The 57,168-nt window shown below is 70.9% G+C and carries 51 protein-coding genes, 2 tRNA genes and 3 pseudogenes (1 of these 56 only partly in view); 19 read left to right on the top strand and 37 right to left on the bottom strand.

All coding sequences use genetic code 11. The features are described 5' to 3' along the window. From ABZU52_RS14055 to ABZU52_RS14045, 3 genes are all read left to right on the top strand, one after another. Positions 1-57 carry the end of a dihydrofolate reductase family protein gene (locus tag ABZU52_RS14055; protein WP_354971439.1) on the top strand. The gene continues 189 nt to the left of window position 1, outside the view, so 57 of the gene's 246 nt are visible here — the last part of the coding sequence; its start codon lies beyond the left edge, outside the window; it ends in the stop codon at positions 55-57. 72 nt (positions 58-129) lie between these two features. Next, complete coding sequence (locus ABZU52_RS14050; protein ID WP_354971438.1) at positions 130-585, top strand: hypothetical protein; 456 nt, start codon at positions 130-132, stop codon at positions 583-585. A gap of 132 nt (positions 586-717) precedes the next feature. Further along, a complete protein-coding gene (locus ABZU52_RS14045; protein WP_354971437.1) occupies positions 718-1,422 on the top strand; it encodes a TMEM175 family protein in 705 nt (234 codons plus the stop codon). Positions 1,423-1,601: 179 nt separating this feature from the next. Here the strand turns inward: ABZU52_RS14045 and ABZU52_RS14040 are convergent, their stop codons facing one another. The 4 genes and pseudogenes from ABZU52_RS14040 to ABZU52_RS14025 form a co-directional block, all read right to left on the bottom strand. Next, entirely contained in the window at positions 1,602-2,312 is a 711-nt protein-coding gene (locus ABZU52_RS14040) for a uridylate kinase (RefSeq protein WP_354971436.1), read from the bottom strand. A gap of 98 nt (positions 2,313-2,410) precedes the next feature. After that, positions 2,411-2,548 (bottom strand): annotated as a pseudogene (locus ABZU52_RS14035) (IS6 family transposase); the annotation flags it as partial. 134 nt (positions 2,549-2,682) lie between these two features. Then, positions 2,683-3,948 carry a BTAD domain-containing putative transcriptional regulator gene (locus tag ABZU52_RS14030; RefSeq protein WP_354971435.1) on the bottom strand — a complete coding sequence of 422 codons (1,266 nt, stop codon included), beginning with the start codon at positions 3,946-3,948 and terminating at the stop codon, positions 2,683-2,685. Beyond that, positions 3,929-5,269, bottom strand: a complete 1,341-nt coding sequence (locus ABZU52_RS14025; RefSeq protein ID WP_354971434.1) for a BTAD domain-containing putative transcriptional regulator — start codon at positions 5,267-5,269, stop codon at positions 3,929-3,931. Before ABZU52_RS14025 ends, ABZU52_RS14030 begins: the two co-directional genes overlap by 20 nt. Before the next feature lie 229 nt (positions 5,270-5,498). Here ABZU52_RS14025 and ABZU52_RS14020 point away from each other — a divergent pair, with 229 nt between their 5' ends. From ABZU52_RS14020 to ABZU52_RS13995, 6 genes are all read left to right on the top strand, one after another. Continuing rightward, on the top strand, positions 5,499-6,008 hold the full coding sequence (locus tag ABZU52_RS14020; protein ID WP_354971433.1) for a hypothetical protein: 510 nt from the start codon (positions 5,499-5,501) through the stop codon (positions 6,006-6,008). Positions 6,009-6,043: 35 nt separating this feature from the next. Then, entirely contained in the window at positions 6,044-6,493 is a 450-nt protein-coding gene (locus ABZU52_RS14015; protein ID WP_354971432.1) for a hypothetical protein, read from the top strand. A gap of 21 nt (positions 6,494-6,514) precedes the next feature. Beyond that, positions 6,515-6,913 carry a hypothetical protein gene (locus ABZU52_RS14010; protein ID WP_354971431.1) on the top strand — a complete coding sequence of 133 codons (399 nt, stop codon included), beginning with the start codon at positions 6,515-6,517 and terminating at the stop codon, positions 6,911-6,913. A 22-nt stretch (positions 6,914-6,935) separates the two neighbouring features. Next, complete coding sequence (locus tag ABZU52_RS14005; protein ID WP_354971430.1) at positions 6,936-7,349, top strand: hypothetical protein; 414 nt, start codon at positions 6,936-6,938, stop codon at positions 7,347-7,349. A gap of 60 nt (positions 7,350-7,409) precedes the next feature. After that, positions 7,410-9,335: an AAA family ATPase gene (locus ABZU52_RS14000; RefSeq protein ID WP_354971429.1), complete on the top strand. Its 1,926-nt coding sequence runs from the start codon at positions 7,410-7,412 to the stop codon at positions 9,333-9,335. A 664-nt stretch (positions 9,336-9,999) separates the two neighbouring features. Further along, positions 10,000-10,635 (top strand): hypothetical protein, encoded by a 636-nt coding sequence (locus tag ABZU52_RS13995; RefSeq protein ID WP_354971428.1) that lies wholly within the window; start codon positions 10,000-10,002, stop codon positions 10,633-10,635. 122 nt (positions 10,636-10,757) lie between these two features. Here the strand turns inward: ABZU52_RS13995 and ABZU52_RS13990 are convergent, their stop codons facing one another. After that, positions 10,758-10,997, bottom strand: a complete 240-nt coding sequence (locus tag ABZU52_RS13990; protein ID WP_354971427.1) for a hypothetical protein — start codon at positions 10,995-10,997, stop codon at positions 10,758-10,760. A gap of 250 nt (positions 10,998-11,247) precedes the next feature. Between ABZU52_RS13990 and ABZU52_RS13985 the strand changes: the two genes are divergently transcribed. Continuing rightward, positions 11,248-11,841, top strand: coding sequence for a DinB family protein (locus ABZU52_RS13985; RefSeq protein ID WP_354971426.1), 594 nt, complete (start codon positions 11,248-11,250; stop codon positions 11,839-11,841). Positions 11,842-11,976: 135 nt separating this feature from the next. Here ABZU52_RS13985 and ABZU52_RS13980 read toward each other — a convergent pair. From ABZU52_RS13980 to ABZU52_RS13965, 4 genes are all read right to left on the bottom strand, one after another. Then, positions 11,977-12,053 (bottom strand) — tRNA-Ile (locus ABZU52_RS13980). Between the two features lie 123 nt (positions 12,054-12,176). Then, complete coding sequence (locus ABZU52_RS13975) at positions 12,177-13,415, bottom strand: FAD-dependent oxidoreductase (protein ID WP_354971425.1); 1,239 nt, start codon at positions 13,413-13,415, stop codon at positions 12,177-12,179. Beyond that, entirely contained in the window at positions 13,405-15,522 is a 2,118-nt protein-coding gene (locus ABZU52_RS13970) for an MMPL family transporter (protein ID WP_354971424.1), read from the bottom strand. The genes ABZU52_RS13975 and ABZU52_RS13970 overlap by 11 nt, the downstream gene beginning before the upstream one ends. 938 nt (positions 15,523-16,460) lie before the next feature. After that, positions 16,461-16,533: transfer RNA gene (locus ABZU52_RS13965), tRNA-Asn, on the bottom strand. A 261-nt stretch (positions 16,534-16,794) separates the two neighbouring features. Between ABZU52_RS13965 and ABZU52_RS13960 the strand changes: the two genes are divergently transcribed. Then, positions 16,795-17,199: a hypothetical protein gene (locus ABZU52_RS13960; protein ID WP_354971423.1), complete on the top strand. Its 405-nt coding sequence runs from the start codon at positions 16,795-16,797 to the stop codon at positions 17,197-17,199. A 64-nt stretch (positions 17,200-17,263) separates the two neighbouring features. On the opposite strand, the gene ABZU52_RS13955 is transcribed toward ABZU52_RS13960, so the two are convergent. The 22 genes from ABZU52_RS13955 to ABZU52_RS13850 form a co-directional block, all read right to left on the bottom strand. Then, positions 17,264-18,271, bottom strand: coding sequence for a sugar phosphate isomerase/epimerase family protein (locus ABZU52_RS13955; protein WP_130403531.1), 1,008 nt, complete (start codon positions 18,269-18,271; stop codon positions 17,264-17,266). A 213-nt stretch (positions 18,272-18,484) separates the two neighbouring features. Further along, complete coding sequence (locus ABZU52_RS13950; protein WP_354971422.1) at positions 18,485-18,988, bottom strand: ATP-binding protein; 504 nt, start codon at positions 18,986-18,988, stop codon at positions 18,485-18,487. Between the two features lie 287 nt (positions 18,989-19,275). After that, complete coding sequence (locus ABZU52_RS13945; protein ID WP_354971421.1) at positions 19,276-21,390, bottom strand: ThuA domain-containing protein; 2,115 nt, start codon at positions 21,388-21,390, stop codon at positions 19,276-19,278. Positions 21,391-21,465: 75 nt separating this feature from the next. After that, positions 21,466-24,321, bottom strand: a complete 2,856-nt coding sequence (locus ABZU52_RS13940) for a PQQ-dependent sugar dehydrogenase (RefSeq protein ID WP_354971420.1) — start codon at positions 24,319-24,321, stop codon at positions 21,466-21,468. 220 nt (positions 24,322-24,541) lie between these two features. Continuing rightward, positions 24,542-25,609, bottom strand: a complete 1,068-nt coding sequence (locus ABZU52_RS13935; protein WP_354971419.1) for a polyprenyl synthetase family protein — start codon at positions 25,607-25,609, stop codon at positions 24,542-24,544. Beyond that, entirely contained in the window at positions 25,606-27,012 is a 1,407-nt protein-coding gene (locus ABZU52_RS13930; protein ID WP_354971418.1) for a nucleotide pyrophosphatase/phosphodiesterase family protein, read from the bottom strand. Before ABZU52_RS13930 ends, ABZU52_RS13935 begins: the two co-directional genes overlap by 4 nt. Beyond that, complete coding sequence (gene eboE / locus ABZU52_RS13925) at positions 27,009-28,208, bottom strand: metabolite traffic protein EboE (RefSeq protein WP_354971417.1); 1,200 nt, start codon at positions 28,206-28,208, stop codon at positions 27,009-27,011. The genes ABZU52_RS13930 and eboE overlap by 4 nt, the downstream gene beginning before the upstream one ends. Next, on the bottom strand, positions 28,208-29,065 hold the full coding sequence (locus tag ABZU52_RS13920; RefSeq protein ID WP_354971416.1) for a TatD family hydrolase: 858 nt from the start codon (positions 29,063-29,065) through the stop codon (positions 28,208-28,210). The genes eboE and ABZU52_RS13920 overlap by 1 nt, the downstream gene beginning before the upstream one ends. Then, a complete protein-coding gene (locus ABZU52_RS13915) occupies positions 29,066-29,674 on the bottom strand; it encodes an EboA domain-containing protein (protein WP_354971415.1) in 609 nt (202 codons plus the stop codon). It lies immediately after the preceding gene. A 55-nt stretch (positions 29,675-29,729) separates the two neighbouring features. Continuing rightward, the gene (locus tag ABZU52_RS13910) at positions 29,730-30,773 is read right to left on the bottom strand and encodes a sugar phosphate isomerase/epimerase family protein (protein ID WP_354971414.1); all 1,044 of its coding nucleotides are present in this window, start codon (positions 30,771-30,773) and stop codon (positions 29,730-29,732) included. Beyond that, positions 30,770-31,624 carry an SCO3242 family prenyltransferase gene (locus tag ABZU52_RS13905; RefSeq protein ID WP_354971413.1) on the bottom strand — a complete coding sequence of 285 codons (855 nt, stop codon included), beginning with the start codon at positions 31,622-31,624 and terminating at the stop codon, positions 30,770-30,772. Before ABZU52_RS13905 ends, ABZU52_RS13910 begins: the two co-directional genes overlap by 4 nt. Next, entirely contained in the window at positions 31,608-32,771 is a 1,164-nt protein-coding gene (locus tag ABZU52_RS13900) for an inositol-3-phosphate synthase (RefSeq protein ID WP_354971412.1), read from the bottom strand. The genes ABZU52_RS13905 and ABZU52_RS13900 overlap by 17 nt, the downstream gene beginning before the upstream one ends. A gap of 567 nt (positions 32,772-33,338) precedes the next feature. Next, entirely contained in the window at positions 33,339-34,547 is a 1,209-nt protein-coding gene (locus tag ABZU52_RS13895) for a Gfo/Idh/MocA family oxidoreductase (protein WP_354971411.1), read from the bottom strand. A gap of 21 nt (positions 34,548-34,568) precedes the next feature. Then, a complete protein-coding gene (locus ABZU52_RS13890) occupies positions 34,569-35,621 on the bottom strand; it encodes a substrate-binding domain-containing protein (RefSeq protein ID WP_354971410.1) in 1,053 nt (350 codons plus the stop codon). 98 nt (positions 35,622-35,719) lie between these two features. After that, positions 35,720-36,847, bottom strand: a complete 1,128-nt coding sequence (locus ABZU52_RS13885; RefSeq protein ID WP_354971409.1) for an ABC transporter permease — start codon at positions 36,845-36,847, stop codon at positions 35,720-35,722. Next, positions 36,844-38,352 carry a sugar ABC transporter ATP-binding protein gene (locus tag ABZU52_RS13880; RefSeq protein WP_354971443.1) on the bottom strand — a complete coding sequence of 503 codons (1,509 nt, stop codon included), beginning with the start codon at positions 38,350-38,352 and terminating at the stop codon, positions 36,844-36,846. Before ABZU52_RS13880 ends, ABZU52_RS13885 begins: the two co-directional genes overlap by 4 nt. Positions 38,353-38,485: 133 nt before the next feature. Next, positions 38,486-39,664, bottom strand: coding sequence for an ROK family protein (locus ABZU52_RS13875; protein ID WP_354971408.1), 1,179 nt, complete (start codon positions 39,662-39,664; stop codon positions 38,486-38,488). A gap of 262 nt (positions 39,665-39,926) precedes the next feature. Continuing rightward, complete coding sequence (locus ABZU52_RS13870) at positions 39,927-40,952, bottom strand: YihY/virulence factor BrkB family protein (RefSeq protein WP_354971407.1); 1,026 nt, start codon at positions 40,950-40,952, stop codon at positions 39,927-39,929. A gap of 64 nt (positions 40,953-41,016) precedes the next feature. Continuing rightward, complete coding sequence (locus tag ABZU52_RS13865) at positions 41,017-41,826, bottom strand: ABC transporter permease (RefSeq protein WP_354971406.1); 810 nt, start codon at positions 41,824-41,826, stop codon at positions 41,017-41,019. Positions 41,827-41,868: 42 nt separating this feature from the next. After that, positions 41,869-42,657 carry an ABC transporter permease gene (locus ABZU52_RS13860; protein ID WP_354971405.1) on the bottom strand — a complete coding sequence of 263 codons (789 nt, stop codon included), beginning with the start codon at positions 42,655-42,657 and terminating at the stop codon, positions 41,869-41,871. Between the two features lie 231 nt (positions 42,658-42,888). After that, a complete protein-coding gene (locus ABZU52_RS13855) occupies positions 42,889-43,080 on the bottom strand; it encodes a DUF397 domain-containing protein (RefSeq protein ID WP_354971404.1) in 192 nt (63 codons plus the stop codon). Next, positions 43,071-43,859: a helix-turn-helix transcriptional regulator gene (locus ABZU52_RS13850; protein WP_354971403.1), complete on the bottom strand. Its 789-nt coding sequence runs from the start codon at positions 43,857-43,859 to the stop codon at positions 43,071-43,073. The genes ABZU52_RS13855 and ABZU52_RS13850 overlap by 10 nt, the downstream gene beginning before the upstream one ends. A gap of 269 nt (positions 43,860-44,128) precedes the next feature. On the opposite strand from ABZU52_RS13850, the gene ABZU52_RS13845 reads away from it, so the two are divergent. Further along, the gene (locus ABZU52_RS13845; protein WP_354971402.1) at positions 44,129-44,356 is read left to right on the top strand and encodes a flavin reductase; all 228 of its coding nucleotides are present in this window, start codon (positions 44,129-44,131) and stop codon (positions 44,354-44,356) included. A gap of 331 nt (positions 44,357-44,687) precedes the next feature. On the opposite strand, the gene ABZU52_RS13840 is transcribed toward ABZU52_RS13845, so the two are convergent. Then, complete coding sequence (locus tag ABZU52_RS13840; RefSeq protein ID WP_354971401.1) at positions 44,688-45,620, bottom strand: ABC transporter ATP-binding protein; 933 nt, start codon at positions 45,618-45,620, stop codon at positions 44,688-44,690. A gap of 142 nt (positions 45,621-45,762) precedes the next feature. Between ABZU52_RS13840 and ABZU52_RS13835 the strand changes: the two genes are divergently transcribed. After that, positions 45,763-48,120 (top strand): TRAP transporter fused permease subunit, encoded by a 2,358-nt coding sequence (locus tag ABZU52_RS13835; protein WP_354971400.1) that lies wholly within the window; start codon positions 45,763-45,765, stop codon positions 48,118-48,120. Then, the gene (locus ABZU52_RS13830) at positions 48,117-49,136 is read left to right on the top strand and encodes a TAXI family TRAP transporter solute-binding subunit (protein WP_354971399.1); all 1,020 of its coding nucleotides are present in this window, start codon (positions 48,117-48,119) and stop codon (positions 49,134-49,136) included. The genes ABZU52_RS13835 and ABZU52_RS13830 overlap by 4 nt, the downstream gene beginning before the upstream one ends. Before the next feature lie 9 nt (positions 49,137-49,145). On the opposite strand, the gene ABZU52_RS13825 is transcribed toward ABZU52_RS13830, so the two are convergent. Both ABZU52_RS13825 and dnaG read right to left on the bottom strand, forming a co-directional pair. Next, the gene (locus ABZU52_RS13825) at positions 49,146-49,682 is read right to left on the bottom strand and encodes a hypothetical protein (protein WP_354971398.1); all 537 of its coding nucleotides are present in this window, start codon (positions 49,680-49,682) and stop codon (positions 49,146-49,148) included. Then, a pseudogene (gene dnaG / locus ABZU52_RS13820) lies at positions 49,683-51,585 on the bottom strand (DNA primase). It lies immediately after the preceding gene. A gap of 113 nt (positions 51,586-51,698) precedes the next feature. Here dnaG and ABZU52_RS13815 point away from each other — a divergent pair. From ABZU52_RS13815 to ABZU52_RS13800, 4 genes and pseudogenes are all read left to right on the top strand, one after another. Next, positions 51,699-52,031 (top strand): annotated as a pseudogene (locus ABZU52_RS13815) (low temperature requirement protein A); the annotation flags it as partial. Between the two features lie 37 nt (positions 52,032-52,068). Beyond that, entirely contained in the window at positions 52,069-52,884 is an 816-nt protein-coding gene (locus ABZU52_RS13810) for a low temperature requirement protein A (protein WP_354971397.1), read from the top strand. Between the two features lie 298 nt (positions 52,885-53,182). Next, the gene (locus ABZU52_RS13805) at positions 53,183-53,467 is read left to right on the top strand and encodes a type II toxin-antitoxin system prevent-host-death family antitoxin (RefSeq protein ID WP_354971396.1); all 285 of its coding nucleotides are present in this window, start codon (positions 53,183-53,185) and stop codon (positions 53,465-53,467) included. Next, entirely contained in the window at positions 53,464-53,868 is a 405-nt protein-coding gene (locus ABZU52_RS13800; RefSeq protein ID WP_354971395.1) for a type II toxin-antitoxin system VapC family toxin, read from the top strand. The genes ABZU52_RS13805 and ABZU52_RS13800 overlap by 4 nt, the downstream gene beginning before the upstream one ends. A gap of 6 nt (positions 53,869-53,874) precedes the next feature. Here the strand turns inward: ABZU52_RS13800 and ABZU52_RS13795 are convergent, their stop codons facing one another. The 3 genes from ABZU52_RS13795 to ABZU52_RS13785 are packed head-to-tail and all read right to left on the bottom strand — an operon-like array spanning position 53,875 to position 56,388. Further along, positions 53,875-54,711, bottom strand: a complete 837-nt coding sequence (locus ABZU52_RS13795) for a siderophore-interacting protein (protein ID WP_354971394.1) — start codon at positions 54,709-54,711, stop codon at positions 53,875-53,877. Positions 54,712-54,726: 15 nt separating this feature from the next. After that, complete coding sequence (locus ABZU52_RS13790) at positions 54,727-55,992, bottom strand: deoxyguanosinetriphosphate triphosphohydrolase (RefSeq protein WP_354971393.1); 1,266 nt, start codon at positions 55,990-55,992, stop codon at positions 54,727-54,729. Positions 55,993-56,034: 42 nt separating this feature from the next. After that, positions 56,035-56,388, bottom strand: a complete 354-nt coding sequence (locus ABZU52_RS13785; protein ID WP_354971392.1) for a VOC family protein — start codon at positions 56,386-56,388, stop codon at positions 56,035-56,037. A 253-nt stretch (positions 56,389-56,641) separates the two neighbouring features. On the opposite strand from ABZU52_RS13785, the gene ABZU52_RS13780 reads away from it, so the two are divergent. Further along, the gene (locus tag ABZU52_RS13780; protein ID WP_354971391.1) at positions 56,642-57,142 is read left to right on the top strand and encodes a roadblock/LC7 domain-containing protein; all 501 of its coding nucleotides are present in this window, start codon (positions 56,642-56,644) and stop codon (positions 57,140-57,142) included. Positions 57,143-57,168: the final 26 nt, after the last annotated feature.

Here is a 57,168-nt window from a genome sequence, read left to right as displayed (position 1 = left end):
CTGACGGCGCGGGCGGCGAGTTCGGTCCTGCACGTGACCTATCGCGTGCTGCCCTGAAGCAGTAAGTCACCCCCTCCCCGTAGCCTGCCCGGCGAGCTGACCGAGAGCCGTCGTACGAGGGAGAGCGTGGTGTCCGCGATCGCGTCACTGACCCTGGTCCCCAGGGACAGCATCACCGAGCTGGCCCACCTGGCCCGCGCATCGCCGTCGTCGTTCCACTCGTACCTGACCGAACACGGGAGCAGGGCGCGGCAGGAGTACGAATGGTCCGGCTACTGCATGCTGTACGTCCTGACCTACCTGGAGGAGCGCGGCATCGACCTCGAGCGGTCGGAGTTCAATGCCGAGTCCGAGGCCATCAACAGCGCGTACGGCCTGACCGTCCTCATCACTCCCGCCCCGGAGTGGTTACTGAACCAGCTCGACCCCGCTGGGCACCGCGCTGATGAGTTGGCTGCCCACTTCGAGGAGATGGGGATGGACTTCGAGGAGAGCGGCACCGCCGGTCTGGACGGGCTGAGGCTGTTGCGCGACAGCATCTCCGAACTCCGCAACGACCAGGTGTTGCTGCTGCACATCGGCTGAGGGCCACCGAGCGCCCTGTCCGGCGACTCGAACCGACCGGATACGGGCCGGTTTGGGTCACGCGACGGCGGGAAACCCGCGACGCCGGAGGGTTCGGCAACGGGTCCGTGCATGCCGAAAACGGGGAGTCTCATGCGCTGGTTTCGCGCTGCCCGCGGCGCCTCCACGAAGAACGCAACCCGATCCAGCATCCCGATCGGCGCGGAACGAGATCCGAAGCGAACAGTCATTTTCAGCGACGCGGTCATCGCCATCGCCGTCACCCTGCTCGTCCTGGAGATCCAGCCGCCGAAGGACACCGAGCACCTGCTCCGTGGCCTGATCGACCTGTGGCCCTCATACGTGGCGTACGCCCTCACCTTCCTGCTGATCGGGCAGGTGTGGGTGAATCACCACGTCATGTTCGACCACATCCGCTCGGCCGACCGGATGCTGCTGCTGCTCAACACCCTGCTGCTGATGGTGATCGCGTTCCTGCCGTTCGCCTCGTCCCTCCTCGCCCGCGCGTTCGAGTCCGGCCACGGCAAGCAAACCGCACTGATCTTCTACGGAGCCACCTACGTGTTGGCCGCTGTCCTCTTCAATGTGATCTGGGAGTACGCCAGACATGGCCGTCGCTTGCTGACCTCCACCACCGACAACGACACCGCCTTGGCGATCAGCAGACGTTTCCGCCCCGCACCGTTCTGGGTCGTCGTCGGGACCGCGCTGGGCGCCCTTCATCCGGTCGTCGGCCTCGCGGTGGTCATCGCGTTCATCCCCTTCTACTGGCTGCCGATCAAGGGCGAGGTCGCCAGCATTCAGCGCACCCGCGAGCAGAGTCCCGGCGTCCCATAGGTAGAGAGCGGCCTTCTACGTCGCGATTGCGCCGTTCGTCCGCTCGGGCACCGTCCAGATCGAGGGCGAGGACGGCGCCCGCTGGTCATACACCTACGCGAACGGGCAGATCACCCAACAGGGTTGGAACGGTTCCATCGAGCCGTTCGGCGAGTATGTGGACGTCCCATAGGTGCGGCTCACTCACCGCCTGCCAGGGCTTCGGAGAGCGGATCTCCTCGCCGGACAGTTTCCCAAACCGGCCGCTGGGGCTCGTCGTTGTGCACGACGAGGTCGGCGTGCTGAGTCGGGCGGACCGTAGCGAAGTAGAGCTGCTGCGAGGGGATGTAACGCTCGCGCCAGCGTCGTTCGATGTCGGCCCGAGTTGACGCCCGTTGCTCTCGGATCACGGCACGATCCACGGTCTTCGCCAGTGCCGTTGACACGAAGATGCGCAGGTCCCACCGGTCAAGCAGTTCCGGGCGCAGGAGGAAGACGCCGTCGAAGACGAGCACAGCGTTGGCCGGGGCGGTCATGACCGGCGGGGACACCACAGCGTCCGCTCTGTGGTCGTAGACCGCGGGTTGGAAGCGTCGATCTCCGCCCGGCCCGAGCGGATCGAGCAGAACCCGGTTCAACGCGTCATGGTCGTGGGTGTCGTAGTAACAGCCTTCGGCCGAGTACTCGCCGCGCGGATAGCGCTGTGCCCGGGGGAAGAGGAAGTCGTCGATCGTGGCGCGGATGACGTCGCGGCCCTGTTCGCGCAGGACGACGGCCAACTCGTCAGCGAGGGTGGTCTTGCCAGCGGCGGGCGCTCCGTCGACGGCAACCCGCAGCGGGTGGGCGACCGTGACGGACCCGACTGCCTCAGCCAGGCGTCCGATCAGCTCGTCGCGGGTGCCTTGCAGCATGCCACCCGTCCTGCCAGGTCAAAGGCGGCAGGCACGTAGGTCTCGTCGACGAACCATCGGTCACCCGGGGAGTGGCGGGCGAACCGGGTGCCATCGGCCAGCAGCGGGGTGAACCGTTGCGCCCACCGGAACACAGTGACGTGGTCGACCTCGACACCGCGCTCAGCCAGGAGTTCCTCCACGTCCCGGTAGGAGAGGTTGTAGCGCAGGTACCAGCGGACCGCGACGACGATCACCTCCGCGGCGAACCGGAACCCGGTGAACGCCGACTTCGGCGGCGACCAGGGACGACGAGGACTCGACCGCTGCACCCGTCAAGCCTGCCGCGATCCCTGGGCACGAGCAACGCAACAGACCGACCGAGGCGATCTCACACGGCCCGTCCCCGCCAGGTCACCAATCGGTACCCGGGCCCACACACCTCGTAGGACGCCGCCGCGCCGGTGCGTTCCGCGGTCAGCGCATCGACGATGACGGCACCCGGGCGGGCCCGCTGGAAGGCCTCCTCTCCCTGCGTCAACACGTCCCCGGCGAGGATCGGACCGGTGGCTCCCGGCGCCGCGGCGTTCTCCGGGGTGCAGCGGTCCGCCCACCCCGAACCGACGATGGTGAGCGCCGACCCGGCCAGGTCCGCGTCGTCCCGCTCCCGGTGGCGCCGGATCGCCGTGGCGGTGTCGAGCGCGCGGCCGCCGGGGTCGCTGCCGGTAAACATCGCCATCGTGACGGCCCTGATCCGCCAGACGACGAGACCGCCGCACTCCCGGACGGCCTGTCTGACGCGCTCGTCGTCGGCGCGGCGCAGCTCCGGGCGCCGCATCACGACCAGGATCGACACGTCGGCGCCGACCCCGTCGGTCAGCTCCCGGACCTGCTCCAGCCGTCGCCGCTCCGCCCGCAGCCAGGGGCCGGGTTCCAAACCCCAGGTGCTGCTCAGCCGGTCCGCGATCCGGTGATACGCGATCTCCGCCTCCGGCCGGTCACCCGCCGCTGCCAGGGCGGCAATCTCCAGGGCGCACCAGGACTCGTCCATCGGGTGAGCCGCGGCCAGGTCTTGCAGCCGTCGAATCCGGCCGCCCGGGTCCGCGCCGGCGGCCAGCGCCCAGCGATGGTGATCGTGCTCGATCAGGGCCCGCAGTTCGCGCAGCGCGACGATTTCGGGCCAGTCGGCAGCGGTTCGGGGCGCCGGGACGGCCGTAGCGCCGTCCCAGAGACGCAGCGCCTCTCCCGACCACTCTGCGGCGGCCTGCAGGTCCCCCCGTCCGGCGGCATCCTGGGCCTGTTCGTGAAGGTGTTCGACCACCAGCAGATCCGTCCCGCCAGCCGGGGCCACGAGCCGTACGCACCTACCGCCGGCCGAGCGCTCGATCCGGGTCGCATCGTCGCCCGGGATCCGCAGGGCCAGGTCGAGCTCGCGGATCGCCCGCTCGATCTTCGCCGCCGCCGCGGCGTCGAGGTCGCGGTCCCAGACCCCGCGCGCCATCCGGTCGGTCGAGACGTACCGGTTCACCGACAGGGCCAGCAGGGCCAGAACGTCGCGGACCCACCAGCTGGACAGCTCGACCGGTACGCCGTCCCGGAGCACCCGGGCGGCACCGAGGACCTCGATTCCGACGACCTCAGAAGATCGCGGTCTCACCGGGACGCACCTCCTCGGCGCGAGCCTCGCAGAGCTCAACAATCTCACCTGCGACCCACGACGTGACCCGGCCCGGTCCGTCCTCCCGCACGATGTGCATCACCGGGCCGGTCGTCACCACGCACGCGAACCGGGCGCCGTCGCGCGGGCCGGAGCCGTCAGCACCGGTCCCGGTGAGGTCGCCGGCCCGGGTGCGGTCCGGCGAGTGCGCCCGGTGCAGGGCGATGGCGCAGGCGGCGGCCCGGCTGGCCGGCCCGGGATCGGGGGCCTCCTCGTCCGTCAGGCCGAAGTAGGTGACCAGCGTTGCACCTCGCAGCTCTCCGACCACACCGCCGTGCTCGCGGACCGCTGCGCCGACGACGTCGCGCGCTGCTTCCGGTGGGCCAGGAGGGAACACTCGGACCGCCAGCACCGCGACCGCCCGGATCTCGTGGACCAGATCGGCGGAGGAGCCGATCGATCTCGACCTGGGGATCAAGGGACCGTTCGCGCCGTCCGACCGGCGGGCGGACCTCGGTGGGCCGCCGGACGGCGGCGGCACCCGGGACGGCGGTCCTGAGTCCATCGTTCTCCGTTCCTCATCGAGAAGGCGGCCGTGCAGGGCGCGGAACGCGTTACTCGGTGCCCGGCCGGTGGCCTCGGTCAGGGTCTGGCGGGCAGCCAGGTAGGCCTCGGCTGCTTCGGCCCGCCGCCCGCACCGGTGCAGCGCGACGACCCGGGCACGGTGCAGCGCCTCGCGCTCCGGATGTTCTCCCGGCAGGCGGGCCAGGCGGACCAAGACCTCCCGGTACCGGTGCCGGGCGAGGTCCACCTCGATCAGGTCCTCGACGGTCGCCAGGCGTTGCTCCTCCAGCGCGGCCCGCTCGGGCCAGTCCATCCCGGCCAGCGCGAGGTCCATCATGGCCGGCCCCTGCCATACGCGTAGCGCCTGTCCGAACGTGATCGCCGCCGTGTCGAGGTCCCCGGCGCCGAGCTGCGCACGACCACGCTCCCGCAGCGATGCGAAGTCCGTCAGATCCAGCGAAGCGGCCGGGGCGCCGAGGACGTACCCGCCGGCTTCGGTATCGATGTTCACCTGGTCGCCGGCCTGGAACAGACGCCGCAGGCCGGACACCACATTGCGGGCCGACGCCAGCGCGGTCGGCGGCGGTGGGTCGCCCCAGACGCGGTCGATCAGCAGGGCCGGAGCGACGGGGTGCTCCCGGTGCAGCAGCAACAGGGCGAGCAGCGCTCGGGTCCGCAGGGACCGGACGGGTACGGGCCGGCCGTCGCGGAGCACTTGGACCGGTCCCAGGAGCGAGAACGCGATGCCGGGCTGCACGCCTCTCCTTCGATCTCGGTAGCGAAATGCCCGAACCGTAGCGTGGTCCGGCTGCACAGCAGGCTTCGAGCAGGTTACGCCCCGGAGCCCAATCGGCGTCGCGGAGTAGAAGCAGTGACCAGCAGTGGTCAGCAGTGAGCACTCCGGTGACCTGGTGGCCCTCCCGGTGTGCCGGAAATCTGAGGCGTGTCAGCCGTCCGGGCTGACACCCGACGAGGGAGGAACATCCGTGAAGTTGTGGAGGAGTACGGCCGTCGCAACGGCCCTGCTGACCGGTGCCGTGCTGGTGCCCGGTCTGCCGGCCGCGGCCGCGCCGATCGAGCCGGCAACCGCCGACACGGGCATGGTGACGATGGCCGGGGGCAGTGTCTCGGTCCTGGACGGGGCCCTGGGGATTGCCAACCAGATCTTTTCCATCGTGCAGGAGCAGGTGCGGCTGCAGATCAACCGCGAGGGGCTGGTCCGCGCCCTGCGCGAAACGGCCTGGTACAAGACCGGCGAGAAGCACAACATCATCGTCATGGTGGCCCCGAACGGGTCCTGGGAGGGCCGATTTTCCTGCCACCTGGTCGGCAAGGTCTCGGACGCCGTCTACCGCTACCCCGGCTACCCCCCGTTCCGGGTGGTCGCGTTCTCGCACGGCACCGTCAAGAACGAGGGCGAAGGCGGCTACATCAACTGGGCCTACCGCGGGTGGTTCGACCGCAACGGCATGACCGTGCACTTCCGCAAGCCGTGACCGCGGGCCTGCGCGGGAGCAGCTCCCGCCCGAGAATGCGCCGCGTCATCGGTGGTGCGGTGATCGCCGCCGCCCTCGTCCTGCCGTCCGTGGTCGCGGTGCAACCGGCCGCCGCGGGGGCTGTCACGGTGCCTGTCACGGTGTCGAAGTCCCAGGGTGTGCCCGGCGTCCGGATCGCGAAAAAGCTGTCGGAAATCTACGTAGTCGAACGGGAGGCCTTCACCCGGCGGGCGATCACCGTCGCCGACAACAACGACGAACACGCCTACAACGTCATCATCATGAATCTGGCGCAGGACTACAGCGTGCAGCTGACTGGCGTCCACTTCTTCGCCACCATGCAATTCGAGGGCGTCTTCTATGGCCTGTGGATCGCCGAGGGAGGCACGTTCCGGAACAAGGGCGACGGCGGCTACAACAACTGGGCCTTCGTCGGACAGTTCACCCGCTCCGGGCCGGACGGCAAGATCGTCCACTTTCACTGAGCCATCAGGAGGAGAACACACATGGCCACGATCCGGAAGAAGCTCACCCACACCGCGGTAGTCGCCTCTCTCGTCGCCGGCGCACTAGCGGGGACGAGTCAGCCGGCCGCCGCCGCCTGGAAGTCGTGCGACCTCGGCGTCAAGGTCGACGAGTTGCGCGGCTGGGACGTCAACAACAAGTACAACATCATGGTCTGGAAACTGAGCGCCCAAGAAAGCGTCCATTTCGAAGGCGTCGCCTTCACCGGTGGGACCTATACCAACGAGTGCGACACGGTCCGCAACAAGGCCAGTTTCCGCTGGGTGATGTTCGAGTCGGGCACTTTCGTGCGCAAGGGCGAGGGGGGCTACCGCAACTGGGCCTTCTTCGGCCGGTGGACCCGGCCCACCGACAAGAAGGTCATCTTCAAGCCCCGCTGACCCACCGTTTCGGAAGGACATGATGAAATCGATCAGCAACCGGCGAGCAGTCCTGCGCGCCACGGCCGTCGCACTGGTCGCCACGGCCACCGTGGCGGTCGGCGCCACCCCGGCCAACGCCGTGACGATCCACGAATGTCACCTCAATCACACCGTGGACGAGCTGACCCGGTTCGGCGACGTGACGAAGAACAACGTCATCGTCTACGCCGGCAGCGCCGAGGACTCTTCGCACTTCGAGGGCGTCGTCAGACGCGGCCACGAGATATACCCGGCTTGTCACGAGGGCGAAGATTCCTCGAAGACCTTCTACTGGGTCGTCTTCCGCGGCAAGGGAACCTTCGTCCGCAAGGGTGACGGCGGCTACCGCAACTGGGCCTTCTTTGGCGTCTTCGACCGGGTCAGCGACAAGAAGGTCGTCTTCCACGCCCGGTAAGGCGGCGACCCATTATCCATCGACAGTGTTCCATTAGCCCTCCGCCCGGATTCTGACCCCATGGGTGGTGGTGAGCACGGCATCCTGGCCGACCGGGTCGACCTGGCCGGCCGGGACGGCTTCGTCGGACGGCACGCCCAGCGCCACGAGTTCCATCGGGCGCTGGGCGGTGCGGCGGACACCCCGCGGATCTTCCTGGTCCACGGGATGGCCGGAATTGGAAAGTCGGCGCTGCTGCGGCAGTTCGCCGACGACGCCCGCGGGTCCGGGCGGAACGTCATCGAGGTTGACGGCCGTGATGTGGGCGGGTCGGTCTCGGCCTTCGCCCGGCGGGTTACGCCGGTGCGTCAGGGCGGCCCGGTGCTGCTCATGGTCGACGGCTTCGAGCACTGCCGCGGGTTGGAGACGTGGCTGCGGGAGGCGTACCTCCCGGGCCTGCCCGGCGACGCGCTGGTCGTCCTGTCCGGGCGGCACCGTCCCCAGCCCCGCTGGACGGTCGATCCCGGCTGGCTCGGCCTGGTCCGGAGGGTGCCGCTCGGGCCGCTGCGCCCCGTGGAGTCCGCCGCGTTGCTGGCCGGCCGGGGCGTCCCGGCCGGCCGGACTGCGGCGGTCCTCGGCTTCGCCGCCGGGCACCCGCTGGCCCTGGCGCTGGCCGCCGAGTCGGCCCGGGAGGATGCTCCCGCGGACGGCGACTGGGTTCCCGGCCCGTACGCCGTCCGGTCATTGCTCGATGATCTGCTCGGGCGGCCGCCCTCCCCGGCGCACGAGTTCGGCCTGCGCGTTTGCGGCCTCGTCCGGCACGTCACGGTGGACCTCCTGCGTGCCGGGCTGGACGCCGCGACGGCCACCGTGGTCTTCGACTGGCTCGGCGCCCTCACCGGGGTCACCCCGGCCCGGGCCGGTCTGCTCCTGCCCGCGGTGCTGCGTCACGCCCTGCGGGCCGACGGCTGGTGGCGCGACCCGGATGCGTACCAGCACCTGCGGTCCCAGCTGTGGAGCCGCCTGCTCGACCGGGCCGGGACGGCGCCGGGTGAGACCGTCCCGGAGCTGCTGCAGCTGATCCGGGCGGTGGAGCCGCTGGAGGAGGAGCCGATGCTGGTCGAACGGCCGTACACGGCGGACCGGCGTGCGGCCGTCCTGCGACTCGCCCGCGCCGACCTAGGCGACGAGCAGGCCGGACAGGTCGCCCGCTGGCTGGATCGTCAGCCGGAGGCCTTCCACCTCTACCACCGGGCCGGCAGCCCGGAGCCCCTGGCCTTCCTGGCCTGGCTGCACCTGCGCACCGGCGCCGACGACGGTGACGATCCGGATCTTGCCGTGGTCCGGGACCACCTCCACCGGCACGGACCGTTACGCGCCGGGGAGTACGTGGGGGTGGCTCGTTTCCTGGTGCCGGGCCCGTTCCGGGTCGGCGCCCCGGCCGAGCGGATCTACGCGGAGCTGCTGGGCGAGCGTGCCGGGCTGGTCGCCGGATTCGTCGTCCTGCCCGATCCCGGGCCCATGGTCGCCGCTCTGGAGCGGTTCGGCTTCACGCTGCTCCCGCCCGCGCCGGGTGCGGCGGCCCGGGCGACGTTCGTCCGGCAGCCGGAGCGGCGCGGGCTGTCCGACCAGGAGCACCAGGACGCCGTGCGGCGGATCCTGCGGGACTGGCACGACCCTGACGCGGTGGCGGCGAACCCGCTCGCCCGGCTGTACGGCGGCGGCGACGCTGTTCGTGACGCCCTGTGCGCGGCCCTCGACGCACTCGCCGCGGACGCCGATCGGATCCGGCAGCAGCGCGTCATTCGGGCGACCTACCTGGAGCGCCCGACGAGCCAGGAGGCGGCCGCTGCCCGGCTGGGCATCCCATTCAGCACCTACCGCCGGCACCTCAAGTCCGCGGTGCAGCAACTCGGGCAGATCCTCCAGGCTCAGCACGTCAACGCAGCCGCCAGGCCTGCCTCGGCCGTGTGCCTGCCCCACCAGCCCGTGAGCTTCACCTCTTAGGTCGTACGGGACCTTTTGCCAGGCGGGGCCCGTGCTGCGCGGTGCCCCCGGACGCCGACGTCGGGGTGAGCCGTCGATTTCGGTCGAGGCGAACGCATCGGCGCAGCCCAGAGAAAGATCCGCGACGCACCGTGTGGCGCTCACGTCGCCGCCGGGCACCGCCTCGTGTTGTCGGTGATGGCGGCTGCGAGAAGGAAACGCAAACGACGCCGATCCGACCAATGCGCTCCCGGTGCTGAATCAAGCTGCGGCTGCTTGAGTCGCTACCCCAGCTCTGCCGGTTGGTCGACGGCGGAGGCGCTGGCGCTAGCGCGGCGTTGACCCGTTGACCGAGCAACCGGAGCTGATAGTGGAGGTCGACGAACGCGTAGCGCAGTGGACCGGATGGCGGTTCGCCTTGGATGGTGTTGACGAGGGCGTCGATGTCGCGTCGTAGCTGACGAAGGTCGCTGGTGACGGCGTCGGCTGGCTTGCCGAGCGCGACGCCTGGACCGTCCAGGCGACGTCGGATGACCCGGCGGCCGTGGTGGCCTGGGCCTAGGAGCTGAGCCGCGACCAAGACCGAGATCATGAGGTATCACAAGCGCTACATCGCCGCGAGACGTTCCGCTCCAGCAAGCTACCGTCGTCAGCACAGCGCTGCCTTGACGCCAGGGAGGGTGGGGTGACCGAGATCGAGGACGCGTACTACGGCCTTCTTGCGATCGATCCGCCGCTACGCAGGCGGTGGTTGCTCGACCATCAGCCGGCCGCGGTTAGCCCCGTTCATTGGTGGTTCGCACTGGTTGAGGCAGCAACCTCGGATGTGCGCCGCCAGAACTGCGGATGGCCCACCCACCGACCTCAGGCCGACATGGCATTGGCCGTCTTTCTGATCGATCTGGCATCGGAACACGGGTTTCCGACGGAGCATGCCGTCGAGCAGCTCGCCTCGCTCATCACAGTCGCCCTCGACGCAGGTCAGCGGGTCCAGGACCTGCCGGACAATGCTCATCCGGACGCCGTCGCGCGCAGGGCTCTCGATAGCTTCGGCATGACCCAGGAACAGGCTGCCGCCCGCGCGACAACCCTCCGCGCGAGCCGGCTCAGCGAGGATGACTTCGTCCAGCCAGGTGAAGGTCCGGCGAGATGGCGAGCGCTCTCCCGGACCGCCGAGTACCAGGACTACCACCGGCTCCTCAACATCGACCGTATGCTGACCAACCTCGCACCCCTCGTCGACCACATGACCGACGCAGGCCTCGTTGATGAGGTACAGGCATGGCTTCGCATGCTCCCCGAGCTGGACCCCGTCCCTTGACCCCCAGGCAACCAACACAGATGGGTGACCTGCTGTTTCACAGGCGCTGAGCTGCGGGATGGGTCCTCCGGTGTCCATGCTCGTCCGTCGGCGTCCAACCCGATCGTCACCCGGTTAGTCACTCACGCGTCGCGCCTGCGGCTCTGCTCCCTCACCTCTGCCGCGCAACTGAGCAACGACCTAGCCAGCGCCTCCGCCCGGTCCGCCGACAACCACAACGAGCCGTGCGGCACGTCGTCATCGGGACCGGCCAACCCTTCCGTCAGAGTCTCCGCTGGCACTTCGACGTCCAACCGAACGAAATGACGCCCTCTGCTGTAGTCGACGAAGGCATCCAGGTACCGGTCATCATCGAAGGTCACCGCCGCATGCTGCCACGACAGCGATCCCCACCTCACCCCCTCAGCCTCGACCGCTTCGTCCCGAACGAATGATCGCTGTTGGTTGAGCTGGACCATCGAGCGAGCTGAGCTGCTGGAACACTCCGTGGGTGTCCGTCTACGTCCGCTGGCGTCCACATCCGTCGTCACTCAGTTCGTCACACCTACCAGGCAGGCTGGCGGTTCTGACTCAGGCCGGTGCAGCATCGGCCTCGCGAACCTGGAGGAAACCGTGGCGGTCACCGCCGATGATCTCGACGCAGCGATGTCCAGCGTTGTTGCCAGCCTACGACCAGCGACCGGCCTCGACTGGTTCGCGCGGGCAGGCAGCCTGGAGTGGGACTGCTGGCACACCGCCGAGCACATCGGTGATTGCCTGATGTCCTTCGCGGGTCAACTCGTGGCCCAGCCGGAGAAGCGGTTTGTACGCTTCATGGCAAACGCTGACAAGGACGCTTCCCCAGAAGAGGTGCTGGCGTTCGCCGAGGCGGGTGGCCGCATTTTGGCAGCTACCGTACGCGCGTCCGGACCGGATGTTCGGGCCTACCATCCCACGGGCCAAGCCGATCCGGAGGGCTTCGCCGCGATGGGGTGCGTGGAGACGTTGCTGCACGGCGATGACATCGCCCAGGGCCTCGGTCTCGCCATCGATCCACCACGTGACGTCTGCACCCGGGTCCTCGCTCGACTGTTTCCCGAAGAAGCGCAGGAACTGGCCGCCGTCGAATCGTGGGCGGCACTGCGCTGGTCCACCGGCCGGATCGAGCTACCAGGACGCCCCCAGCTGAAGGAATGGCGCTGGCGGGGCGCTCCGCTAGGCGAATGACCCCATGAGACGCGATGCCATCCTCACTGTCTGCCGTCGACCCGCCCTCCTGGAAGCGCGGACTGAGGGCGTCGGCCCGGACCTTGGCGCGGTCCGTCCGGGTCGTCGGCAGCATGGCTGGCCAGGGAAAACGGCTGGTGGGGCGGGCGGGACTCGAACCCGCGACCGAGGGATTATGAGTCCCCTGCTCTAACCGGCTGAGCTACCGCCCCCCGAACACCGCGCCGGATCTTATCCCGCTCGGCGATCCGCAGCCAGCACCGAGCCGGCCGGCGCGCACGCCCGCACCAGCACGATGGGCTACAGGAATATAACAGCGTGCTCGGGTACGCCTGTCAGCCGACGCGCAGCTGGTCCAGCACGGCGCCGGCGGCGCGCCAGCCGCTGGTGAGCGCGCCCTGGATCGATGGGCTGTCCCGGTGGTCACCGGCCACGAACAGGCCCTCCCCCAGCGCCACCGGCTTGCGCAGCCGGCCCTGCGGTGGCGGCGCGGCGGGCAGCGCTTGCGGGACAGCCACGGTGGTGAGGTGGGTCCAGTCGGCGGTGGAGCGGCCGTACAGTCGGGTCAACTCGGCCCGGATGGTCGGCTCGGGTGGGGCCTTCGGGCCGACCACCGAGGTGGCGACCAGGTGGCGTCCGGTGGGCGCGTACGTCGGGGCGGCGTTGCTGAGCACCACAGTGTTGGCGACGAGTTCGCGGCGGTCGCCGTCGACGAGCAGGATCGGTTCGGTGAGCGGCGGCTCGGGTGCGCTGTGGTAGTAGGTGGTGTAGCTGTGCATGCGTACCGTCGTCAGGGCCGGCAGCAGCGCGGCCGCGGCGGGCGGGTCGACGGCGACCACGACGGCCCGGCAGCGGATGTCGCCGGCCTGGGTGCGGACCCGGCCCGGGGTTACCTCCGCGACCGGGGTGTCCCGGTCGAGCAGGTCGGCCGGCAGCGGCTCGGCGATGGCCAGGGGCAGCGCGGCCATCCCGTCGGCGGGTAGGCCGATCCGGCCGCGGGCGAAGGAGCGCAGCACCATCGCCAGCACGTGGCTGGAGGTGGCGAGTTCCCGGTCGATGAACACACCGGACAGGAACGGGCGTAGCAGCTCCTCGATGATCGCGTCGGAGAGTCCGGCGCGGCGCAGCGCGGTCTCGGTGCTGGTTTCCGGCGCGGCGAGCAGCCGGGACGCGGGCAGTGTGGCGCAGCCGGTGGCGAGCGCGGCGAAGCGCAGCCGGTCGAGCAGGGAGCCGACCCCGGCGAGCGCGGTGCCGGGCCCACCGGTCGGTTCGCGCAGCGGGTTGACCAGGCGCAGCAGCTTGTCGCCCTTGCGGACCAGCACCCCGGAGGTGAAGTAGCCGAGGTTGAGCTGGTCGGTGTCGAGCAGTGTGCCGAGCCGGGGGTAGGCGGTGTTGAGCACCTGGAAGCCCCGGTCGATGAGGTAGCCGTCGACCACGTCGGTGGCGACCCGGCCACCGAGCCGACCCTCCGCCTCCAGCAGCCGCCAGGGCACGCCGGCGCGGTGCAGCCGGCGGGCGGCGGCGAGGCCGGCCAGGCCGCCGCCGACGATGACCACATCGGTTTCAGCCAGCACCGCGCGCCTCCCGCTCACCGTTCGCCCGGGACAACCGGCCCGGCCACCAGATCTTCGGCCCGATGTCGTACGCGAGTGCAGGCACCAGCAACGACCGGACGATGATGGTGTCGATCAGTACCCCGATCGCGACCGCCGTACCCAACTCGACGAGTATCACCAGTGGCAGCACGGCGAGGGCGGAGAACGTCGCGGCGAGCACGATGCCGGCGGAGGTGATCACGCCGCCGGTGACGGCGAGTCCGGCGAGCACCCCGGCACGGGTGCCACGCTTGACCGATTCCTCGCGGACCCGGCTCATCAGGAAGATGTTGTAGTCGATGCCGAGCGCGACCAGGAAGACGAACGCGAACAGCGGGAACGACGAGTCCACGCCGGGGAAGTCGAAGACGTGCCGGAACAGCAGCGCGCAGAGGCCGAGGGTGGCCGCGAAGCTGAGCAGCACTGTGGCGATCAGCAGCAGCGGGGCGAGCAGCGCGCGCAGCAGCAGGGCCAGGATCACCGCGATGACCACCAGCACCACCGGGATGATGACGTTCTGGTCGCGCTTCGCGGCGTCCGAGGTGTCCACGTTGATAGCGGTGAAGCCACCGACCACCGCGTCCGCGCCGGGCACCTGGTGTACGGCCACCCGCAGCTCGCGGATGGTCCGCTCGGCGCCGTCGCTGTCGGGTGGGTCGGCCAGTGTCGCCTCCAGCTGCACCCGCCCGTCGACGACCTTCGGGGCGGCGTTCGGGTCGGGCTGGCCGGTCTGTGGGCCGGCGGTGAGCGGGCGGACGTCAGCGACGCCGGGCACGTCCTCGGCCACCTGGGCGACCTGCCGGGCGCTCTGCTCGGTGGTGAAGATGGTGGCCGGGCTGCCGGTGCCGGCCGGGTAGTGCCGGGAGATCACCTGCTGGCCGTCCACCGAGTCGGTGCGCTGGGTGAACAGGTCGGACTGACCGAGGGTGGTGGCGCCGAGCTGGGTGAGGCCGAGCGTCAGCAGGGCCAGCACGACGGCGGTGCTCAACCAGATCGGTCGGGCGTGCCGGGCGACGAAGCCGGCGACGCGGCTCCAGATGCCGTGTTCGGCGCGCGGGTCGGCCTGGTCGGCTCGGGGCCGTCGGGGCCAGAACGCCCACCGCCCGCCGAGCACCAGCAGCGCGGGGAGGAAGGTGAGCATCACCAGCAGGGTGGCGGCGATGCCGATGGCGGCGACCGGGCCGAGCGCCCGGTTGGAGTTGAGGCTGGACAGCAGCAGGCAGAGCAGGCTGACGATGACCGTGCCGCCGGACGCGATGATGGCCGGTGCGGCGCCCTTCCAGGCGGTCTTCATGGCGCCCCAGGGCCGGTCGTGCCGGTGCAGCTCCTCCCGGTAGCGGGCGATCAGCAGCAACCCGTAGTCGGTGCCGGCGCCGAAGACCAGCACGGTGAGGATGCCCTGGGCCTGCCCGTTGAGCTTGACCACGTCCGCGTCGGCGAGCAGGTAGACGAAGACCGAGGCGAGGGCGTACGACATCCCGGCGGCGAGCAGCGGGAAGATCCAGAGGATCGGGCTGCGGTAGACGATCAGCAGGATGATCAGCACCACGACCAGGGTGACCAGCAGGAGTGGTCCGTCGATGGCGGAGAAGACCTCGATCAGGTCGGCGAGCAGGCCGGCCGGGCCGGAGACGTCCACGGTGAGCCCGTCCCGGTCACCGCCGGCGATGTCGCGGAGTTGCTCGACGACCGCGCCGATCTCCTCGCCCTCGGCGTCGCCCACCGGTACGACGACCTGGAGCGCCTGGCCGTCGTCGCTCGGGATGGGCGGGGGCAGCGGGGTGACCACGCCGGGGATCTCGGCGAACCGGGCGGCGTCGGCGCTCACCCGTTGCCGGTCCGCGTCGGTGATCCCGGAGGGCCGCTCGTAGACGACCAGGGCCGGGATGGTCTGCCGGTCGACGAACTCGCCGGCGAGGTCCTGGGCGCGGGTCGCCTCGGCGTCGGTGGGCAGGAAGGCCGCGTTGTCGTTGGTGGCGACCTCGCTGAGGCGCCCCGCGTACGGGCCGGCCACGGCGCCGATCACCAACCAGGCCAGCACGACCGCCGCCGCGATCAGGGTGGCCTTGCCGCCTCGTCCGGACATCCTGTGCACTCACCCCAAGGCTCGGCGCGTCGATCGACCCAGCGGGAGCCTCAGTCGACATCGCCCATCCTGCCCGGCACAAGAGCCCCAAGCAGCCCAAACATCGCATTCCGCCCCGCCGCCCCGCACCCTGCCCCCCGCGCCCTGCCCCCGCGCCCCGCGCCCCGCCCCCCGCGCCCTGCCGCCCCGCGCCTTGGGGGCGCCTACCGCCGCCAAGGTCACGCTCGAACCAGGATGTAGTGGCATCACCGACGCGCCGATGCCACTACAACAAGGATTTTGCGTGATCTTGTGGCCCGGGGACGGCGCAGCAGGCGGGGCGGCGCAGCAAGGCGGGGCGGCGCAGCAAGGCGGGGCGGCGCAGCAAGGCGGGGCGGCGCAGCAAGGCGGGTGGGGCACGAGGCGGGCGACGCCAGCGGCATCAGGGTCACGCCCGAACCGCGCAGTGGCCACGAAGCGCCGGGAAACCACTACCTCCACGACAACACCGTTGCGCTTGGCGAAGCGGCTGCCCGTCAACCCACCCCGCCCCGTCGATCATGGACTTGTGGTGGATGACAAAGCGCCCATGGAAGACCAATCCAGGCACCACAACTCCATGATCGACCGGGTTGGTGTGCCCTGGCTCCGCGATCTTGCGCCCCCGACACACGGAGCATCCCTATCCAGGTCGACCACCCAAAGCGCAAGATCGGCGCGGTCGGCTGCTCGGCGGCGCCCTCCCGGGTGGGAGTGTTACTCAGGGGGATACCTGGGAGGCATATTCATGCCTCTGAGGTGTGGCGCTCACCAGAGGACGCACCGCCCGACGGATGTGACCCTCGGGCCACCGATCTCTGGCCTGACGCAACGGTGTTGATCAGGGGTGTTGCTGCCACCGAACATGGGCGCATGGAAACGCCCGCCGGCATCAGGCCGACGGGCGTTGGGTGGGCAAGCTCCCCCGATTGGACTCGAACCAATAACCTGCCGGTTAACAGCCGGCTGCTCTGCCAATTGAGCTACAGGGGATCGTGCTCCGCGCGACTTCGGATCTCCCCGACGCCGTGCGACGGGACAAGAGTACAGGACATCCCCCGGTGGTGGTCCAGTGGGTTCCCTCCCCACCGTCGCATTGACAAACAGGGTAAATCGCCATCCCGGCCCAAGCATGCTTGAGCGGAGAGCAGGATGGGTAGTTAGCTGCGGACAGAGGACGCAGGCGCGAACAGGTCGCCTTCCGACGGGGCAACTCGCCGGGGTGACGGCGCGTCAGGTACGGAAGGAGCCGCCATGCGCGGAAAGATCATGTTTCTTGGCGGGCTGGCTGCGGGATTCGTCCTGGGCGCCCGTGCCGGCCGGGAAAAGTACGAAGAGCTCGTGGTCCGGGGCCGCAAGGTGCTCGACCACCCGACCGTCCAGGAGGCGGCCGGGGTCGCGCAGGCCCAGGCCAACAAGCTCTACAGCGAGGGCAAGGACAAGCTCGGCCAGACCAAACTGGGCGAGAAGCTGGGCACCGGCAACGGCAGCACCGGCAAGCAGGAGTTGACCGCCGCCGACGACGCGTTCGCCGGCACGCCCGCCACAGTGGGCGCCAAGACGGGCACCAGCACGGTCGGCACGACCTCCGGGTCGCCGTCGTCCACCAACCCCCGCACCAAGCCGTCCGGCTCGGGCACGAACGCCAGCACGCTCTGACCAACCGCACGTAGACGGGCCGGTCGCCGCAGGGCGACCGGCCCGTGGTCTGTCCGGGGTGCGGTCAGTCCTTGCTGCTGAACGCCGCGTCGAAGGCGGCGCTCGGTGCGTCGAAGGCGAGCCGGCGGACGAACTGCAACGCCTCCGGGGCGCCAACCAGCCGGTCCATTCCGGCGTCCTCCCACTCGACCGAGATCGGGCCGGTGTAGCCGATCGCGTTCAACGCGCGGAAGCAGTCCTCCCAGGGCACGTCGCCGTGGCCGGTGGAGACGAAGTCCCACCCGCGACGCAGGTCGGCCCAGGGCAGGTGCGAGGCGAGCCGGCCACGCCGGCCATCGCCGGTACGCACCTTCGCGTCCTTGCAGTCCACGTGGTAGATCCGGTCGGCGAAGTCGAAGATGAAGTTCACCGGGTCCAGCTCCTGCCAGACGAAGTGCGACGGGTCCCAGTTCAGCCCGAACGCGGGCCGGTTGCCGATCGCCTCCAGCGTCCGCTTCGTCGTCCAGTAGTCGTACGCGATCTCACTCGGGTGCACCTCGTGCGCGAACCGCACGCCCACCTCGTCGAAGACGTCGAGGATGGGGTTCCACCGGTCGGCGAAGTCCTGGTAGCCGCGCTCGATCATCGACGGCGGCACCGGCGGGAACATCGCGAGGGTGTGCCAGATCGACGAACCGGTGAAGCCGACGACAGTCTTCACCCCGAGCTTCGCCGCCGCCCGCGCGGTGTCCTTGATCTCCTCGGCGGCCCGCTGACGAACACCCTCGGGCTCCCCGTCGCCCCAGATGCGGCCGGGCAGGATGTCCTGGTGCCGCTCGTCGATCGGGTGGTCGCAGACCGCCTGACCGACGAGGTGGTTGGAGATCGTGAAGACCTGAAGGTTGTGCTTTGCGAGGGTTTCCTTCTTACGCTCGATGTACGAGTCGTCGGCGAGCGCCTTGTCGACCTCGAAGTGGTCGCCCCAGCAGGCGATCTCCAGACCGTCGTAGCCCCACTCGGAGGCGAGCCGGCAGACCTCCTCGAACGGAAGGTCGGCCCACTGGCCGGTGAAGAGCGTGATGGGTCGCGCCATTGTCCTTCTCCCCTGTTGTGATGGGGATTCCATGTGCGGACCGGGGCGAGGGGTGACCGGACGTACGCGGCGTTCGGGCGGTCACCGGTGGGTGCGGAACACACCTGAGCCCCGGCGGGTTGCGCCTCCCACCAAGTCACCGGCCACCAGCACGGTCGCCGACCCCACCCTATTTCCGCACCACCCCATCCGGGAAGCCCCGTCCTCGGCCGATCATTCGACCAATTCCTCGGGCGCGGGCAGGACAGCCCGTACGGTGAAGCCGCCTCCGGCGCGCGGGCCGGCGGAGAACGTGCCGCCGAGCCGCTCGGCGCGCCGGCGTACCCCGAGCAGAAGCCGCCCGGCGGCCTGGCTGCCGCCGCCTGACGGAGCGGGACCGGCGCCCTCGTCGCGGACCTCGATGGTGATGCCCGCGGCGTCGTAGCGGAGGCGGACCCCGACCGGAGCGCCCGGCGCGTGCCGGCACGCGTTGGTCAGCGCTTCCTCGATGATCCGGTACGCCACCACGTCGACCGGGCCGGGCAGCGGCCGGGGTTGCCCGGCCATCGTCCACCGCACCGGTTGGCCGGCGGTGAAGCCCTCCACCAACGCGTCGAGACGGTTCAGGCTGGGCGCCGGCTCGGACGGGTCGTCGGTCTCCTCCGCCCGGCCCAGCGCACCGAGCAGCTGATGGCCTCGCGCCAGCACCGTCCCACGCCACTGCGCGAACAACCCCATGCAGGTCAAGGTACGGCAGCCGGCTGTGAGCCGGTCGGCGGCGTCCGCGCAGTGTGCCTGCCTCCGAATGCCCCGGCAGCGGCGGGCCGGCGGGCGAAGCGGTGCGAGCGTGATGCCTCTGAATCATCTTGATGACTCAGAGGCATCACGCTCGTTGGAGACACCGCTCGTCGCGCTTGTGCCGATGCGAGTGGCCGGCGGGGGACGCCAACCGGGCACGTCGGCGCTCAGGCGGCTGACGCGGAGGGGCCGACGACGTGGGCCGCCGCCCCTCCGGGGTCAGTCGGTCAGGGCAGGGTCCACTTCTGGTTGGCCGCGTTGAGGCAGGTCCAGAGGTGCACGATGGTGCTGTCGGCGGAGTTGTTGCCGGAGACGTCCAGGCACTTGCCCGACGACGGGTTGCGCAGGGTGCCGTCGGACGCCGCCGCCCAGTTCTGCGCGCCGCTGCCGTTGCAGGTCCAGAGCTGGATCTTGGTGCCGTCGGCGGTGCCGCTGCCGGAGACGTCCAGGCACTTGCCGAGCGCCTTGATCGTCGAGTTCGGCGTCACGGTCCAGGTCTGCGCCGCGCTGCTGTTGCAGGTGTAGATCTGGATCTGGGTGCCGTCGGCGGTGGCACCGCTGCGCACGTCCAGGCACTTGCCGGCGAGACCCTTGATCGGGCCGACCCCGGTGCTGCCCCCACTCCCCTTGACCAGGGTGAAGTCGTCCACGTCGAAGAGTCCAGTGCCGCTACCGGTGAAGGTCAGGTAGAGGTTCTGGGTGCCGGACGGGACGTTGGACAGCGCCGTGGTGACGTTGGCGTAGGTCGTCCAGCTGCCGGTGTTGGGCACCGCGACCGTGCCGAGCACCGGGCCGGTCGCCGAGCCGGTGCGCACCTGGATGCTGCCACCCGCGCCGCCGGAGACGACCCGGGCCGTGAACGAGGTGACCCCGGTCAGGTCGACCCCGTTGTACGCGGCCCAGTCGCCCGGCTCGATGTAGCCGAGGGTCTGCCCGCCGTTGGCGCCCGCCTTGGTGAACGCGGAGACGCCGTTGGCCGAGCTGAACGCCTCGGCCTGGATCGTGGTGTTCCCGGTCGGCGGCGGGGTGCCGCCCAGCTCCTTGATCCGGATGTTGCGGAAGTAGGCGTCGTCACCGGTGCCGTGGTTCTGGATGCCGATGTGACCGGCGAGTGAGCGGACCGGGTTGGTGTTGGTGAAGTCGTTGATCTTCACACCGTTGAGGAAGATCTGTAGCCGCTCCCCCTCGACCAGCAGCTCGTACGTGTTCCACTCGCCCGGCGCGTTCAGCGCCGCGTCGCGGGCGGCGATGTCGGCCGACTTGAACGTGTAGACCGCGCCGGTGGTGCGATCGGTCGCGTCGGTGGCGTCGATCTGGATCTCGTAACCGTTGTCCACCGCCGACCACGGGTCACTCGACGGTGGGAACCCGATGAAGATGCCGGAGTTGTCGTCACCGGCCAGTTTCCAGTCCAGCTTCAGCGAGTAGTTGGTGAACTGCTTGGCGTTGTACCAGAACAACCCCATCCCACCGACCGAGGTCAGGGTGGCGTCGGAGTTGGTGAAGCTACCAGGCCCGGCCTGTGACCAGCCGGCCGTCGAGCCGTTGAACAGCGGGGTGTAGCCGGTCTCGGGCCGGCAGTCGGCCTTGCTCCGACCGGAGGCGTACCGGATGCCGCCGAGCAGGTGGTTGCGGAAGTTCGGCTCCGCGTACGACGCCTGGGTGTGCCCCGCGCCGGTGTAGAAGGAGCGGCCACCGTTGTAGCTCTTGCACCAGCTCAGCGGGTGGTCGGCGCCCATACCGCCGCCGGAGTACGACGACTCGTCCAGGGTGGCCAGCACGTGCGCTGTCGACCGGGCGTTGGTGCGGTAGTTGTACCACTCGTCGGTGCGGGTCCAGGTCTGCGGCAGGTGCCCGGTCGCCGCGTGACCCCGGTCCTCCACCTTGATGTTGGCCTGCTGGATCGCCGGGTGCGAGGCGAACCACGCGCCCACCAGGTTGCCGTAGAACGGCCAGTCGTACTCGGTGTCGGCTGCGGCGTGCACGCCCACGTACCCGCGTCCCGAGGCGATGTACGACTCGAAGGCGGTCTGCTGGCTGGCGTTGAGCACGTCGCCGGTGGTGTTGAGGAAGACGACCGCCTCGTACTGGTTGAGATTGCTGGTGGTGAACGCGGCGGCGTCCTCGGTGGCGGTGACGGTGAAGTTGTTCGCCGCGCCCAGGTCGCGGATGGTCTGGATGCCGACCGGGATCGCGTCGTGCCGGAAACCGGCGGTCTTGGAGAAGACCAGCACGTCGTACGGGGCGTCGGCGGCGCTGGCCGGGGTGGCCGGGGTGGTGCAGGCGATGACGGCGAGTGCGGCCATGGCCGCACCGAGGACGGGTCGCAGGCGTCTGCGCATATCGCTCTCCTAATTGCGGTTAGGAGGGGCCCCTCGCACCACACTAGGCGTTGTCGAAGGGCCCCTCCCGCCAGCTCAGGGCAGGGTCCACTTTTGGTTGGCGGCGGCGGTGCAGGTCCAGAGGTGGACCACCGTGCTGTCAGCGGAGCTGTTGCCGGAGACATCGAGGCACTTGCCCGACGACGTGTTGCGGAGCGTGCCGTCGGCCTGAGCGGCCCAGTTCTGCGCGGCGGTGCCGTTGCAGGTCCAGAGCTGGATCTTGGTGCCGTCGGCGGTGCCACCACCCGACACATCCAGGCACTTGCCCAACGACTTGATCGTGGAGTTGGGGGTGACCGCCCAGGTCTGCGCGGCGCTGCCGTTGCAGGTGTAGATCTGGATCTGCGTGCCGTCGGCGGTGGCGGCGCCCCGTACGTCCAGGCACTTGCCACCGAGGCCCTTGATCGGCCCGGCCCCGCCGGCCGGGGGCGTCCCGGTGACGAAGGTGAAGGCGTCCAGGTCGTAGAGCGCCCCGGTGCCCGACCCGGCGAAGGTCAGGTAGAGCGTGGTCGTGCCGGTCGGCGGGTTGGTGATCGTCCCGGTGACCGTGGTGAACGTTTCCCAGCCGCCGGTCACCGGGACCGTGGCCGAGCCGAGCACCGTGCCGGTGGCCGAGCCGGCCCGAACCTGGAGGGTGCCACCGGCGCCCGCCGAGGAGACCCGGGCGGTGAACGAGGTCACGTTGCCCAACCGGTACGGCTGGAACGCGATCCAGTCACCGTTGTTGATGTCGCCGACGGTCTTGCCGCCCTCGGCCGGGGTCTTGCTGAACACGTTGATCCCGGACGAGGTGCCGTAGAACTCGGCCTGGCGGTGCCGCGGCGGCAGCGTGTGCTGGGTGTGCGTGGTCAGCCCACCGGCGTCGGTGTACTCGGCGTCGAAGATCGCGAAGATGTTCGCCGCGTCGTCGTGCTCACCGTCGACCGGGATGGTGATCGAGCCCGAGCAACCGGTCTTCGAGGTGATCTGGTGCCCGTGCTGGTCGTGCCCGAGCACGTAGGTCATCTTGACCTTCGTGCAGTCGATGGTGCCGTCCTCCGGGTCGGTCACCGTGATGCTGTAGGGCACCGTGTCCCCGAAGCTGAACAGCTGACCGTTGCCCGGGTTGTTGATCGTGACCGTGGGCGCGGTGTTGCCGACGCTGATCTGCACGCTGCTGCTGCCGGTGGCGCCCTGCGGGTCGCGAACCGTCAGCGTGGCGGTGTAGGTGCCGTTGGTGCTGTACGTCTTCGACGGGTTGGCGGCGGTCGAGGTGGTCCCGTCACCGAACGCCCACGAGTAGGTCAACGCGCCGCCCTCGGGGTCGGACGAGCCGGCCGAGGAGAAGGCCACCGTCAGCGGGGCTGCCCCGGACGTGCGGTTGGCGCTGGCCACCGCGGTGGGCGCCCGGTTGCCGCCGCCGACGTAGTCGAAGCGGTAGAGCGCCGAGTTGGCGTCACCGTTGAAGTAGCCGGTGCCGTAGTCGAGCACGTAGTACGCCCCGTCCGGGCCGAACGCCGAGTCCATCACCTGCTTGCCGACCCAGGGGAAGGTGTCGATGGCACCCCGGGAGCCGTCGGAGTTGACGTGGATCGGCTTGATCCAGCCTCGGCCGAACTCGGTGGCGAAGAACTGCCCGTCGAACGACTGCGGGAACTTGGTGGTGGAGGTCGACGAGGCGTTGTACCGGTAGACCGGGCCGCCCATCGGCGACTCGGAGCCACCGCCGAACTCGGTCGGGGTGCCGGCGTCACCGGCGTACCGGATCCAGGCCGGCTGGGCCGGCGGCAGGGTGGTCAGGCCGGTGTTGCGGAACGAGTTGTTGGTCGGCCCGCCCGTGCAGTTGTACTTCGCGCCGCTGGCGTTTGTCGCGAAGTCCCACTCGTTGTACGTCTCGGTGGTGGTGTTGGTGCCGGTGCAGTACGGCCAGCCGTAGTTGCCCGGTGCGGCGACCCGGTTGAACTCCACCTGGCCGGACGGCCCGCGGGTGGAGCTGGTGGAGCCGGCGTCCGGCCCGTAGTCACCGACGTAGACCACACCGGTGGCCTTGTCCACGCTGATCCGGAACGGGTTGCGGAACCCCATCGCGTAGATCTCCGGCCGCGTCTGCGCCGTGCCGGGCGCGAACAGGTTGCCCGACGGGATGGAGTACGTGCCGTTGGCGTTCACCTTGATCCGCAGGATCTTGCCGCGCAGGTCGTTGGTGTTGCCGGCGCTGCGCTGGGCGTCGTACGCGGGGTTGCGGTTGGTCCGCTCGTCCAGCGGCGAGTAGCCGGCCGACTCGAACGGGTTGGTGTCGTCGCCGGTGGAGAGGTAGAGGTTGCCGGCCGCGTCGAAGTCAATGTCCCCACCGACGTGGCAGCAGATGCCCCGGCTGGCCGGGACGTCGAGTACGTCGACCTTGCTGGACTGGTTGAGCGTGAAGTCCGAGTTGAGGGTGAACCGGGAGAGCCGGTTGACGCCGTTCCAGGCCGAGAAGTCGGTGCCGGTGGCCGGCGCGTCGCCGCTGGGGGTGGAGAGCGGCGGGGCGTAGTAGAGGTAGATGTACCGGTTGGAGGCGAAGCCCGGGTCGACCCCGACGCCCTGCAACCCCTCCTCGTCGTGCGTGTAGACCGACAGGGTACCGATCACGGTGGTGGTGCCGTTGGCGTCGGTGCGGCGCAGGGTGCCGTTGCGGGCGGTGTGCAGGACCGAACGGTCCGGCAGCACCGCCAGTGACATCGGCTCACCCATGTCGGTCACGCCGCGGGCCAGCTCGACCTGCTGGAAGTCGCTGGCGACGATGGTGTGTGCCTGTGCGGGAGCCGAGCCGGCGGCGAGGGTGACAGTGCCGGCGGCGACCGCCAGCAGCAGCGCTGATCCGGCGGAGAACCATCGTCGGGACCGATGTCTGGGAGCGTCCTTCATGGACATGTGTGCTGTCCCTTCCTGACGAGTGACTGCCAGGCCGGGCGCGCGCCGTCGCGCCGGATGCCGTAGCGGTGGTGGGGGGGGTCGATGGGTTGCCGCGCCGCCGGTTCACCTCGACGAAACATTGTCGTGTTGGTCACGACACTAAGTCGCACATGTCGATGTGTCCATACCTTCCGGCGGTTCAGCATCAACTTTTGTCGATCTGATCGAAAGTAGCCGGTCAGGCGCGTCGGTCGATCGCCTGCCCGGCCAGCGCAACCAGGGCCGCGCGGGCCTCGTCGGCCACCATGGCACTCTCCAGGGCGGAGAGCGCGGCCTCGGTCCGGACCCGGATCATCTGCTCGATCCGCTCCCGCGCGCCGGTCGCCTCGATGATGTCGCGCAGCTCCGCCGCGCCCTCGGCGTCCAACGCCGGGTTGCCGAACAGCTCCCGCAGCCGGATGGTCTGCGGCCGGTCGGCGGCGCTGCGGGCCAGCGCCATCATGACCGTGGGCTTGCCCTCACGCAGGTCGTCCAGGACCGACTTGCCGGTGACCGCCGGGTCCCCGAACACGCCCAGGACGTCGTCACGGAGCTGGAACGCGTCACCCAGCGGGTCACCGAACTCGCCCAGTTGGGCGATCAGCTCCGGGCCCGCGCCGGCCAGGGCCGCGCCGATCTGCAACGGCCGGGTGACCGTGTACCGGGCGGCCTTCATCCGGATCACGGTGAGCGCGCTGGCCACCGAGCCGTCGCCCACACCCGAGACCAGGTCCAGGTACTCCCCCGCGATCACCTCGGTACGCATCAGCGCGAACACACCGTACCCCCGGTGCACCTGCTCGGTGCTCAGCCCGCACTCGTGGAACATCTGATCCGACCAGGCGGCGCAGAGGTCCCCGCAGAGCAGCGCGGTGTTGCGGCCGTACGCCTCGGGGTCACCGCGCCACGACGAGCGGGCGTGCAGGTCGGCGAAGAGCCGGTGCACCGACGGCTCACCCCGGCGGCGGTCGCTGCCGTCCAGGATGTCGTCGTGGATCAGCGCGAACGCGTGGAACAACTCCAGGGCCGCCGCTGCCACCACGATCGGGGTGCCGTCGGCAGCCCCCGCGCCGCGCCAGCCCCAGTAGCAGAAGAGCGGTCGTAACCGCTTGCCGCCGGCCAGCACGAACCGTTGCAGCGCGGTGAACACGCCACGCGGCGCTCCATCCGGCCAGTCCGGGCCCTGCCGGCCGAGGAACCCGGCCAGCTCGGCGTCGAAGCGCGCCCGCAGCCCGCTGGCGTCGGTGGGCGCGACGGTGACCGTCATGCCCCCTCCCCCGTACCGCCCGGGCTCAGCCCGGCCAGCTCCAGCAGCAGCGCCTTGATCTCGGTGGCGGCGATCTTGTCCCGGGCCGCTGTCGGGTCGGAGCAGAGCAGCACCGGGGCGTCGGCCGGGTCGTCCGGCAGCCGCCCGTGCGAGCCCCGCACCGCCCGCGCGCCGGCGTCCAGGCCGACAGCGCTCATCAGGTACCGCATGCCGAGCTTCTTGCGGGCCAGCGCGACCCCGGCCCGAGCCTTCGCGGCGCCGGGGTTGGCTGGATCGAAGAACAGCTCGGCCGGGTCGTAGCCCGGCTTCCGGTGAATCTCCACCAGCCTCGCGAAGTCGGGTGCCCGGGCGTCGTCCAACCAGTAGTAGTACGTGAACCAGGCGTCCGGCTCGGCCACCAGCACCAGCTCGCCGGCGCGTGGGTGGTCCAGCCCGTGCGCGGCCTTGCCGTCGGCGTCGAGCACCTCGGCCACCCCGGGCAGCCCGGAGCAGAGCTTCGCCACCGCCGGCACGTCGGCCGGGTCCTTGACGTAGACGTGCGCGACCTGGTGGTCGGCGACCGCGAACGCCTTCGACGTCCACGGGTCGAGGTACTCCATGCCGGCCTGGGTGTGCACCCGCAGCAGCCCCTCGCTGCGCAGCAGCCGGTTGACGTCGACCGGCCGGGACACGTCGGTGATGCCGTACTCCGACAGCACCACCACTGTCGCGTCGCGGGCCCGTGCGGCGTCCAGCAGCGGGCCGAGGACGGCGTCCAGCTCGGCCGCCGCGGCGGCGGCCTGGGCCGACGACGGGCCGAAGCGTTGCAGGTCGTAGTCCAGGTGCGGAACGTAGACCAGGGTCAGGTCGGGCGACACGTCGGCGAGGATCTGCTCGGCCGCCTGGCAGATCCACCGCGACGACGGCAGCCCGGCGGTTGGCCCCCAGTAGGTGAACAGCGGGAACGTGCCCAGCCGTCCGGTGAGCGCGTCGTGCAGCTCCGGCGGGTCGGTGTAGCAGTCCGGCTCCTTCCGGCCGTCGGCGTAGTAGACCGGGCGGGGCGTGACCGTCCAGTTGACGTCCGCGCCCATGGCGTACCACCAGCAGACGTTGGCCACTGTGTAGCCCGGTTCGGCCCGACGGGCCGCCTGCCAGAGCTTGTCCCCGCCGACCAGCGCGTTGTGCTGCCGCCACAGCAGCACCTCGCCCAGCTCCCGGAAATACCACCCGTTGCCGACGATCCCGTGCCCGCTGGGCGGCTCGCCGGTGAGGAAGGTGGACTGCACCGAGCAGGTCACGGCGGGCAGCACGGTGCCCAACTCGGCCCGGAAGCCACCGTCGGCGACACCCCGCAGTCGAGGCATGTGCGCCAGTAGTCGGGGCGTCAACCCCACCACGTCGAGGACCACCAGTCGCCGGCTCATCCCGTCACCCCCATGCTCACGGTTCGCTCTGTGGTCAGGCCGAGGCCGACCAGTTCGTCTCGGGCGAAGGCCAGCTCCGCGGCGATGCCGGCGGCCAGCTCCGCGTCGGTGCCGGGCCGTCGTGCGGCGGGCAGCACCCCCCAGGTGTACGTCTCGACGTCGAGATGGTCGCAGCCGGCGGTCTCGCTCTCGAAGAGCGCTCTCAGCGCTGCGCGCAGAACGGGCAGGGTCGAGCCGAGCGGTTCCTCGGGCGGGGCGTGCAGGGGCACGTGGTAGTGCACCCGCCACGGGCCGGGAAGCTCCCGGTCCAGCGCCTCGTCCAGGTCGTCGGCCGCGTACGCCGGGTCGGCCGGGTCGGCCAGGCCGGCGCAACCGGCGCCCCGGGTCTGGTGCAGGAAGCGGGGCTCCACCCAGCGGCGCAACGCCTCGGCCCCACCCTCCGGGTCGGCGGCCTCGACGGCGGCCGACACCTGCACCTTCACCACCGGCAGTCCGGCCGTCCGCAGTCGGTGCAGCGCCTCGGCCGGCTCCTCCCAGGCGCAGGCCAGGTGGGCCAGGTCGAGGCAGACACCCAGTCGATCGGTGTCCATCCCGGACAACAACGCGGCGGCCTGGCCGGTGCTCTCCACCACACAGCCGGGTTCCGGCTCGAAGGCGACCCGCACCTCACGGCCCGTGTCCCGCTGTACCGCTGCCAGGCCGGCGGCCAGCTGGTCCAGCCGGTGTCGGGCCGCGTCGGCCCGGCCGGTGTCCCACGGTCGCCGCCAGGCCAGCGGCAGGGTGGAGATCGAACCCCGGGCCGCGTCGTCGGGCAGCAGGTCGGCGAGCACCCGGGCCAGATCCACTGTGTACGTGAGGCGCTGCTCGGTGGTCCAGTCCGGGTGGTACACGTCCTGCTTGACCACCGGGGCCTGGAAGGCCGCGTACGGGAAGCCGTTGAGGGTGACCACTTCCAGCCCGCGCGCGTCCAGCTCGGTGCGCAACCGGCGGCGCAGCGTCGGGTCGGCGGCCAGCTCGGCGGCGACCGGGGCGGCCAGCCACAGGCCGAGCCCGAGCAGGTCGCTGCCGAGCGCCTCGCGGACCGGCACCGCGTAGGTGTCCAGTTGACCGAGGATGCCGGCGAGGTCCTCGGCGGGGTGCACGTTGGTGCAGTAGCCGAGGTGGACGGTTTCCCCGCCGGCATGTCGCAGCCGCATCAGCTGCCGCCGCGCAGGATCGAGTTGCCGGTCTGCGGGTCCACCGCGGTGGGCTCCTCCACGTCGCTGAGGTCGAGCCGCCCGGACTGCCCGTAGAACTCCACCGGGTTTCGCCACAGCACCTTGTCGACGTCGTCGTCGCTGAAGCCGGCCGCCAGCATCGCCTCGCCGGTGGCCCGGGTCAGCAGCGGGTCGGAGCGTCCCCAGTCGGCGGCCGAGTTGACCAGCATCCGTTCGGTGCCGTACGCGCGCAGCAGCTCCACCATCCGCTGCGGGGTCATCTTGGTGTCCGGGTAGATGGAGAAGCCCAGCCAGCAGCCGCTGTCCCGGACCAGCTTGACGGTCACCTCGTTGAGGTGGTCGACCACCACCCGGCCCGCGTCGATGCCGGACTCCGCGACCACGGCGAGGGTCCGCTCGCATCCGCGCGCCTTGTCCCGGTGCGGGGTGTGCACCAGCGCCGGCAGCTCGTACGCCACCGCGAGGGCGAGCTGCGCCGCGAACGCCTCGTCCTCCTCCGGGGTCATCGAGTCGTAGCCGATCTCCCCGACCGCCACCACCGCGTCCTTGTCCAGGTAGCGGGGCAGCAGGTCGAGGACGGGACGGCAGCGCGGGTCGTTGGCCTCCTTGGGGTTCAGCGCGATGGTGGCGAAGTGGCGCACCCCGAACTGCCCGGCCCGGAACGGCTCCCAGCCGATCAGTGAGTCGAAGTAGTCGGTGAAGGAGGCGGCGCTGGTACGCGGCTGACCCAGCCAGAACGCCGGCTCGACCACGGCGCGTACGCCGGCGGCGGCCATCCGTTCGTAGTCGTCGGTGGTGCGTGAGGTCATGTGGATGTGGGGGTCGAAGATGCGCATTCACGCCTCCCGGGGCAGTGCGGCGGTGAGCCGGTCGAGCAGGTCGGTGGCGTCGGCGGGCAGCTCCCGGCCGGCGGCGTGCCGTTCGGCGGCCAGCGCGGCCAGCATCTCGGCCAGCTCGCCGTCGGCCCGGGCGTCCAGGTCGGCCACGGCGGCCAGCGGGACGCCGCTGAACACGCACTTGAGCACCGCCTGCCGCCAGGCGGCCGGGTCGAGGTGCCGCGCGTACGGGCCGAGCGCGGCGGCGACCAGCCGGGTGTCGTTGGTCCGGATCGCGTCGTGCAGCAACGGCACCCCGTCGGCGCCGATCGGCAGCAGCGGCAGGGCACGCAGCACGGCTCGTCGTTCGGCCGCGTCGCCGTGCTGGTAGAGCCGCTCGGCGTACACCGCGTGGTCGCCGGGCAGGCTGGTGAGCAGCAGCACCCGGGCCGCGTCGTCGGCGGTCCAGCCGGGGGCGTCGGGCAGCGCGGCTCGACCGCAGCGCCGGCCGACGGCGGGGAAGAGCCGGGTGATCGCGGTGGGCTCGGCCGTGACCCGGCGCAGCGCCGTGTCCAGCCAATCGGGATCGGGTACGCCTCCCAGCGCGGCCCGTAGTGAATCCGGTGTCATCCCGTCTCCTCCCTCTTGCTGCTCCAGGCGCTCCCCGCCACCCTTTGCTCTGCACCTACATATGCGCCGGGGCCTCTTTCGCGAGTGTCGCCTCGGCGGGCGGTCGGTCGGCCGTTGGCGCATTGGCGGGCGATCGGTCGGCCGTTGGCGCATCGGCGGGCGATCGGTCGGCCGCTGGCGCATCGGCGGGTGCAGAGCAAAGGCTGCGGGTCGGATGGCAAACGGTGGCCGCGGCGGCGCGCAGGAACTCGATCGACCGCGCGGCCACGGCGGGTGCGGCGTGCGAGTCGCGGGGCAGCTCGACGGCGACCAGGCCGCGGTAGTCGGCGTCGCGCAGCGCGGCCAGCACCGGCGGGAAGTCGATCTCGCCGACGCCGAACTCCAGGTGCTCGTGCACGCCCCGGCGCATGTCGTCGATCTGCACGTTGACCAGGTGACCGGCCACCTCGGCGACGCACTGCGGCACCGGCCACGGTTCCAGGCACCGGCAGTGGCCGATGTCGAGGGTGATGCCGAAGCGGGCCGGGTTGTCCAGCGCGGCGTACAGCCGACGCCAGTCGGCGATGTCCTGCACCAACATGCCCGGCTCCGGCTCGAAGCCGAGGGTGACGCCAGCGGCCTCGGCCGCGTCGACCACTGTGGCGCAGCCGGCCACCAGCCGGTCCCAGGCGCACTGCGGTGACACCGCCTCGGGTCGGACACCGGCCCAGAACGACACCGCCTCCGCGCCCAGGTCGGCGCCGATCCGCACGGCCCGGCGCAGGAACTCGATCCGTCGGGTCGGGTCGTCGTGCAGCAACGTCGGGGCGTGCTTCTGCCACGGGTCGAGCAGGTAGCGGGCCCCGGTCTCGATGACCACCGCCAGGCCCAGCGACTCCAACCGTCGACCGACAGCGGCGACCCGGCGGGTGAGCCCGGGCGCGAACGGGTCCAGGTGGTCGTGGTCCAGGGTGAGCGCCACCCCGTCGTAGCCGAGCTCGGCGATGACGGCGAGCGCGTCGTCGAGACGGTGGTTGGCGAAGCCGTTCGTGCCGTACCCGAGGCGCAGCGTCGGGGCGTCGGCGGCCGGCGCGCCCGGCCGGGGCTCGGGGACGCTCATGTCGGGGAGACCTTCCGGGCCAGCCGTCGACCCAGCGGTGCGGCCGCCGCGACGGCCACCCCGAGCAGACCTGCTCCGCCGCGCGCGGTGAGGGCCCCCTGAAGCGCCGGCAACCCGGTGATCCCGGCGCCGACGGCCGCGCGGACCCGTCCGGCCGACGGGTCCCGGACCACCTCGGCCTGGGCCGCGCCGTACCGGGCGGCGTACCAGCCGGCCAGCACGGCGGGCAGCGCCGCAACCCGCCGAGGGGCGGCGACGGCGGCACTGGCGGCGACCAACGCGGTGCCGGCGAGGGTGCGCATCGGCAGGGTGGCGTCGGCGCCGGTGACCTCCCGGCGGGACAGCTCGGTGACCGTCCAGGTGTGCGCGGCGATGGTCGCCGCCGCCGGCAACGCCCGGGTCATCCGGCCGCCGGACGCGCCGAGCAGCACGTCCAGCCCTCGGCAGGCGGCCATCACGGCCGGGCCGGCAGCGGTGTTCTTGGCCAGCAGGTCGTACCCCCAGATGGTGGCTGCCAGCGGCACGGCGAGCGCGGCCGCGCGGCGACCGCCCACGGCGGCGGCCAGGCCCACGCCGGCGGCGGTGAGGCCCGCCGCGAGACCGACCGCGGCGGCCGGGGTGACCCGCCCGCTCGGGATCGGCCGCTCGGGCCGTTCCTCGGCGTCCAGGCGCCGGTCGGCCCAGTCGTTGGCGGCCATGCCGGCCCAGTAGAGCAGCACCGAGGCGCCGGCCAGGGCAGGGGTACGCGGGCTCAACGCGCCGGCCGCCGCGGCCCCGGCGATCACGTCACCGGGCACCGAGAGCGCCGCCGGAGCGCGGACCAGCTCGGCGAGGTCAGCCAACGTTGTCATGGGTACCGTTCCCGCCGTGTAGTTGCCGGGTGAAGGCGGTCAGCCGGGCCCACTGCTCGCTCAGCGAGTGGGTGGGCGCGCCCAGCGGGTCCTTGAAGAAGAAGCCCAGCTCGGCCAGCGGCCCCACCAGCCCGGCGGCGTGCGCGGCGGCGGTGAGTCGGGCCAGGTCCAGCACCAGCGGCGCGGCCAGCGCGGAATCGCAGCCGTGCCACGTGAACTCCATCCGCATCCCGGTGCCGAGGAAACCGCTGAACGTGATCAGATCCCAGGCGGTCTTGAAGTCGCCCAGCTCCTCGACGTACTCGATGCGGGTGCCGCCCTGCGGGACGTAGCCCAGCGTCTCGCCGAGCACCCGCTGCTTGCTCTGCACCTTCGCCGCGTTCGCGGCCGGGTCGGCGAGCGTGGCGCCGTCGCCACCGCCGAGCAGGTTGACCCCGGACCAGGAGCCCACGGCCAGGTTGCGCATCGCGAACATCGGCGCGAGCACCGACTTGACCAGGGTTTCCCCGGTCTTGCCGTCGTGCCCGGCGTACGGCAGTCGGGCCTCCTCGGCCAGCGCGGCCAGCGCCGGCAGGCGCAGCCCGGTGGACGGGGTGAAGTCGACGTACGGGCAGCCGGCGAGCAGCGCGGCATACCCGTAGAGGGAGCTGACCGGCAGCACCTCGTCCGGCCCGTCGAGGGCGGCGCGCAGCGCGGCCGGATCGGCGTGCCCGGGGTGCGGTCGAGGGGCCGGCTCGGTGGCGGAGACGTTGACCACCACCACCCGGTCCAGCTCGTGCCGCTCCCGGAAGCTGGTGAGATCGCGGACCACCGCGGCGGCCCGATCGGCCTGGGTGTCGCCGACCGGCGCGGGACGCAGCTCCTGCTCGACCACGCCCAGCTCGTCGCGGAGCGCGGCGACCAGCCGCCAGGGGATGACACCGGCGTCTGCGAGGGCCTCGGCGCGCTTGCACAGCGGGGTGGTGGCCAGGTCGTGCCCGCCGAAGACCAGATCGGTGAAGGCCGGCAGGGCCGGGCCGCGCAGTTCGGGCAGCTCGGTGACGCAGCCGGTGGGCCCGGCCAGGCCGGCCCGCAGCGCGAGCCCCCCGACGATGCTGGTGGTCGCGACGGAACCGCGCGCTCCTACCAGCCAGACACCTGTTCGCATGGTGCTCCTTCCCCGTCCACGAGGAATTGTCGCTACCGCTAAATATAGGAATATCAGAATATGTTTCGGAAAGATACGGCCCGGTTTCGGAAACAGCCCGGGTGGATGGGCCCCGTCCGCCCGACCCGCACCGGAACAGCACCGGCTTCCGCCGTCGGCGTCGGCGGCGACGACGACGCACCGGATCCCGGCAGGTACGAGCAGACGGGGCTGGTAGGCAGGGTCGGGTCGGCGTCTCGACCCTGCCTCCCCCGCATCCGGCCGGTCGGGGCGTTGGTATGCCCCGGCCGGACGTCTCAGGCCGCCGCAGCGGGCGGCGCTATCAGGTTTTCCGGATTTTCCCGGTGGTGGCGGCCCTCCGGTGCGGCCGGGGAATCCCGGTCCGGTCGCACCGGACGACCGTCCTGCTCGTGCGCCACCGGGCCGTACGGCCCGGCTGCACGCTCTCCGATGCCGACCTCTGGCCCGGCCACGGGGCGCAATCCGTGGCTGGTCCCTCGCCGGTCGGCGTCGGAAAGCCGGTCGGGCGATGGCGGTGCGAACACCGCCATCGCGGATGGTCGATGGTCAGACGGCCGCCGCGGTCAGCGTCGGTGCCACCTCGGCCCAGGAGGAGCCGAGCTCCGCCGAGCGCGCCACCGCGTCCAGCACCAGCTGGACCTGCAACGCGTCGGCGAACGAGGGAGTCGGGTCGACACCGGTGGCGACCGCCTCGATGAAGTCGCGCATCTCGTGCGTGAACGAGTGCTCGTAGCCGATGATGTGGCCCGGGGGCCACCACGCCGACATGTACGGGTGCTCGCCCTCGGTCACCAGGATGCGACTGAAGCCCTGCTCGGCCGCCGGCCGGGTGGCGTCGTAGAACTCCAGCTCGTTGAGGCGCTCCAGGTCGAAGACCACGCTGCCCAGCGAGCCGTTGATCTCGACGCGCAGACCGTTCTTCCGGCCGGTCGCGAACCGGCTCGCCTCGTACGTGGCCAGCGCGCCACCGTCGAGCCGGGCCACGAAGACCGCGGCGTCGTCGACGGTGACCGGCCCGGTGGGGGCGCTGCCGCCGTCCACCGTGGCCGCCAGACCGCTCGACTCGGCCGGCAACGGCCGCTCCTTGACGAAGGTCTCGGTGACCGCGCTGACGCCGCTGATCCGCTGACCCGTGACGTACTGGGTCAGGTCGATGATGTGCGCACCGATGTCACCGAGCGCACCGGAGCCCGCCCTGTCCTTCTGCAACCGCCAGACCAGCGGGAACTGCGGGTCCACGATCCAGTCCTGCAGGTACGTCGCACGGACGTGTCGAATCACCCCGAGCCGTCCGTCGGCGACCAACTGGCGCATCATCGTGACCGCGGGGACCCGGCGGTAGTTGAACCCGCACATCGACCGCACTCCGGCGGCCCGGGCGACATCCGCCGCGGCGGTCATCGCCCGTGCCTCCTCCACCGTGTTGGCCAACGGCTTTTCGCACAGAACGTGCTTGCCGGCGGCCAACGCGGCGAGAGCGATCTCGGCGTGACTGTCTCCCGGGGTGCAGATGTCGACGACGTCGATGTCGTCCCGGTTGATCAGGTCACGCCAGTCGGTGGTGTACGCGTCCCAGCCGAGTGTGTCGGCGGCGTCAGCCACCTTCGCTGTGTCTCGGCCGCAGATCAACGCCATCCGGGCCCGCGCCGGCAGGTCGAAAACGCGGTTCACGGTGCGCCACGCCTGTGAGTGCGCGGCGCCCATGAACGCGTAGCCGACCATGCCGACCCGCAGTTCTTTGTCTGTCGTGGACAAGGTGGGTCTCCCCCCGGTATGTCAGAACCCGAGCTTGTCGTAGCTGCTCGCGTTCTCCTTGGTGATCGTCTCCGAGGCCAGGGTCACTTCCTTGGGCACCTGAAGCTCCGTCAGGTCGCCCAGGCCCCGGCCCTGCGCGATGAGCCGCGCGAGGGAGACCGCCGACGAGGCCATCGACGGGTTGTAGGTGACAGTGGCCTTCAGCACGGTGTTGTCGGCCTTGATCGCGTCGATCGCGAGCTTGGAGCCCGCGCCGCCGACCATGAAGAACTCCGACCGGTTGGCCTGCTTGATGGCCGCGAGCACACCGATGCCCTGGTCGTCGTCGTGGTTCCAGATAGCGTCGATCTTCGGCAGCGCCTGGAGCAGCTGGGACGCCTCGCGCTGACCGCTGTCCGAGGTGAACTCGGCCGAGCGGCGGTTCTTTACCGTGAACCCGTACGTCGCCAGCGCGGCCTTGAAGCCGGCGCTGCGCTCGACGGTCAGCGGGATCTCCAGACCGGCGATCTCACCGATCACCGGGTTGGCGACGCCCTTGTCCTTGAGCATCTTGCCGATGTAGTGCCCGGCCGAGACGCCCATGCCGTAGTTGTCGCCCTTGATGACCAGCCGCGAGGCCAGCGCGTCGGGGAACGCCCGGTCGAGGTTGACGATCGGGATGCCGGCCTGCATCGCCTGGAGGGCAACGGCGTTGACCTCCTTGCCGTCGTGCGGCAGGACGACGATGATGTCCGGCTTCTGGGCGATCAGGGTGCCGAGCGTGGAGCGCTGGGCCTCGGAGTTCGACCCGCCGTCAACCTCCTTGAACTCCACGTCCGAGTAGGCCGCGGCCTGGGCCTTGGCGTTGGCGTGGATCGCGCCCATCCAGCCGTGGTCGGCGGCCGGGGCGGAGAAGCCGATGACGACCTTCTTGCCCGGGGCGTTGTTGCCCTCGCTGTTTCCGGCGGCCTTGGTCTGGGTGCTGGCGGCCGGGGTTTCGTTGCTGGTGCAGGCGGTGAGCAGGGTTGCGGCGCCCACTGCGGCTCCACCGAAGAGCAACCGGCGGCGCGACAGGTCGCGACTGTGCTGGGTCATGAACGACCTCCTGGGAGCGGGATTTGACCTAATGAGGGTGTGCGGGCCCCGGCCAGCGTCGAAGGATCTCGACGTCGCCAGGACAACGGTGCGGTGCGTCAGGTTGCGGTGGTGACCCTGTTCCGCGCGAGGAGCCGAGTGACGGACTTGAACTGGAACTGCTGGACCAGGACGGCGGCGACGATGATGCCGCCCTTGACCATGTTCTGCGCCTCGATGGAGAGGCCGTTGATGGCGAAGAGGTTCGTGATGGTGGCGAAGATGATGACGCCGAGCAGCGAGCCGACGATGGTGCCCCGACCGCCGCTGAGCAACGTCCCACCGATGATCGCCGCGGCGATCGCGTCCAACTCGTACAGGTTGGCCATCGCCGCCTGCGCCGAGGTCGCCTGGGAGGTGAGCATGATGGCGGCGATACCGCAGCAGAGACCGGAGAGCGCGTAGAGCAGCATGGTGTGCCGCCGGACGTTGATGCCGGCCAACCGGGCCGCCTCCGGGTTACCACCGACGGCGATGGTCCGCCGGCCGAAGGTCGTACGGTTGAGCACCACCCAACCGGCCAGCACTACCGCGCCGAGGATGTAGACGAGGATCGGGATCCCGATCACCTTGCGCGCCGCGATGTCGTTGATGAAGGTGCTGCTCGACACCTGGGTCTGCTTGTTGGAGATCGACGCAGCGAGCCCACGCGCGGCCACCAGCATCGCGAGCGTCGCGATGAAGGGGACCAGCCGCCCGTACGAGATGAGCACACCGTTGACCAGGCCGACGCAGATGCCGACAGCGAGGGCGGCGAAGATCATGCCGCCGGCGCCGTAGCTCTGGGTGGCGACAGTGGTGCACCAGACCCCGGCCAACGCGACGATCGCGCCGACCGACAGGTCGATACCACCACCGATGATCACGAAGGTCATCCCGACCGTGACCACGCCGACGACCGAGGCCAACTGGAGGATGGCCAGGACGTTGTTCCAGACCCAGTTCGGGTCGCCGTACAGGTCGGGCTTGGTGACCGCGCCGACCACGATGAGCGCGGCCAGCACCCCGATCAGACCGAGGTTGCGCTTGGCGCCGTCGCCACCGTCACCCCGCCACCAGGAGAGCTTGCCCCCGGATGATGCTTTGTCGCTGGCCACCGCCGTCTCCGCCGGATCCACCGGCGGCGACTGCGCCGGAAGCTGCGGGCGCTCCGGTGTCGCGGTGGGAGTGGGAGTCGCGTCGCTCATGCCGGTGCGCCTTCCATCAAGGACCCCGCCATCACGAGGTCAAGCACAGTGTTCTCGTCGAGTTCGCCGGCCGCGGCTTCGCGGACGACCCGCCCTTCCCGCATCACCAGCACCCGGTCGGCCAGGCCCAGCACCTCAGGCACCTCGCTGGAGACCAGCAGCACCCCCACGCCCTGAGCGGCCAATGCCCGGATGACCTGGTAGAGCTCAGCCCGAGCGCCCACGTCGACGCCCCGGGTCGGCTCGTCGAGCAGCAGCAACTTGGTGCCGCCGAGCAGCCACCGCCCGACCACCACCTTCTGCTGATTGCCACCGGACAGCGTGCGTACCGGCCGGTCGACGTCCCGGGGCCGCAGCTCCAGGGTCTCCGCGATCCGGTCCGCCTCGGCGCGTTCCTTGGCGGCGTTGGTGAAGCCGAGCCGCGCGTACCGGCCGAAGGTGGCCAGCGTGACGTTGCGGTAGATCGGCTCGCCGAGCAGCAGCGCCTGGCTCTTGCGTTCCTCCGGGGCCATCCCCATGCCGGCCCGAACCGCCGCGCCGACACCGGGACGCAGGACCTTCCCGTCCATCCGCACCGACCCGGCCTCCGCGAGGCGGGCGCCGTAGATCGTCTCCAGCAGTTCGGACCGTCCGGAGCCGACCAGCCCCGCGATGCCCACGATCTCCCCGGCGCGCACGCTCAGCGACACGTCGGCGAACTCGCCCGCCCGGGTCAACCCCTCCACCTGAAGCAGGGCGTCACCCGCGGCGTCGTCGGCGGGCCGGTCCGGGAAGACGTACTCGATGGTGCGGCCGGTCATCCGGCTCACCAGGTCGCGGGTCGGGGTGTCGCGCGCCGGCAGGTTCGCCGCCGTGGTCCGGCCGTCCTTGAGTACGGTGACCCGGTCGCCGATCTCGCGGATCTCCTCCAGCCGGTGGGAGATGTAGATGACGGCGATGCCCTGCGCGGTCAGCTCGCGGATGATCCGGAACAGGTTGCCGACCTCGTCGTGGGCCAGCACCGCGCTCGGCTCGTCCATGATGATCAGTCGCGCCTCGTGCGACAGCGCCCGCGCCATGCTGACGATCTGCTTGCCCGCCGCCGGCAGCGAGCGGACCATCCGCCCCGGCGGAATCTCACCATGGCCGAGCCGGCTGAGGATCTGCCGGGTGTGCCGGGCCATCCGGCCGCGCCGGACGAACCCGAAGCTGCGGTACTCGTGCCCGAGGAACGCGTTCTCCGCCACCGACAGGTCCTCGACCAGGTCGAGCTCCTGGTAGATCGTGGCGATGCCGGCCTTCATGGCGGCCTGCGGGTTGGTGAACGTGGCCGGCTCACCGCGCCACTCCACCAGGCCGGAATCCGGTTGATGCACCCCGGCGAGCACCTTGATCAGGGTCGACTTGCCGGCGCCGTTCTGCCCGAGCAGGCAGTGCACCTCGCCGGCACGCACCTCCAGCTGCACGCCGTCGAGCGCCCGTACGCCGGGGAAGGTCTTCACCACATCGGTGAGGCGCAGGACCACCTCGCCCGCGACGGTGTCGGCGGGAGCCTCGACCAGCGGCGCCTCGGCGACGGCCTCGGCCGACGCGGTGGCGGGGTCATCCTCGGGCAGGGCCACAGTCTCCTCCTCGCTCACGACGGAATCTCGAACAGCTTCATGCGGCTTCCCCGAAGGCGACGTCGCTCGCGAGCACCGCCGCGCCGGTGACGCCGGCACGGCCGCCCAGCTCGGACAGGACGACGGGAAGGTTGCCGGTGGCCAGCGGCAGTGACCGGCGGTAGACCACACTGCGGATCTCGGCGAGCAGGATGTGACCCAGCTGGGCCAGCCCGCCGCCGATCACGATCATCGACGGGTTGGTGAAGCTGACCAGGCCGGCGAGCACCCCGCCGACCCGCCGTCCGCCGTCCCGGATCAACTGGATACAGGTCACGTCACCCTCGACGGCGCCCTCGGCGACGTCCAGCGCGGTCACCACACCCCGCAGGGCCAACCGCTCGGCCAGCGCCGGCGACGTCCCACTGCGGGCCGCGGCGGCGGCGTCCTTGGCCAGCGCGGCACCGCTGAACAGCGCCTCCAGGCAGCCGACGTTGCCGCAGGAGCACATCGGGCCGTGCGAGTCGACCTGGATGTGGCCGATGTCGCCCGCGCAGCCGTCGGTGCCCCGGTAGACCTCGCCGGTGAGGTAGATGCCACACCCGATGCCGGTGCCGATCTTGACGAAGAGGAAGTCGTCGACCGAGTGGGCGACCCCGCCGTGCCGCTCGCCGATCGCCATGATGTTGACGTCGTTGTCGACCACCGCCGGGCAGCCGTGCTCCCGGCTGAGCAGCTCGCGCACCGGGAACCGGTCCCAGCCCGGCATGATCGGTGGTGAGACCGGAACGCCGTCGCGAAAGCTGACCGGCCCGGGTACGCCGATGCCGACCGCGTCCAGTTTCTCGTACGCGCCGTCGACCCGGGCCTTGTGCAGCAGCTCGTTGACCCGTTGCAGGGTCACCTTCGGGCCGTTGCGGATGTCGGCCACCTCGGCGTAGTGGGCCACCGGTTCGAGGCGGCCGTTGACCACCTCGACGTCCATTGAGCTGGCGCCGAGGTCGACGGCGGCGAAGCGCAGCTTCGGGTTCAGCTCGACAAGCGTCGAGCGACGCCCGCCTCGGGAGGCGGCGAGCCCCGCCTCGGCGACGTAACCCAGTGCCACCAGGCGATCCAGCTCGGCCAGCATGCGCGGACGCGGCATCTGGAGTCGGTCGCCCAGCTCGGCTCGGGAGACGGCGCCCTCGTCGCGGAGCAGCCGCAACAGTCGCACGTGTAGGGGGTCGACGGTGCGCACCCGGTGGCCCCCTCTTCATTGGCAGCGTTCACATCGACGCAATGCCGATGTGTTGTGTCCGACACAGTAGGAGCGTTCCACGCCGCCTGTCCAGAGCTTCAACCGTTCCGAGACCAACTTTTGTCCGAAAGAACAAAAGCTACTAGTCGATCAAGGAAAGGATCACGGACCGCCCGCGCCCCCTCGCCCGCAGTTCCATCGACGACCACGAAATCGCCCCGCCAGCCGATCCTCGGTGGCGGGGCGATTGAGCGCGGGACCGTCAGCGGCGGCCGGCGGAGTTGCGCTTCTTGCGAAGCTTGCGGTCGTCGCGCAGCTCGACGTACGGCTCGTCGTCCACCGCGTGACCGGCCGAGATCGCCCGACCGCGCTCCAACTCCGCGTCGAACTCCGCCCCGAGCAGGATCGCGATGTTGCTCAACCAAAGCCAGACCAGGAAGATGATCACCCCGGCCAGCGTCCCGTACGTCTTGTCGTACGAACCGAAGTTGCTCACGTAGAAGGCGAACAGGCCGGAGATCACCAGCCAGATCACCACGGCCAGCACTCCGCCCGGGCTGACCCAGCGGAAGCCGCCGTGCCGCGCGTTCGGCGAGGCCCAGTAGAGGATCGCGAACATCAGGCTGACCAGGAGCAGCAGCACCGGCCACTTGGCGACGTCCCACACCGTGACCGCCGTCGAGCCGACCCCGATCACGTCACCGACCGACTCGGCGAGGCGACCGGTGAAGACCACGATCACCGCGCTGGCCAGCAGCAGCACCCCGATCACCGCGGTCACCCCGAGTCGGATCGGCAGGGTCTTCCAGATCGGCCGCCCCTCCGGCACGTCGTAGATGGTGTTCGAGGCGCGCATGAACGCGCCGACGTAGCCGGAGGCCGACCAGAACGCGGCCAGCAGACCGAAGATCGCGGCGAGGCTGGCGAGGCCACCGTTGCGGCCCGCGGTGTCGATCGCACCCTCGATGATCTTCTGGATGCTGTCATTCGGCACCGCCTGGTCGACGGTGTCCTTGACGCCCTCGGTGGCGCTCTCGCCGAGCAGGCCGAGCAGGGAGATCAGCACCAGCACGCCGGGGAAGATGGACAGCACCCCGTAGTAGGTCAGTGCCGCCGCCCAGTCGGTGAGGCTGTCGTCCTGGAATTCGGTGATCGTCCGGCGGAACGCCGCCTTCCACCCACTGCCCGGCAGGTCGGTGGGGCTGTCCGGGCCCGCGTCGGGCCCAACGGGCGTGGTGGCGGGGTCGCGCTCACGCTCACGATGGGCGGAAGACTCGTCCGAGGTCATCGCCCCTCCTCCTGGTCGGCGGTGTCACCTCCCGACATGCCCCGCCGACCGGGCTGAATAACCCCTACTTGTAGAGCAACCTGGTCATTCGCCGAGAAGCCACCAGCAGGCCGAGCACCACCATCGCCAGCAGGTACAGCACGTCGAGCAGCCAGATCCAGCCACCACCGCCCAGCGTGACGCCGCGGATCAGGTGCACCGCTCGGTACAGCGGGGTGATCTCGACGAGCCAGTGCAGCAGTGTCGGAAAGGCCTGCGCCGGCACGAAGGTGCCGGAGAAGAGGAAGAGCGTGAACTGCGCGGAGCCGATCAGGTCGAAATCCTGCCAACTGCGCATGAAGGTGGAGATCGCCATGCCGAGCGCCCCGAACGCGAACCCGACCAACACCGCGGCCGGGAGGGCGGTCAGCGCGCGGGCGAAGCTGGTCAGATCCAGGGCGACCATCACACCGAGGAACGCCGCCGAGTAGGCGCTGCCCCGCAGCATCGCCCAACCCAACTCGCCCACCGCGATCTCGAACGGCCGTACCGGGGTGGCGATCATCCCGTCGTACAGCTTCATGTACTTCATCTTGCCGAAGAAGTTGAAGGTGGTCTCCGCGAGCGCACCGGTCATCGCCGAGGAGGCGAGCATCGCCGGGGCCACGAACTCGGCGTACGAGACCAGCCGCCCGTCGGGCAGCGGCAGGTCGCCGACGAGCGTGCCGACACCCACCCCGATGGAGAGCAGGTAGAGCAGCGGCTCCACGAAGCCGGAGAGCAACAGCAGCCAGTAGACCGACTTCAGCGCCGCGACGTTGCGCTCGAGCACCGACGCCGACCGTCGGGACGCGGCGGATACGTCCACCAGCCGGGGCAGGATCAGCGTGAGCACGACACCCTCTCTCTTGCTTTCTTGCTCTAGCTCTGTTGCTCGCTAGATGACGAGCTTGCGGCGGAACGCGCGCACCGCCAGCAACCAGCCGGCGAGCGCCCAGGCGGCCAGGTAGAGCAGGTGCCCGGCGATCGACCACTGTGGGGCGACGCCGAGCGTGGCCGCGCGGCACAGGTCCACGGCGTGCCACAACGGTGTCAGGTACGCCAGCCAGCGCAGCGCCTCGGGCAACGACTCGACCGGGAAGAACACCCCGGCGAAGAGCGTCATCGGAATGACCGCGAACCGGAACAGCATCGCCAGCCAACTGTCGCTCGACACCGACGCGGCGTACGCGAAGGTCGGCGCGGCGACGGCCAGCCCGAGCAATGCCACCACCGGCAGGGTGGCCACCGCCCACGGCGACCGCAACGCCCCGAACACCCCGGTGACCAGCAAGAACGCCGTTATCGTGGTGAGCACCCGGAACAGCACGAAGGCCAGGTGCCCGGCCACGATGTCACCCACCCGCAACGGCGACGCGCCCTGCGCGAAGTAGGTCTTGACCCACTGGAAGTTGCTGTACACCGGCCAGGTCGAGTCACCGACGGTCACCTGGAGCGCGGTCGAGGCGACCAGCCCGGGGACCAGCCAGTCGAGGTAACGCACCCCGCCGACGCCCTGGTCGATGTAGGCGCCGACGCCCAGCCCGAAGCCGAGGACGGTCAGCACCGGCAGCAGGAACGAGGAGAACACCCCGGCCCGCCAGGTGCGTCGCAGACCCACCAGGTAATGCTCGAACACCGCGTACGCCGGCACCCATGGAAACCGCGCCGATCCCGCCACACTCACCCGACCACCCCCGCCCACGACGACCTGTCTACCTCCGGGGTACGACAGACCGCCGGTCACCCTACGACGGGCCCGCCGACGTGTCGCCCGGGTTTCGCCGCGCGCCCGTCCCCGCGTCGCCCTGGGCCCCGCTCGTTGATCGACTCGGTTTTCAGGAAGTCGCGGTGTCAGACCCACCCCGATCCCCCAACTTCCGGAAAGCCGAGTGGATCTAGACGCCGTAGCCGCTATCTACCGGCGGACGGAGCCGGAGCCGACGAACGAGCGCCACGCGTCGGGCGGGAAGACCAGCACGGGGCCGGTCGGGTCCTTGGAGTCGCGCACGGCGACCAGCCCAGGCAAATTGCTGGCAACCTCCACACAGTTGCCGCCATCCGGGCCGCTACGAATGCTTTTGCGCCACCGGGCACCGGTTAGATCCATGTCTCCGCCACTTCCGCCATGAGATCGAGGGATTGCCCGTGCGATAGTGCCTCACCGCGGATCGACTCCCACACCTCGACCATCTGACGGACGTACTCGGCGCGGTCGATGACCTGCCCGTGACGCTGTCCAGCGAGATAGACAAGATCCTCCCCCTGCGACGAGCTTGCGATCACGAACGGCCCTCCGAGCCCAGCGTAAGCACCGGCGGTAGTCGGCACTACCTGGATTCGGACCCTCGGGAACGCCGTGCCGAGCTTCACGAGGTGCTGAATTTGCTCGCGCATGACTTCCGGCCCACCGACGGATCGGCGCAGCACGTGCTCGTCGATCACGGCAGTGAGCAGCGGAGGCCGGTCTCGGGTGAGCAGTCTCTGACGGTCCAGCCGGGTTGCCACCTGCTGCTCGACCTCGTCCGCCGCGAACAAGCCGCCGCCGGTCAGTAGTGCGCGGGCGTACCCCTCGGTCTGCAAGAGGCCCGGCACACACAGCGGCTCGAACGAGCGCAAGGCGGTGGTCTCCTGCTCGATGCCGGCCCAGTCGCGGAACCACGGCACCACGGCCTCCCGGCTGATCCGCCGCTGGATGCGTTCGAACCGACCGTCAGCCCCGAACACGGCGTCACACCGGCGGGCGAAGTCGAGACTCGGCCGCCGCTCGGACGTCTCCACCTTGGCGACCAACGCCCCGGAGTAGCTCAACGCCTCCGCCAGCGCCGTCTGCGACATCCCACTGGTGGCCCGGGCCAGCCGCAGCTCCTCGGCGAAGTGCTCCAGCATGGACGAACTCTCCACGGACAACCCCCGTACATCCTCGTACCGTGCCGGGCCGATCGCCGTACGCGCTGGTCGTCGGCGTGCGGAATCTCCCACGGTAGTCGGGTCCTCACCAGACTGTCACGCAGCGGAACCGCTCACGGGATCAGACGGCGGGCGGAACCAGGCCGGGGAGCGTCCCGTGACCCCCCGATCCGGGGCGCTCCCCACCCACCCGATGGAGGTTCCCTCGTGCGACTCAGCTGGTCGGCTCAAGACGGCGGCGGGCACTGATGCCCCGCTACCGCCCGCACGTCGCGGCACGCCCCTCCTGGCGCTGCCGGGCCTGCGGCGCGGCGTGGCCCTGCTCGCCGGCCCGCCTGGCGCTGCTCGGTGAGTACCGCGAGGACCGGATCGGCCTGCTCATCTACCTCGCCACGCTGCTCTCCGAGGCGGCCGGCGACCTCGCCGGGCACGACGGGCTGACCGACCGCTTCCTCACCTGGGCCAGAGCCCGTTGAACGGTAGCGGTACAACCTCGCCCACGGGTGACCCGAATCCGGCGTCGTGGGCGTGCCGTGGGCGCGGCGCACCCGCCCTGTTGCTGACTCGGAGGTCTCCGCAACGCCGGACTACCTCGCGGTGCACCGGAAACCGAGTCGGACCCCCGCACATCGCGCGCGACATGAGCAGATCTTGGACAGTTTCCGTTAGCTGGTAACGGAAACTGTCCAAGATCTGCGAAACGAGTGGTGGGCACGGGCGGCGAAACCTCACCTGGGCCAGAGCCCGACGAGCCGCGACCGCCGGCAGATCACCGGGTGCGACACTGCCAACGATCAGTCGCGGCGGTCAGTCGACCAGGGTGCGGCCGGTCAGGTGCAGGAAGACGTCCTCCAGACCGCTACGCCGGACCAGCACGTTCGCCGGCTGAAGCCCCAACGCGGCGACCTCGCTGACCGCCGCGTCGCCATCGGGCACGTAGAGCAGCACCCGGTCGGGCAGCACCTCGACCCGCTCCCCCAGCCCGGCGAGCTTGCCGGCGAACGGCTCCTGCGACTCGGCGGCGAAGCGCAGCTCGACCACCTCGCGGGTCGAGTGCTGCTCGATCAACGCCCGGGGCGAGCCCTCCGCGACGATCCGCCCGCCGTCCATCACCACCAGACGGTCACAGAGCTGCTCGGCCTCGTCCATGTAGTGCGTGGTGAGCACCAGCGTGACGCCCTGCTGCTTGAGCCGGAACAGCCGCTCCCACACCAGGTGCCGGGCCTGCGGGTCGAGCCCGGTGGTCGGCTCGTCGAGCAGCACGATCTCCGGATCGTTGACCAGCGCGCGGGCGATGGTCAGCCGACGCTTCATCCCACCGGAGAGCGGCTCGACCTTGCTGTCAGCGCGCTCGGTGAGCTGGACGAAGTCGAGCAGCTCGGCGGCGCGCTCCCGGGCCGCCCGGCGGGAGATGCCGAAGTAGCGGGCGTAGACGGTCAGGTTTTCCCGGACGGTCAGCTCCGGATCGAGATTGTCCAGCTGCGGGCACACACCGAGGCGCGCCCGGATCGCCGGCCCGTCAGCCACCGGATCCATGTCGAGGATGCGCAGCTCACCCCCGCTGGGTGGGGAGATGCAGCCGATCATCCGCATGGTGGACGACTTGCCCGCGCCGTTGGGGCCGAGGAAGCCGAACGCCTCACCCGGGCGGACTTCGACGTCGATGCCGTCCACGGCGGTGAAATCGCCGAACCGCTTCACCAACCCGCGAGCCTGAATCATTGGTCGCCCCGAAGTCACCGCCCGACCCTAACCGCCGGGTCCGACAGCCCTCCACGTAAATACCCGCCCGCGACCGGCCGGTCACCCGGTGTCCGCACCGCCGGTGGCGAAACGCCGATCGATGCCCCACCGTTCGACAATCGACGTGTATCGTCCTTCCGTGTCGCCCACCAGCTCGCCCGATGGTTCGTCGTCACCGGCCCGACCAGCCAACTCTCCCGCCGGTGGGCCCGCGACGAACCCCGACGGCGGGCCACCCCGACCACGACCGGGAGCCGAGCCGGCGGGGCCCGCCGAATCCGACGGCGCCCCCTCGCCCAACCCCACCACCCTCACGATCAAGCCCGACCCGAGCAGCCCCGACCCGAGCACACCCGACCCGAGCAGCCCCGACCCAAGCACGCCCGACCCGAGCACGCCCGACCCGAGCACACCCGACCCGAGCACGCCTGAGGTCGCCGAGCGGGCGACTCGGGACCTGGCCGCTCAGTTCGAGGACGAGAGGCCGGGACGGGTGCTGACCGGGCCGGCGGGTCTGCTCCTCACCACGGCGGCGCTGGCAGTCGGCGCTCTCGCCCTCTGGCAGGTGTTCCGCCCGCTCTCGCAGGGCAGCAAGTTCTATCTGATCATCTTCCTGGCCGGCGTACTCCCGCTGGTCTTCCTCGCCTACCCGGCCGACCTGCGGCTGCCGGCCCGCCTAGGCGGACGGCGCGCCGGGAGCGCGGACAACAGCATCCAGGCGCCAGCGTCGACCGGTCCGACGGTGACCGACTGGGTTCTGGTCGCCCTGGCGGTGGCGGCCTGTCTCTACCCCGTCCTGCCGATCCAGATCGGCAGCGGTGGCGGCGGTTACAACGCGTTCCTCGACCGGCAGGGCCTGCTGGCGCCGACGGATCTGGTGCTGGGCACCGTCCTGCTGCTCCTGCTGCTGGAAGCGTGTCGACGGACCACCGGTTGGATCCTGCCCGCGGTCTGCCTGCTCTTCCTCGGCTACGGCTACTACGGCGGGTTGCTGCCGCAGTCCTGGCCGGTCGCGCACGCCGGGCTCGACTTCAGTCAGCTGGTCGACGCGTTCTACAACTCCGACAGCGGCTTCTACGGCACGCCACTCGACGTGGCCGCCTCGTACATCGTGCTGTTCACCATCTACGGCGCGGCGCTGGAGCTGTCCGGGGCCGGGCGGTTCTTCGTCGAGCTGTCGGCCGCGGCGTTCCGGCGCTCGCGTACCGCCGCCGGCCGGACGGCGGTGGCCTCCGGCTTCCTGCTCGGCACCGTCTCCGGCTCCGGCGCGGCCACGACGGTGAGCATCGGCGCGGTCACCTGGCCGCTGCTGCGCCGGGCCGGCTACCCGCCGGAGCGGGCCGGCGGCATGCTGGCCGCGGCCGGGGTGGGCGCCATCCTCTCGCCGCCCACCCTGGGCGCTGCGGCGTTCATCATCGCCGAGTACCTGGGCGTCTCGTACCTCCAGGTGCTGGGCTGGGCGACGGTGCCGACGGTGCTCTACTACCTCGGCATCCTGCTCGCCGTGGAGGTCGACGCCCGCCGCTCGGGGGTACGCCCCGTGGAGATCGACGTCGGCTCGCCCTGGCGGCTGCTGGCCCGGTTCGGCTACCACTTCGCCTCGCTGATCGCCATCATCGTGTTCCTCGCCGTCGGGATGTCCGCGACGAGAGCGGTCGTCTTCGCCATCGTCATCGCCGCCGTGTTCTCCTACCTGGACCGCGCGCACCGGCTCACCCCGCACAGGCTGGTGACCGCGCTGGTCACCGGCGTACGCGGCGTCCTCGCCGTCACCGCGGTCTGCGCCGCCGCCGGCATCATCACGGCGACCACCACGAAGACCGGCCTCGGGCCGCAGGCGGCGGCGCTGCTGATCGGCGGGGCGCAGGCCGTCACGTCGGACCCGACGCTGGTGCTGGTGCTCACCGCGCTGCTCGCCGCCGTCGCGCTCAGCCTGCTGGGCCTGGCCGTGCCGGTCACCGCGTCGTTCGTGATCGGCTGGGTGATCGTCGGTCCGGCCCTGCTCGACCTGGGCGTCACCGCGCCGGCGGCGGCCATGTTCGTCTTCTACTTCGCGGTGCTGTCCGAGGTGTCCCCACCGACCGCGCTCGCCGCGGTGGCCGCCGCCGCGGTCACCGGCGGCCGGCTGGTGCCGACCATGTGGCAGACCCTGCGGTACGCGCTGCCGGCGTACCTGACCCCGATCGCGTTCGTCATCACGCCGGCCGGTCTCGGTCTGCTCGGCATCGGTGGTGTCCCGCGGATCGCCTTCGCGGCCGTCGTCACCGCGCTCAGCGTGGCGGTGCTCGCCGTCGCCGCCGGTGGCTGGTTGCCCGGCGTGGGCCCGGCCGGCGTCCCGGAGCGCGTGCTGGGCGCCCTGGCCGGCATCACAATGCTCTGGCTCGAACCCGTGCCGGTCACTGTCGGCGTGGCGCTGGCCGTCGTCGCGGTGGTGGGCGTGTTCGTCCGACGCGGATCCATCGGCCGGTCGCGGCCCCGAACAGAGGAGAAGATGTGAGACGAATCGACGTACGGCTCGCGGCGGGCCTGAGCGTGCTCGCCCTGGTCACGGCCGGCGCCACGGGCTGTGGCGGTCAGCAGGGCGGCGCGGCCACTGACGATGCGGCCAGCGAGGTGACCTGCGAGGTGACCCGGGAGACCCGCGTCGGCATCGCCACCGGCAACGCGAATGGCGTCTACTACGTGGTCGGCAACGCCCTGGCCGGGCAGTTGTCCGGGGCGACCGGCGGCAAGCTCACCGGCACCGCCGCCGAGACCGGCGCGTCGGTGCAGAACATCGAGCAACTCGTCGGTGGCCAGTACGACGTGGCGTTCTCGCTGTTCGACACGGCGGTCAACGCGGTCGAGGGCAAGGGCAGCTTCACCGCGCCGCAGCCGGTGCAGGCGCTGGCCCGGATCTACGACAACTACACGCAGGTGGTGGTCCGCACCAACTCCGGGATCACCTCGGTGGCCGACATGCGGGGCAAGCGGATCTCCACCGGCTCACCGAAGTCCGGCACCGAGGTGATCGCCAACCGGCTGTTGGAGGCCGCCGGCCTCGACCCGGCCAAGGACATCCGGGCGCAGCGGCTGGACCTCACCAAGACGGTCGAGGGGATCAAGGACGGCAGCGTCGACGGTTTCTTCTGGTCGGGAGGTCTGCCCACCGGGGGCCTCACCGACCTGTTCACCACAGCCGGCGACTCGGTGAAGTTCGTCGACATCTCGCCGCTGCTGCCGAAGATGACCGCGTTGAGCCCCGGCTACCAGGAAGGCACGATCGGGCGGGACGCCTACCGGACGGCGACCGACACCCCGACCATCGTCGTGCCCAACGTGCTGCTGGTCCGCAAGGACCTGGACGCCAACGTGGCCTGCGCGATCACCCGGACGGTGTTCGACAAGCGCGACGTCCTGGCCCAGGCCAACCCGGCGGCCAAGGGGATCTCGCTGGAAAAGGCGCGCAGGACCCTGCCGGTGCCGCTGCACCGCGGCGCCGAGAAGGCGCTGACCGACCTCGGCGCGAACTGACCCGGCCGGTCAGCCGTCGGCCGGCGCGGTGGCGGCGCGGGCCACGCCGACCAGCCGGTCGGTCTCGGCGAGCAGGGCCTCGTCGCCCGCCGGAGTGCCGGGGTCGAGTCGGACCGTCCAGGTCAGACCGTCGACCCCGGCCACGCGCCGGGCCGCGACCCGCGCCGCGCCGCCGGGCACCGGCTGGTGCTCGGTGTACGCGACCGAACGGGTCACCCGGGCCCGCACCTGGTGCGGCAGCTCCCCCGGGTCGAGCAGCAGGTACGTCTCGGCCGGCCCGTCGGCGACCACCGTGTAGCCGTCCCGCTCGACGACCGGCTCGGCAGGTGTGACTGTCAACTCCCGGCCGGACCAGACCGCCTTGAGGATGGTGTGCCAGCCGAGCCGGTGCCCTCGGCCGGGCAGCCACAACCCGAGGTTGGTGGCGACCACCACCCCGTCGCCCTCGCCGTTGCCGGCGGCGGCCCACGCCAACACCCGCTCGTCGGCGGTCAGCGGCGGCCGGTCGGCCGGTGGCAGCTTCGGCTTGCGGCTGAACAGTCCCATCTAGAGGCCTCCCGCAGCCTGCTCGCGCAGCGCTCGGGCGTGCTGCTCCAGGGAGAGCAGCTCGCCGAAGGCGGCGAAGTACTCGTCCTTGTTGTTGACCGGGTTGATCCGCTGGATGCGTGACTTGAGGTCGCGGATCCGGGCGGTCACCGACCCGAACTGCACCCGGGCCATGGTGATCGACACGTAGCGCGGGTCCGGTTCGCCGTCGATCCGCAGTGGTTCGACGGCCAGCTCACCGACCAGCGCCGCGGACGCCAGGTCGTCGCAGGCGTCGCGGACCGACTCGATCCAGACCGCGCCGCCGGTCGCCGACGCGGCACCACCGGCTGCCGCGATGGCCGTACGCACCGCGACGTGCACCGGGTGGCGGTATTCGGTGGCCTCGACCGCGTCGAACATCGGCCCGGCCAGGACCGGCTGCTGGAGGGCGAGTTTGAGCGCCTCCCGCTCGACCATCGACTGCGGGCTGTCCACCGCCGGCTCGGGGCGGGCCGAGGTCGGCCGGGCGGCGGGGGCGGCGTCGCGGGTGCCGGACGGCGCGGTGTTGCCGGCGGCGAGCACCGCCCGCTGCACCGGCTCGATCTCCATGCCGAGGTCCATGGCGAGCTTGCGGACGTACTCCGGGCGCTTCTCCCGGTCCTTGAGTCGCGCGACCAGCGGCGCGGCGTGCCGCATCGCCTCGACCCGGCCGTCGACGGTGTCCAGGTCGAAGCGGCCGATCACGTGTCGCAGCGCGAAGTCGACGAGCGGCTCGCGGCGGGCGACCAGGTCACGCACCGCCAGGTCGCCCTTGGCCAGCCGCAGATCGCACGGGTCCATGTTGTCCGGGCTGACCGCGATGAACGTACGCCCGACGAAGCGCTGATCGTCTTCGAAGGCGCGCAGCGCGGCCTTCTGCCCGGCGGCGTCACCGTCGAAGGTGAAGATGATCTCGCCGGCCACCTCGTCGCTGTCGAACAGGAGCCGCCGCAGGACCGAGATGTGGTCCGCGGCGAAGGCGGTGCCGCAGGTGGCCACCGCCGTGGTCACGCCGGCGAGGTGGCAGGCCATCACGTCGGTGTAACCCTCGACGATCACCGCACGCCCTTGCTTGGCGATCTCCCGTTTGGCCTGGTCGATGCCGTAGAGCACGTGCGACTTCTTGTAGATCGGCGTCTCGGGGGTGTTCAGGTACTTCGGGCCGTCGTCGTCATCGAAGAGCTTGCGCGCACCGAAGCCGATCACGTCGCCGGCCAGGTCGCGGATCGGCCAGAGCAACCGGCGGCGGAACCGGTCGATCAGGGTGCCGGAGCGGGACTCCCGGGACAGCCCGGCGGTGACCAGCTCCTGGTGGGTGAAGCCCTGCTGGCGCAGGTGCTTGGTGAGCAGGTCCCACCCGTCCGGCGCGAAACCACAGCCGTAGCGCTCGGCGGCGGCCCGGTCGAAGCCCCGTCGGGCCAGGAACTCCCGTGCCGGGCGGGCGCCGGCGGTGCCGAGTTGACCCCGGTAGAACTCGACGGCGGCGGCGTGCGCGGCGACCAGGCGCTGCCGCTGACCCTGCTGCGGGCGGGGGCGCGGGGTGCCCTTGTCGTCCTCGATGTAGCGCAGCTGGATGCCGGCGCGGCCGGCCAGCCGCTCGACGGACTCCACGAAGCTGAGGTGGTCGGCGTCCATCAGGAACTTGATCGCGTCGCCGCCGGCCCCGCAGCCGAAGCAGTACCAGACGTTGCGGGCCGGAGACACGTTGAACGACGGACTCTTCTCGTCGTGGAACGGGCACAGACCCTTGAGGTTGCCGCCACCGGCGGACTTCAGGGTGACCGTCTCGGAGATCACATCCCCGATCGAGGTGCGTTCCCGGACCAGTGCGATGTCCTCGTCCCGGATCCGCCCAGCCATGCGCCACCCCCTCGCCGTACATCCTGCCCTGCCGGACCGACGACACGCCGGCCGGGGGACGCCGGTGTGGCGACCACCGCTGCCGGCTAGGCGGTTCCGGCCCGCAGGCCGGGTCCGCGCGGGGACCATGACCAGATGCGCCGGGTACGCGCGAACGGGCCCCGGCCACCGGAATGGGTGACCGGTCGGCTGCGGTTGCGCGGGCGGGGCCCCCAGTCCGACGAGACCGGCGAACGGCACGCCACCTGGCTGGAGCTGTTCCTCGACCTCATCTTCGTGTACGCGCTCGCGGCGGTGGTCCGCCGGCTCGGCGACGACCCCACCCCGTCACCGAGCACCGTGCTGGCCGTGCTCGGGCTCTTCGTGGTGGTCCAGTGGGCCTGGTTGGGCCAGGTCTTCTACGACACCCGCTTCGACCCGGACGACGTGCCGCACCGGCTGCTGGTGCTGGTCGCGCTGGTCGGCGCGGGGATGATCACGCGGGGCGGACGAGGTGCCGGAGAGCGTGCTCCTGCCGGTGGGATACCTGATCGTGCGGGGTGTGCTGCTCCTGCTGTACCTGCGCGCTCGGCCGACCGGCCCGATGGCCCGTACGGTGACCACGATCTACCTGCTCGGCTTCGGGTCGGGCTGGCTGATCTGGCTGGCCTCGCTGGTCGCACCCACCGACACGCGCCCGACGTTGTGGATCGTCGCGATGCTCATCGAGCTGGCCACCCCGTGGGTCGGCAAGCGCTGGCTGAACCGGTTTCCGGTCGACGACCAGCACCTGCCGGAACGGATCGGGCAGTTCACCATCATCGTGCTGGGGAGCGCACTGGCCAGCCTCCTCTTCGCGGTGCCCGACCATCCCCGGCCGCACATGATCGTGACGGCCGGACTGGCGTTCCTGGTGCCGGCGGCGGTCTGGTGGGTCTACACCACCTTCGTCACCACCCGCCAGTCACGGCGGCGGCTGCGCGGCGGCCAGACGTACAGTTACCTGCACATCCCGCTCGGCGGCGCGCTGCTGCCGCTCGGCTGGGCGCTCGGGCAGATGGTCCGGTTGGCCGACGACGAGGTGGCCCGGCTGCCGATGGAGCTGCGGCTCGTGCTGGCCGCCTCGATCACCGTCTGGATGCTCTGCGGACTGGCGTTGCACTGGGTGTGGAACCGGCCGAGCATCGGTCGCCTGGGCATCGCCCTTTACGGCGTGGGCTCGACCATCCTGATCACCACGACAGTGCACGAGCCGAAGCTGATGCTGTCAGTGCTCTCGCTGGCGGTCGTCGGGTACGCGGTGCTGCTCACCCGGCGACTCACCGCGACGGCCGAGGACTGAGCCGACCGATGCTCAGGCAGCGGCCTGCTCCTCGGCGGCGACCTGCCGGTTCCAGTCGGCCTTGCTCGCGTACCGCCGCCACCAGCGCCTCGCCCACCGGGCGGGCCGCCACGGTGCAGCCAGGTCAACTCGACAGCGCCGGGGCTGGGCTGGGCAGATTCTGCTCGTCCCGCTCGCCGTACATCCTGCCCTGCCTCGGCGATCTCCCGCGTGTCGGGGTACGGCAATCAGGGCGCCACGTACGACACTCACGTGGGTACGATGAGCTGCATGTAGGCACACCCTGGGAGGTGCAGGAATGAGCAGCGTCTCCGTGCGCGAGTTCTCGTACAACCCAAGCGGAATGTTCGCCCGGGCCGAGCAGGGCGAGACGATCGAGATCACCCGACATGGCAAGGTGATCGCCGTCCTGTTGCCGGGTTCGGGCGCCCTGGGGCGTTACGCTCCGCTGGTAGCCAAGGGCGTGATCAAGCTCAAGGCCACCACTACGAGTGACCTTGACCAAGTCCCCCGGTTTGCACTGCCGGACGGCGCGGATCCACTGGACGTGCTGCTGGCCGAGCGGGCCGAGGACGAGCGGTGATCTACCTCGACGCCTCGGCCATCATCACCCTGGTTTCAGGCCGCTCGTACGCGACGGAGCTGCGGGACTTCCTCGCCGGGTATCCCGGCCTACCCATGGGCACGAGCACCCTCGGGTTCGTGGAGACCGTCCGAACGCTGGACCGCATGGGCGACTTTCCCGACGCGATGACCGATCTCGTGCGCAGCTTCACCGAGATCCTGCTCACCGAGGAGGTGCGGGACGCCGCTGCGTCCCTGCCGACCGGACTCCGAACGCTGGACGCCATTCACGTAGCGAGCGCGCAGATCATCGGTCCCGCGCTGACCACACTGGTCACCTACGACAAGCGGATGCTCGACGTCGCTCACTCCCTCGGGCTGCCCTGTTCGGCTCCAGGCCTCGACGAACGACAGAGTTGAGCCCGGTCACCCGGGAAGGGCGGCGATCTCCTCGGCCGCCACCTGCTGGTTCCAGTCGGCCTTGGTGGAGCGCCAGCCCTCGTCGTCCATGCCACGTCGCCAGTAGCCGGAGATGGAGAGCTGCCCGAGCGGTACGCCCCGCTCGCCGCGCAGCAGCCGGCGCAGGTCCCGGACGAAGGCGGCCTCGCCGTGCACGAACGCGTGCACCTGGCCGGCCGGGAAGTCGAACGCCCGGACCGCCGCGACCAGCGCCTCGCCCACCGGGCGTTCGCCGCGGTGCAGCCAGGTCAGCTCGACCGCTCCGGGGCTGAGCAGCTTCTGCTCCTCCGCCGGGTCGGCGACCTCCACGAAGACGTGGGCCGGGGCACCCAGCGGCAGCCGCTCCAGGGCGGCGGCGATCGCCGGCAGGGCGCTCTCGTCGCCGACCAGCAGATGCCAGTCGGCGTCCGGGTTCGGGGCGTACGCGCCGCCGGGGCCGACGAAGTGCACCGGATCGCCGGGACGCAGCGCGGCGGCCCACGGACCGGCCAGCCCCTCGTCACCGTGGTGCACCACGTCGACGGTCAGCTCCCCGGCCAGCGGGTCCCAGCTCCGTACCGTGTACGCGCGCAGCCGGGGCCACTGCTCCCGGGGCAGGTCCCGGCGGATCGCGGCGAGGTCCAACGGCCGCGGGTACGTGACCCCCGGCTGCGGGAACACCACCTTGATGTAGTGGTCGGTGAACTCGCCCACCGGCAGGCCGGCAAGCTCGTCCCCACCGAGGACGAGCCGGATCAGGTGCGGGGTGGGCCGCTCGGTGCGCAGCACCCGGGCCGAGGTGACGTTCCTGGGGCGTTCCGTCATACCAGTTAGGCTAGCCTAAGTTGGCTCGTGGCCAATCGGGGGTGTCCCGTTGCCGACCAGGCGGGTGTGCCAGGTCACCGCCGCCGGGTCGGTCAGGGAGGCGACCTGGTCGATCACCACCCGCAGTCTGGCCGCGTCGTCCGGTGCGGCCCGCCACAGCGCGGCGAAGATCGGGTCGAGCCCGTCCGGGGCGCGCCGAACCAGCGCGGCGACCAACTCCGCCAGCATCGCCCGCTGCCGCTCGTAGCGGCCCCGGAAGCCGCTGCGACGCATCACGTACCGCAGCGCGATGCCCTTCAACAGCGCGCACTGCGCCCGGACCAGTCGGGGCACCACCAGGTCGGCGCCGTAGCGGCGGTGCGGGCCCGGACCGAAGCGCTCCTCCGTGGCAGCCACCGCCGCGGACACGAACAGCCCGGTCACCCCGCTGGTGGTGGCCTTCAACGCGACCTGCGCGCGATGGCTGCCGTCGTACCCGGCGAGCGGGGCGAGCAACGGGCCGGCCAGCAGATCGACGAGCACCTCGGCCAGGTCGTCCGCGGACTCCCCGGAGTAGGCGTCGGCCACGTCGGCGCAGAGCGCGGCCCGCTCGTCGGCGTCGGTGAGCAGCGGGTGCAGCGTGACGTAGCCGCCGTGGATGCCGTCCTCCACGTCGTGCACCGAGTACGCGACGTCGTCGGCCCAGTCCATCACCTGGGCCTCCAGGCAGCGCCGGTCGCCGGGCGCGCCGGCCCGGATCCAGTCGAAAACGGCCGTGTCGTCGGCGTACACCCCGAACTTGCGCTCCCCCGGCCGGCGCGGCCACGGGTACTTGCCGATGGCGTCCAGCGACGCCCGGGTCAGGTTCAGCCCGGCGGACGAGCCGTCCGGGGCGAGCACCTTCGCCTCCAGACGGGTCAACACCCGCAGGGTCTGCGCGTTGCCCTCGAAGCCACCGCACGGCGTGGCGAGCAGATCCAGGGCGGCCTCACCGTTGTGCCCGAACGGCGGGTGCCCGAGGTCGTGCGCGAGCCCCGCGACGTCCACCACGTCCGGGTCGCAGCCCAGCCGGGCACCCATCTCCCGAGCGATCTGAGCCACCTCCAACGAGTGGGTCAGCCGGGTACGCAGGAAGTCGTCGGTGCCGGCGGTGTGCACCTGGGTCTTGGTGGCCAGCCGGCGAAACGCCGCCGAGTGCAGCACCCGGGCCCGGTCGCGCTCGTACGGCGACCGGCGATGCCCGGTGTCCTTGGGCGGCTCCTCGACCAGCCGCGCGTCCGCCCGGTCACTCCTCCCGTTCACGACGCTGCCGTCGTCCGCGACTGCGGGGCTCGCAAAACCGGCTCACTCCTCGCGCGCACGCAGCACGCAGAACTCGTTGCCCTCCGGGTCGGCCAGCACCGTCCACTCGACGTCGCGCTGACCGATGTCGACGTGCCGGGCGCCCATGTCGACCAGGCGCTCGACCTCGGCCTCCTGGTTGGCGGGGCGCAGGTCGAGGTGCAGCCGGTTCTTGCGCTCCTTACCCTCGGTCGTCGGCACGAAGACCAGGCCGGGCAGGCGGTCGGCGGACTGGCGGATCTCCACCTCGTCGGGCTTCTCGGTGACGACCTGATAGCCGAGCGCCTCGGCCCACCAACGGGCCAGTCGGGCCGGATCGCGGGCGTCGACAGTCAGGCTCTCCCAGACACTGGTCATGCAGTCACCTCTTCCCGTTCGACGCGGCGCTCAATCGGCCGTGTCTGAGCGAGCCAAGATTACGCCCGCCCCCGTTGTCCGACCCGCCCCCGACGCATCGACGAAGGGCACGCAACCACCGATTGGCCCCCAGTTGCCAACCGATTGCCGAGGGTTACGGGCTCGCGGTCGGCAGTCGCCACCGGTAGCGTTCCCAGCGCGGAACGTGACCATTGACTGACACGCAGAGCCCGACCGGTGAGGGGTAACGCTCGTGGACGCAGACACGGTGATGGGAACGGAGCTACGCGGGCTGCGCCGGCGCCGACCCGACATCGCCGGCACGGTGCTCGCGGGCACCGACGGCCTGCTCATCTCCAGCGACCTACCCAGCACCGACGCCACCCATCTCGCCGCGCTCGCCGCCGCGAGTTTCGGGCTCGGTCACCGGGTGGCCGACACCGTCCGGCAGGGTGAGTTCCGGGAGTCGGTCGTGTGTACCACCGCCGGCTGCGTGGTGACCTACCCGGCCGGGCGCAGCGCCCTGCTGACCCTCGTCACGGCGTCGGCCGCGGGGGACCTGGAGGCGCTGCACGAGGAGGCTCGGGCGGTGGCCCGCCGGGCCGGCTCGTTCCTGGACGTTCGCGGTGGAGGCGTCGGCGCGCCCTCCGTGCCGGACGCGCACGCCCCGCTGGCCACCCGTACCCCGATGGCGACCCTGCCTGCGCAGTTGCGCCGCTCGTCCCGACCCACCTGGCGTCGCCCGCCGATCTGAGCGTCGGCGGCGGCCGGGGTTACCGG

Source organism: Micromonospora sp. NPDC005220 (assembly GCF_040607895.1).
Lineage (GTDB): Bacteria > Actinomycetota > Actinomycetes > Mycobacteriales > Micromonosporaceae > Micromonospora.
This window is presented reverse-complemented; position numbering and strand designations above follow the sequence as displayed.

Excerpts from the sequence above, each read along its gene's own strand:
- ABZU52_RS14045 (WP_354971437.1), top strand. The coding sequence starts at position 718 with ATGCGCTGGTTTCGCGCTGCCCGCGGCGCCTCCACGAAGAACGCAACC.
- ABZU52_RS14040 (WP_354971436.1), bottom strand. The coding sequence starts at position 2,312 with ATGCTGCAAGGCACCCGCGACGAGCTGATCGGACGCCTGGCTGAGGCA.
- ABZU52_RS14015 (WP_354971432.1), top strand. The coding sequence starts at position 6,044 with ATGCGCCGCGTCATCGGTGGTGCGGTGATCGCCGCCGCCCTCGTCCTG.
- ABZU52_RS14010 (WP_354971431.1), top strand. The coding sequence starts at position 6,515 with ATGGCCACGATCCGGAAGAAGCTCACCCACACCGCGGTAGTCGCCTCT.
- ABZU52_RS14005 (WP_354971430.1), top strand. The coding sequence starts at position 6,936 with ATGAAATCGATCAGCAACCGGCGAGCAGTCCTGCGCGCCACGGCCGTC.
- ABZU52_RS14000 (WP_354971429.1), top strand. The coding sequence starts at position 7,410 with ATGGGTGGTGGTGAGCACGGCATCCTGGCCGACCGGGTCGACCTGGCC.
- ABZU52_RS13970 (WP_354971424.1), bottom strand. The coding sequence starts at position 15,522 with ATGTCCGGACGAGGCGGCAAGGCCACCCTGATCGCGGCGGCGGTCGTG.
- ABZU52_RS13960 (WP_354971423.1), top strand. The coding sequence starts at position 16,795 with ATGCGCGGAAAGATCATGTTTCTTGGCGGGCTGGCTGCGGGATTCGTC.
- ABZU52_RS13955 (WP_130403531.1), bottom strand. The coding sequence starts at position 18,271 with ATGGCGCGACCCATCACGCTCTTCACCGGCCAGTGGGCCGACCTTCCG.
- ABZU52_RS13950 (WP_354971422.1), bottom strand. The coding sequence starts at position 18,988 with ATGGGGTTGTTCGCGCAGTGGCGTGGGACGGTGCTGGCGCGAGGCCAT.
- ABZU52_RS13945 (WP_354971421.1), bottom strand. The coding sequence starts at position 21,390 with ATGCGCAGACGCCTGCGACCCGTCCTCGGTGCGGCCATGGCCGCACTC.
- ABZU52_RS13940 (WP_354971420.1), bottom strand. The coding sequence starts at position 24,321 with ATGTCCATGAAGGACGCTCCCAGACATCGGTCCCGACGATGGTTCTCC.
- ABZU52_RS13935 (WP_354971419.1), bottom strand. The coding sequence starts at position 25,609 with ATGACGGTCACCGTCGCGCCCACCGACGCCAGCGGGCTGCGGGCGCGC.
- ABZU52_RS13930 (WP_354971418.1), bottom strand. The coding sequence starts at position 27,012 with ATGAGCCGGCGACTGGTGGTCCTCGACGTGGTGGGGTTGACGCCCCGA.
- eboE (WP_354971417.1), bottom strand. The coding sequence starts at position 28,208 with ATGCGGCTGCGACATGCCGGCGGGGAAACCGTCCACCTCGGCTACTGC.
- ABZU52_RS13920 (WP_354971416.1), bottom strand. The coding sequence starts at position 29,065 with ATGCGCATCTTCGACCCCCACATCCACATGACCTCACGCACCACCGAC.
- ABZU52_RS13915 (WP_354971415.1), bottom strand. The coding sequence starts at position 29,674 with ATGACACCGGATTCACTACGGGCCGCGCTGGGAGGCGTACCCGATCCC.
- ABZU52_RS13910 (WP_354971414.1), bottom strand. The coding sequence starts at position 30,773 with ATGAGCGTCCCCGAGCCCCGGCCGGGCGCGCCGGCCGCCGACGCCCCG.
- ABZU52_RS13905 (WP_354971413.1), bottom strand. The coding sequence starts at position 31,624 with ATGACAACGTTGGCTGACCTCGCCGAGCTGGTCCGCGCTCCGGCGGCG.
- ABZU52_RS13900 (WP_354971412.1), bottom strand. The coding sequence starts at position 32,771 with ATGCGAACAGGTGTCTGGCTGGTAGGAGCGCGCGGTTCCGTCGCGACC.
- ABZU52_RS13890 (WP_354971410.1), bottom strand. The coding sequence starts at position 35,621 with ATGACCCAGCACAGTCGCGACCTGTCGCGCCGCCGGTTGCTCTTCGGT.
- ABZU52_RS13885 (WP_354971409.1), bottom strand. The coding sequence starts at position 36,847 with ATGAGCGACGCGACTCCCACTCCCACCGCGACACCGGAGCGCCCGCAG.
- ABZU52_RS13870 (WP_354971407.1), bottom strand. The coding sequence starts at position 40,952 with ATGACCTCGGACGAGTCTTCCGCCCATCGTGAGCGTGAGCGCGACCCC.
- ABZU52_RS13855 (WP_354971404.1), bottom strand. The coding sequence starts at position 43,080 with ATGGATCTAACCGGTGCCCGGTGGCGCAAAAGCATTCGTAGCGGCCCG.
- ABZU52_RS13850 (WP_354971403.1), bottom strand. The coding sequence starts at position 43,859 with ATGCTGGAGCACTTCGCCGAGGAGCTGCGGCTGGCCCGGGCCACCAGT.
- ABZU52_RS13845 (WP_354971402.1), top strand. The coding sequence starts at position 44,129 with ATGCCCCGCTACCGCCCGCACGTCGCGGCACGCCCCTCCTGGCGCTGC.
- ABZU52_RS13825 (WP_354971398.1), bottom strand. The coding sequence starts at position 49,682 with ATGGGACTGTTCAGCCGCAAGCCGAAGCTGCCACCGGCCGACCGGCCG.
- ABZU52_RS13805 (WP_354971396.1), top strand. The coding sequence starts at position 53,183 with ATGAGCAGCGTCTCCGTGCGCGAGTTCTCGTACAACCCAAGCGGAATG.
- ABZU52_RS13795 (WP_354971394.1), bottom strand. The coding sequence starts at position 54,711 with ATGACGGAACGCCCCAGGAACGTCACCTCGGCCCGGGTGCTGCGCACC.
- ABZU52_RS13785 (WP_354971392.1), bottom strand. The coding sequence starts at position 56,388 with ATGACCAGTGTCTGGGAGAGCCTGACTGTCGACGCCCGCGATCCGGCC.